Consider the following 55818-nt stretch of genomic DNA (forward strand, 5'->3'; position numbering starts at 1 on the left):
CTGCCGGCGGGCACCCGCTGTGGGTTGATTGGCCCGGATGGCGCGGGCAAGTCGAGTTTGCTGGGGCTGATCGCCGGGGTTAAGAAACTTCAGGCAGGTCAGCTTGAGGTGCTCGGCGGCTCCATCGAAGATCGCCGCCACCGCAATAGCCTGTACCCGCGCATCGCCTTTATGCCCCAAGGCCTGGGCGGCAACTTGTATCCCGAGTTGTCCATCAGCGAGAACATCCGTTTCTTCGCCACGCTGTTCGGTTTGTCCAAAGCCGATTGCGAGCAACGCATGCACAACCTGCTGCTGGCCACCGACCTCGCACGCTTCGCCGAGCGCCCGGCCGGCAAGTTGTCCGGCGGCATGAAGCAGAAGCTCGGCCTGTGCTGCGCGCTGATCCACGACCCTGATTTGTTGATCCTCGACGAACCCACCACGGGCGTCGACCCACTGTCGCGCCGGCGTTTCTGGGAGCTGGTCGACACCGTGCGCAGCGAGCGCCCACAGCTGACGCTGCTGGTAGCCACCGCCTACATGGAAGAGGCCGAGCAGTTCGAACATTGCCTGATGCTCGATCGCGGCAAGCTGATCGCCGATGGCCTGAGCCGCGAGCTGGCAGCCATCACACCCAGCGGCAAACTTGATGAGGCCTTTACCCATTTCCAGGGTGACGGCGCCCACAACAACCAGCCGCTGGTGATCCCACCGCGTGAAAGCGCCAACACCGATATCGCCATCGAGGCCCACGACCTGACCCTGCGCTTTGGGGATTTCACGGCGGTGAACAAGGTCAGCTTCGCAATTGGTCGCGGTGAGATCTTTGGCTTTCTCGGCTCCAACGGCTGCGGCAAAACCACCACCATGAAAGTCCTCACCGGGCTGATGCCGGCCACCGAAGGCAGTGCCACGCTGCTCGGCAACCCGGTAAATGCCAAGGACCTGGCCACTCGCAAGCGCGTGGGGTTCATGTCGCAAAGCTTCTCGCTCTACGGCGAACTCAGCGTGCGCCAGAACCTGGTGCTGCATGCGCAACTGTTCGACTTGCCCAAGGCCGACAGCGGCCCGCGTATCGACGAGTTGATCCAGCGCTTCGACCTCGGTGAAGTGGCCGAGCAACCCTCCGGTGAATTGCCCCTGGGCCTGCGCCAGCGCCTGTCACTCGCGGTGGCGGTGCTGCATCGCCCGGAAGTGCTGATTCTCGATGAGCCCACTTCGGGCGTCGACCCGGCGGCGCGGGATGATTTCTGGCGACTGTTGGTTCAATTGTCCCGCGAGCAAGGCGTGACGATTTTCCTGTCCACCCACTTTATGAACGAGGCCCAGCGCTGCGACCGCATCTCCTTGATGCACGCGGGCAAAGTGCTGGCCTGCGACACACCCGACGCGTTGCAACAGCAATTCCACGGCGACACCTTGGAGGCCGCGTTCGTTACCTGCCTGGAACAGGCCCAAGGCGAAGCCGAACCTGCCGCACCGAGTAACACCGTCAGCGAAAGCAGCGCGCCGCCCGTCAGCAAACGTGGCTTCAGCATCGCCCGCCTGTTGGCCGTGGCAAGCCGCGAAGGCAAAGAGCTGTTGCGCGACAAAGTGCGCATGGCCTTCGCCCTGCTCGGTGCGATGTTCATGATGGTGATCTTCGGTTACGGCATTTCCCTGGACGTAGAAAACCTCGCCTTCGCCGTCTACGACCAGGACCAGACTCCGCAAAGCCGCGCCTACCTGGAAGCCTTCCGCAGCTCGCGTTACTTCGCAGAACAAGCACCCATCCGCGATGCCAACGAACTGCACCGGCGCCTGCAACGTTCGGAAATCAAACTGGCGCTGGAGATCCCGCCCGGTTTTGGTCGCGACCTGTACGCCGGCCGCCAACCCACGGTAGCCGCCTGGATCGATGGCGGCATGCCGTTTCGCGCCGAAACCAGCCGTAATTACGTAGAGGCGGTGCACCAAGGCAACCTTGCGCAACTGGCCGAACTGAGCAGCCTGCCGCAGAGCAACCCGGCCGCCGCCAAGCTGGAAACGCGCTTTCGCTACAACCAGGACGTGGTCAGCGTGAATGCCATCGGCCCTGGCGTGATGGCACTGATCCTGGCATTCATCCCGGCAATGCTCACGGCCCTGGGCATCGTGCGCGAAAAAGAGCTGGGGTCGATCACCAACTTCTACGCCACGCCGCTGACGCGCCTGGAGTTCCTGCTGGGCAAACAGGCGCCGTACCTGGCGGTGAGCCTGGTCAACCTGGCGCTGCTGGTGGCGATGAACCGCTGGCTGTTCGGCGTGCCCTTCAAGGGCAGCGGCCTGGCCTTGGCATTCGGCGGCCTGTTGTACGTGCTGGCCACCACCAGCATGGGCCTGCTGATTTCCGCGTTCACCCGCACCCAGATCGCGGCGATCCTCGGCACCATGATCATCACCAGCCTGTCAACCATCCAGTTCTCCGGGCTGATCGTGCCGCGCTCGTCGCTGGAAGGCGCGGCCGCGCTGATGGGCATGTTGTTCCCCGCCGGGCACTTCCTGGATATCGCCGTGGGCACCTTCACCAAGGCCCTGGACCTGCGCCAGTTGTGGCCGCAATGCCTGGCGCTGTTCGGGTTTTTCGTCGGGTTCACCGGGCTGAGCCTGATCATGCTCAAGAAGCAGGAGGCCTGATGCACAAGCTCGCTCACATCCTGCGCCTGGGCCTCAAGGAACTCACCAGCCTGCGCCACGACAGCGTATTGCTGCTGTTTCTGGCCTACGCCTTTACCGTGGCGATCTACATGCCCGCCGCCGGTTCGGTGATTGGCGTGCACAACGCCAGCGTGGCCTTTATCGATGAAGACCACAGCGCGCTGTCGCGGCAGATGGCCGAGGCGTTGCAACCACCGGAGTTTCAGCCGCCTGCGCCACTGGCCTACGACCAGTTGGACAAGGTCATGGACAGCGGCGAGTACACCTTCGTGATCAATGTGCCGGCCAACTTCCAGGCGGACCTGTTGGCCGGTCGTCAGCCGGGCGTGCAGGTAAACGTCGATGCCACGGCGATGAGCCAGGCATTTATGGGCGCAGGCTATATCGGCCGGATTTTCCAGCGTGAGTTGCAGCGCTACAGCGGGCAAACCGACGCGTTGGGCAAGACGCCTGCGCGCCTGACCACACGGGCATTGTTCAACACTAACCTGGAAGGCGGTTGGTTTTTAGCGGTGATCCAGATCGTCAACAACATCACCATCCTGGCCATCGTGCTCACCGGCACCGCGCTGCTGCGCGAGCGTGAACACGGCACGCTCGACCATTTGCTGGTGCTGCCGCTGACGGCGCTGGAAATCATGCTGGCAAAAATCTGGAGCAACATGCTGGTGGTGGTGCTGTGTACGTGGCTGTCGCTGGAGCTGGTGGTCAAAGGCTTGCTCGGCGTGCCGCTGGCCGGGTCCCTGAGCCTGTTTTTGCTGGTGACGGCGCTGTACCTGTTTGCCAGCACTGCCTTGGGTATTTTTCTCGCCACCCTTGCGCGTTCGACGCCGCAGTTTGGTTTGCTGGCGATTCCGGTGATCATTCCGATGCTGCTGCTGTCTGGCGGCAGTACGCCGTTGGACAGCATGCCCGAGTGGTTGCAGTGGGTGATGCAGGGCTCGCCGTCGACGCATTTTGTGAGCTTGAGTGCGGCGATTTTGTTTCGCGATGCGGGCGTGGGTGTGGTGTGGCCGGATTTACTGGCGTTGGTGGGGATTGGGTTGGTGTTTTTTGCGGTGGCGCTGGCCAGGTTCAGGAAAAGCTTGGCTTCCTGAGGTGCCTGTAAGGGCCTCTTCGCGAGCAAGCCCGCTCCCACATTTTGACCGCGTTTAATCAGAGGAACACGGTCGAATGTGGGAGCGGGCTTGCTCGCGAAAGGCGCGAAGCGCCCGCTTTACTGGATGATCAGGTTGTTGAAGAGCAGGTCTTCCACCACCGGCTTGCCGGTCTCGTCGTTCATGACTTGCTGGGTTTGCTTCAGGGCTTCCTGGCGCAGTTTTTCTTTGCCTTCGACCGTGCTCATGGCTTCGTTGGTCTGCTGGGTAAACAGCGCCACCAGCTGGTTACGAATCAGCGGGTCGTTGGCTTTGACGGCCGCAGCCGCTTCAGGCCCGGTCACGCGCAGGGCGATGTCGGCCTTGTAGACCCGCAATTTCGCCGTGCCATCCAGGCCGTAGTTGCCCACGAACGGTGGGGTCAGGCTGATGTAGCTGACCTTCGGCGCCTCGCCTTCTTTCGCTTCTTCGGCCTGGGCTGCCATCGGCAAGGTCAGGGCGAGCATCAACAGGATCCACGCTTTCACAGTTCATTCCTCGAATTCGGTTGCCGGGTAGCATAACGCTAGCAAGGCTGAGTACAAGCTTATGGCGACTTATCAGGGCCAGGCATGCTCGTTGACCCACGGGCGTACCCTCCTACACTTATCGGCCACGACGCCAAAAGGAATAGTCCGATGAAAGCTGTGCTGTGCAAAGCCTTCGGCCCCGCCGAAACCCTGGTGCTGGAAGAGATCGCCAGCCCCGCGATCAAGAAGAACGAAATCCTGCTGGATGTGCACGCCGCCGGGGTGAATTTCCCGGACACCTTGATCATTGAGGGCAAGTACCAATTCAAGCCGCCCTTCCCGTTCTCACCGGGTGGCGAAGCGGCCGGCGTGGTCAGCGAAGTGGGTGAAAAGGTCAGCCACCTCAAAGTCGGCGACCGGGTCATGGCCCTGACCGGCTGGGGCAGCTTTGCCGAACAGGTCGCGGTGCCGGGCTATAACGTGCTGCCAATCCCGCCGAGTATGGATTTCAACACCGCCGCCGCCTTCAGCATGACCTACGGCACCTCCATGCATGCGCTCAAACAACGCGCCAACCTGCAACCCGGCGAAACTCTGCTGGTGCTCGGCGCCTCCGGCGGTGTGGGCCTGGCCGCCGTAGAAATCGGCAAAGCCATGGGCGCCCGGGTGATTGCCGCCGCCAGCAGCGCCGACAAACTCGCCGTAGCCAAGGCCGCCGGCGCGGATGAGCTGATCAACTACAGCGAGGCCAGCCTTAAGGATGAGATCAAGCGCCTGACCGACGGCAACGGCGTCGATGTGATCTACGACCCGGTCGGCGGCGACCTGTTTGACCAGGCCGTGCGCGGCATCGCCTGGAACGGCCGCCTGCTGGTGGTAGGTTTTGCCAGCGGGCGCATTCCCGAGCTGCCGGTGAACCTGGCGCTGCTCAAGGGCGCGTCCGTGGTCGGGGTGTTCTGGGGCTCGTTCGCCCAGCGCCAGCCGCAGGACAATGCGGCGAACTTCCAGCAGTTGTTTACCTGGTATGGCGAGGGCAAGTTGAAGCCGTTGGTTTCGCAGGTGTATCCGCTGGAACAGGCTGCGCAGGCAATTAACGACTTGGGGCAGCGCAGGGCTGTGGGCAAAGTCGTGGTCCAGACCCGCTAATCGATTTGGAATGCAATCAACTGTGGGAGGGGCGGTGCGACGATTCGACTTGCTCGCGAAAGCGGTGTATCAGTCACAAATGTCTCGACTGACACGGCGCATTCGCGAGCAAGCCCGCTCCCACATTTTTGATCTCCAGCGTCTCAAAGAATCCAATCACGACCCACACTTATCTATTCGCGACATGTTCGTAAGAGAACATGCAATCACTCCAATTTCCTGTGTTTGCAGATAAGAGGCGATGCTATTTTCGGTAACGAAACTGTAACATTCGCATCCGCAGTCAAAACAAGAAATTTGGAGCTCTTGAATGTTTGCTTTCTTTCGTCCTGCCGCACACCAGGCGCCCCTGCCTGAAGAAAAAATAGACAGTACTTATCGACGGCTGCGCTGGCAGATCTTCGCCGGTATTTTCTTTGGTTACGCGGGCTACTACCTGCTGCGCAAAAACTTCTCGCTGGCCATGCCGTACCTGATCGACGAGGGTTACACCCGTGGCGAGCTGGGCCTGGCCATGTCGGCCATCGCGATTGCCTATGGCTTGTCCAAGTTCCTGATGGGGCTGGTGTCCGACCGCTCCAACCCGCGCTACTTCCTGCCTTTTGGCCTGCTGATATCGGCCGGGGTGATGTTCATTTTCGGTTTCGCACCTTGGGCAACGTCCAGCGTCACCATGATGTTCATTTTGCTGTTCATCAACGGCTGGGCCCAGGGCATGGGCTGGCCGCCAAGTGGACGCACCATGGTGCACTGGTGGTCGCAGAAAGAACGCGGCGGCGTGGTGTCGGTGTGGAACGTGGCGCATAACGTCGGTGGCGGCCTGATCGGCCCGCTGTTCCTGCTGGGCATGGCCTGGTTCAACGACTGGCACGCAGCGTTCTATGTGCCGGCGACCGTGGCATTGGCGGTGGCGGCATTTGCCTTCATCACCATGCGCGACACCCCGCAATCGGTTGGCCTGCCGCCCATCGAGCAGTACAAGAACGACTACCCGGAAGGCTATAACGCCAGCCACGAAGACGAGTTCAGCGCCAAGGAAATCTTCGTCAAGTACGTGCTGCGCAACAAAATGTTGTGGTACATCGCCTTCGCCAACGTGTTCGTCTACCTGCTGCGTTATGGCGTGCTGGACTGGGCACCGACTTACCTCAAGGAAGCCAAGCACTTCGACGTGGATAAAACCTCGTGGGCGTACTTCTTCTACGAGTGGGCGGGCATTCCAGGCACGCTGCTGTGCGGCTGGATGTCGGACAAGATCTTCCGTGGTAACCGTGGCCTGACCGGCATCGTGTTCATGGCGTTGGTCACCGTGGCGACCCTGGTTTACTGGCTCAACCCGCCAGGCAACCCAATGGTCGACATGATTGCGCTGTTCTCCATCGGCTTCCTGATCTACGGCCCGGTGATGCTGATCGGCCTGCAGGCGCTGGAACTGGCGCCGAAAAAAGCGGCGGGCACCGCTGCTGGTTTCACGGGCTTGTTTGGTTATTTGGGTGGTTCGGTGGCAGCCAGTGCAGCCATGGGCTACACCGTGGACCATTTCGGCTGGGACGGTGGTTTTGTGTTGCTGGTGGGCGCGTGCCTGCTGGCGATTGCTTTCCTGATCCCAACACTGTGGCACACCAACAGCGTCAGCTCGGCGCGTTAATTCGCGCCGCAGTCTTTGGCACAACGCTTGAGCCGCGCCTCCAGGTTTTTATCTGGCATGGCGTGGCTACGCAGGGCGTTCACGGTCTGCTCGACATAATCGCGAGTGGTGCCGTAACGCCCGCAAGCGCTTTCCAACACGTGGTTCAGCACGATATCGGGCAGGTTGCCAGCATAGCTGGGCAAGTGCCGCTCCAACACAAACCCCAGCGCCTGCACCTGACTGCCATCTTCCAGGCGGCAGCTGAGCCAGTGCGGCCGGTATGACGGGTACGGCATCTCGCGCTGCCACAAGGCATACAGAGAAGCCTCAAGCTGGTCTTCCGGCAAGCGGTAGGCAAACCCACTGCAAGAACCGCCGCGATCCAGGCCGAACACCAACCCCGGCGACTCCGGCGTGCCTCGATGCTCGTGTGACCACAGGTACAAGCCCCGGTGATAACCATGAACCCGAGCGCGCATGCGCTGGGTCGACGAGCATTCGGGACGCCAGATCAGCGAACCATAAGCGAATAGCCAGACCGGCCCGCCCTTATGCCTGGCCATGGTGGCCTGCATCGAACTCATTAATTGCTCGTGAGTCAGTTGCGGCCCCAGATCGAGCCGCGGAGGGTAAGCCAATTGCAACAGATCGGTTTCAATAACGGTCATGGCGGATCGCTTAGGTCTCCTGCGTGTTACCAGTTGTAAGCAACTTTACCGTAATAAAACGCGCCGCTGTAACCGTACGGCGAAAAAGTGCTATAGGCGAGGTTGCCGCCGCTGCTGGCGTAGGCATTGACCTTCTCCGGGTACTTATCGGTAATGTTGTCGCCGCCCAGGGTGAAGGTCCAGTTCTTGAGCTTGTAGTCTGCCGACAGATCGAGCACCCAGGCGGCCTTGAAGGTCTGGTCGTTGACCTTGTCGGCCTGGTAACTGGTGAATTCACCATAGCGCACCAGGTTGCTGTGCAGCGCCCAATTGCCGTAAGTGAAGTCGTTGCCCAGGCTGAGCTTGTGCTGCGGCGTGGTATCGCCAAGCAAACCGATGCGCTCACGACGGTCTACCCGCACCAGGTTGGCGCCCAGGCTGTCCAGAATCGCCGGGTTGGGCTTCACGTCGGTAACGTTGGTGTGATTGTAGTTGTAGCCCACGGTGCTGTTCCAGCGGATGCCGTTATCGAACGGGTAGCGATAGTTGGCCACCAGGTCGACACCGTCGGTGCTGGTGTCGGTGGCGTTGGTAAAGTAACGGGCGCTGGTGTAGTTGATATTGCCGACACCATTGGCTTGCAGATAGGCAATGGTGGCCGGGTTGAGATTGAGGTTGGACGACAGGCTGATGCGGTCGCGGATGTCGATGCGGTACACATCGAGCGTCACGGTCAGGTCATCGGCAGGCTCCAGCACCAGGCCGAGGCTGTAGTTGCGCGACTTCTCGGCTTTGAGGTCTTCGGCGCCCAACAGGCGGGCAACCTGGCTGTTGGCCGGGAAGGTGCCGGCTTCCTGGATGGTGTTGCCGATCAGCTGAGACGAGGTGTAGGCAAAGTTCTGCTGGGCCAGGGACGGCGCGCGGAAACCATTGGAAATGCTGCCACGCAAGGCCACTTGCGGGGTGAAGTCATAACGTGCCGACAGCGAGCCGCTGACATTGGAGCCGAAGTCGCTGTAGTCCTCATGACGCACGGCGGCCGAGGCGCTGAGTTTCTCGGTGAAGTTGGTTTCCAGGTCCAGGTACTGGGCCCAGTTGTGCCGCGAGGTACTGCCGGCGTCGGCATCGCGGAAGCCACCCAGGCCCGAACTGCCGGTCTGGTAGTAGGACGCCGGTTCACCCGCCTCAATTTGATAACCCTGGCGCAGGTATTCGCCGCCAAAGGCCACCGACACCGGGTACGGTAAAAAACCCACGTCGAACTCACGGGACAGGTCCAGGCTGACCTGGCGCTGGTTATTGCTCAAGGTGCCGTTGTTAAATTTGCGTGGCGTGGCCAGGCCGAGTGAGGTGTTGATGGTTTCGGTGCCCAGTTCGTACTGGTTCTTGCCGTAGTTGGCCGACAGGTCGTAGTGCCAATCGTAGGCCAGCAAGCCGCGCAGGCCGACCACCAGAGACGTGTCTTCCAGGTTGCCCTTGATCAGCGGCAGGTAGCCATTGGGGTTGAGCGCCGGGATGTTGTTGGATGCGTTGCTCGCCCGATAGAACGCCGCCGTTTCGCCACGGCGCTTGCTGTAGCCGCCGAAGGTGTAGAACTCAGCTGCATCGTTGAAGGAATATTCGGAGTTGAACTGGAATTTGCCTTCATTGGTGGCCGGCTCGCCCTGACGGAACACGCGCTGGCCATAGGTGGTGGAACCCACGCTGCCCGGACGGAAGTCGTCGCCAGCGCGGTTGGTGTAGTCGTTGTCGGCGCCTTCGCCCGAAACGTTGATAAAGCCATTGTCACCCAAGGCAAACCCGGTGTTGCCGCTGACGTTGCGCTGGATGCCATCACCCTTCTTGTACTCGCCAAACTTGGTCGAGACAGAGCCGCCGTGGTCGTCGTGCTTGAGGATCACGTTGATCACCCCGGCAATCGCATCCGAGCCATAGCGCGCCGACGCGCCATCGCGCAGCACTTCGATGTGGTCGACCGCCGACAGCGGGATCGCATTCAAATCCGCGGGCGCCGAACCGCGCCCCACAGCTCCGCCCAGGTTGACGAAGGCACTGGTGTGGCGGCGTTTGCCGTTGACCAGCACCAGCACTTGATCCGGCGATAAACCGCGCAACTGCGCCGGGCGTACCAGTTCGGCACCGTCCACCAGGCTTGGACGCGGGAAGTTGATAGAGGGAATCAGGCGCGCCAATACCGCGCCCAGCTCATCGGAACCGGTGCTGCGTAATGTGTCACCGGATATGACATCGATGGGCGACAACGAAGCACTGGCGGTGCGCTCTTGGGCGCGAGTACCCGTGACGATAACAGTGTCGAGTTTTGGTGCATCGGCGGCGGCCGTGTCTGCCGCCAGCACTGGATTGAAGCCCACAGCGGTCAGCAAATTGGCCGACAAAATCGCCGTGTACAGCGCGTGTTGCTTGTAGCTCCCCATACCGCACCCCTAAGAATCAACACTCAGAACTTCACTGCTCTGAGTTCGAACGATCGATCCGGCTGGTGGGCGGTGGCGGTCAGTTATTGGTTATTGGCAAATAGTCGGTAGTCCGTTGCTTATAGCTTAATAAGTTTTTTCCTACATCAGTAATACCGTAATTGCATAAGCATAGGCGAGCAAACCTTCAGCGCAGGTTCAGGCCCCGCAGGACATTTGCCGCCAAACTGTCGACGTTTAGCGACCCTTATTAGCCGCCCCTTCAAAACGACTATCGAGGTCGGACCATGAAACACCTTTTTTCCGGCGCGCTGCTTATGGCCCAAGCCGCCACTGCCCTGGCCTCCGAGGCCGCCGCCAAAGACGACAAGGGCTTCTGGTACGCCCAGACGAGCGTCTACACCCGGCATTTTTCGCCGGACCCAAAGCACAATAACAATCAGGATTTGATCAACCTGGAGCGCAATGAAGCGTCGGGATTGGTGTATGGCGGGGCGACATTTCGCAATTCGTTCAGCCAGCGCTCGTACTACATCTACGCCGGCAAGCGCTACGACATTGGCGACTCACCGTTTTATATGAAGGTGACCGCAGGCGCGCTGCAGGGCTATCGCGGTAAGTACCGCGACAAGATCCCGCTCAACCGTTATGGCGTGGCACCGGCGATCATTCCATCCGTGGGCGTTCACTTTGGCCCGGTGGCCAGCGAGTTGGTGTTGCTGGGCTTCAACGCGGCGATGCTGACGGCAGGCGTGCGTTTTTGAACACATACAAAACAATGTGGGAGCGGGCTTGCTCGCGAAGGCGGAGAGTCAGTCACGGATGTATAAACTGACACGAGGCTTTCGCGAGCAAGCCCGCTCCCACAGTTTGGTCGGCGTACAACAGCTGTTTATTGGGTCGGCTTCAAGGCCGTGGCGCATAGGCAAACACATCGGCGCGCATCTGGTGCGCATCCATCCCGGCGTCCACCAAAGCATCCAAAGTGCCGTAGATCATCGCCGGCGAACCACTGGCGTAGACATGCACGGCCTTGAGGTCGCTGATGTCTTCACACACGGCCTCATGCAGCAGCCCGCAGCGCCCTTCCCAACCGCACAGGTCGCTGACCACTTTGTGCAGGAACAGGTTGGGCAGTTGCTGCCATTGGTCCCAGTGTTCGATTTCGTAGAAGTCTTCCGGGCGGCGCACGCCCCAATACAGGTGAACCGGGTGCTTGAAGCCTGAAGCACGGCAATGCTCGATCAGGCTGTGCATCTGCGCCATGCCGGTGCCGGCGGCGATCAGCACCAGCGGCCCGTCCGGCAGTTCAGCCAAGTGCGTATCACCAAACGGCAGTTCAATACGGGCCATCTGGTTACGTTGCAACTGCTCGATCAGAGTGCGCGCACTGTCCTCGCGCACCAGCACATGCAGTTCCAGCTCACGCCCGGCATGGGGCGCCGAGGCCAGGGAAAACGCCGATTTATCGCCGTTGTCGCGCTCGATCATCAGGTATTGCCCGGCGTGGTAACGCACCGCCTTGCCGGCCGGCGCGCGCAGGCGCACGCGCCATACATCGCCACCGACCTCCACGCATTCACTTAATTGGCACGACAACTTGCGCAACGGCAACTCTCCCGGCGCCAGCACGCCATCCCACAACACAATGCAATCTTCCAGCGGTTCGGCGATGCAAGTGTAGAACTCACCATGGTCACGCACCTCACCGGCTTGCTGCACCCGGCCTTCCACCAGCAGCGCGGCGCACACATGGCACACGCCATTGCGACACGCCTGTGGGCACTCGTAGCCCAGGCGGCGCGCGCCTTCGAGGATTCGCTCGCCAGGGACCAGCTCCAATACGGCGCCGGAAGGTTGCAGGGTTACACGCATCAATCTATTCCCAATTCTTTCCAGATCGCATCAACACGTGCGGTGACGGCTTCATCCTTGACGATCACCCGGCCCCACTCGCGAGTGGTCTCACCCGGCCATTTGTGGGTGGCATCCAGGCCCATCTTCGAGCCCAGGCCGGATACTGGCGAAGCAAAGTCGAGGTAGTCGATGGGCGTGTTGTCGATCATCACCGTATCGCGCTTGGGGTCCATGCGCGTGGTGATCGCCCAGATCACGTCGTTCCAGTCCCGGGCATTGATGTCGTCGTCGGTGACGATAACGAACTTGGTGTACATGAACTGTCGCAAAAACGACCACACACCGAGCATTACCCGCTTGGCGTGGCCCGGGTACGACTTCTTCATGGTCACGATGGCCATGCGGTACGAGCAGCCCTCGGGCGGCAGGTAGAAGTCGGTAATTTCCGGGAACTGCTTTTGCAGGATCGGCACGAACACTTCGTTGAGCGCCACACCGAGAATGGCCGGCTCATCCGGCGGACGGCCGGTGTAGGTGCTGTGGTAAATCGGTTTGATCCGGTGGGTGATGCGCTCGACGGTGAACACCGGGAAGCTGTCGACTTCGTTGTAGTAGCCAGTGTGGTCGCCGTAAGGGCCTTCATCGGCCATTTCGCCCGGATGAATCACGCCTTCGAGGATGATTTCAGCGGTGGCCGGCACTTGCAGGTCGTTGCCACGGCACTTCACCAGCTCGGTGCGGTTGCCGCGCAGCAGGCCGGCGAAGGCATATTCGGACAGGCTGTCGGGTACCGGCGTCACGGCGCCGAGGATGGTCGCCGGGTCGGCGCCCAGGGCCACGGACACCGGGAACGGCTTGCCAGGGTGCTTTTCGCACCACTCACGGAAGTCCAGCGCGCCGCCACGGTGGCTCAGCCAACGCATGATCACCTTGTTGCGGCCGATCACTTGCTGACGGTAGATCCCCAGGTTCTGGCGATCCTTGTTCGGGCCTTTGGTGACGGTCAGCCCCCAAGTGATCAGCGGGCCGACGTCGCCCGGCCAGCAGGTCTGCACCGGTAGCATGCCCAGGTCGACGTCGTCGCCTTCGATGATCACTTCCTGGCACACCGCGTCCTTGACCACTTTGGGCGCCATGGCAATGATCTTGCGAAAGATCGGCAGCTTCGACCAGGCGTCCTTCAAGCCCTTGGGCGGCTCGGGTTCCTTGAGGAACGCCAGCAGCTTTCCGATCTCGCGCAGCTCGCTGACCGACTCGGCGCCCATACCGAACGCAACGCGGTCGGGCGTGCCGAACAGGTTGCCGAGCACCGGGATATCAAAGCCGGTCGGGTTTTCGAACAGCAGCGCCGGGCCCTTGTTGCGCAAGGTGCGGTCGCAAATCTCAGTCATTTCCAGCACCGGGGAAATCGGCACCTGGATACGTTTCAACTCTCCGCGCTGCTCAAGTTGCTGCACGAAATCCCGAAGATCCTTGAATTTCATTAACCATGCCACCCGTAAAATAGGCGTACATCCTACCTGCTCTTACGAGCGCTGGCAGCTTATTGCACGTCATTGCGACTCACACTCGACTCAACGGCCGCATTACGCATGGCGTGGAAGAAGGGCTCAAGGAACCCTTCCACATAACGCGTGCCTACGGCCGAGAGATGGTTGTCATCGGTATACAGCGATTGGCCGTCGCGTTCGACCCGGCACCAGCCGTTGGTCTCGCACAGCTTGGGCGCAGGGTCCATGAGCTGCACACCGGGGTCGGCCGCGGCGATGCGCTCAAAAACGCTGCTGATATAGGCCTGGCGCTCGATGTGCTCGGCCAGGGGCAAGCCTTCGCGGTCGGTCGGGCGCCCCAGCATCGCCAAGCGGCTGAGCCGGTAAGGCACGTTGAATGCCTGCAGCGGCACTTCCTTGACCAGCCACACCCTGTGCCCGCTGGCGCGCAGTTGCTGCACCAGCGCAGTCACACCCTCGGCAAACAGTCGTTCAGCGACGGCGCGGTCGTACTTGCCAGTCTGCGGATCATGAAGGGAAGCGCCGGTGTCGCCGGAGCGTTGGCCATAAACGTACAGGCTCCAGCGGGCTACCAGCACCACATCACTGAACGGTTCCTTGCTCAACAATTGGGTGACACGTTCGTTGAACGCCCGGCAGCCTGGGGTGTTTTCTTTGCGGTTGAACGGCAGGCAACCGGCGTAACCGGCCTGGGTGATGCCGAAGTCATACTTGCGTGAGCCGTCATTCAACGCTGGAATGAGTGCCGAGGCATGGCTGTCGCCCCAGACCAATGCGCGGGCAGCACTCGCTTGCGGGCCGAAGTGGCAGAGTTTGCGGTTCGGGTCTTTCTTGTCATCCGACAGGCAGCTCATGAGCGTAGGGCTCCAGGTATGCGCCTGGGCGAACTGCAACGCCTGGGGCGACAGCCGCGATGCAAACCCATCCGACCACACCAGGCCTTTGCCGATCAGGCCCAGGCCAGCCAGGCCGATAACGCCTGCGATCAGGATCGACCGGCGACCGGCCAGCAGGCGCCGCTCGCGAAACGGTCCCTCGACGAACCGCCAGGACGCGTAACCCAGTACCAGGCTCAAGACGAACAGACCCGCCAGCGCCCAGGACGACAGGCCAAAAATACTCGCGTATTTGCCGAACACCAGCACCGGCCAGTGCCACAGGTACCACGAATAGGAAATCAGCCCGATGCCGACCAGCACGCGACTGCCCAGCAAGCGCCCTACCCAGGTGGTGTGTTGGCCGTTAGCCCAAATCAGCCCCACCACACCCAATACCGGCAACAAAGCCGCAGCGCCAGGGAACGCGGTGCTGGCGTCGTAACCAAACACAGCTACCAGAATCAGGCCCAGGCTGAACAGACTGACAGCTTGCGCCAACAGGGGACTTGCCCGCCCAGCCCGCGCCGGCATCACAGCCAGCATGGACCCGGCCAACAATTCCCAGGCACGCATGGGCAGCAGGAAGAAGGCTTTATCCGGCTCATGGGCCACGGCCCACACGCTCGCCGCAAACGACACCAGCAGCAACACCAACAAGGCGCCGCGCCATTGCTTCAGCCGGCTCGACAACAGCGCCAGCAAGAGTGGGAAGGCGATGTAGAACTGCTCTTCAACCGACAGCGACCAGGTGTGCAACATCGGCTTCATATCGGAGGCCGTGTCGAAGTAGCCGTCCTGACGCATGAAGAACAGATTGGAGATGAAAATAACCTGGTTGTGTATCGAGCGCCCAAGCTCTGAGTAATCTTTGGGCGCCATCAGGAACCAACCGGCCACCAATGAGGTGAACATCATCACAAGTAACGCAGGCAGGATACGCCGGGCTCGTCGCGCCCAGAAATCGACAAAGCTGAAACGCCCGGCTTCACGTTCGCGCCAGATGATCGAGGTAATCAGGAAGCCTGAAATCACGAAGAACACATCAACGCCGACAAAACCGCCAGTAATACCAGGAACACCAAAATGGAACAGCACGACAGCGAGGACAGCAATGGCGCGCAGGCCATCAATGTCTCTTCGGTAAGCAAGAGCGGTCATAAATCGTAGATCAGCCTGATTCGAATGGAGATGAGCGTAGCCACGCTCAGCCTTTTTGTTTCTTAACTGACACTATTACCGCACAAATCTCTCTTTTCCGATGCAAAAAAAATGGCGCCCCGAGGGGCGCCATTTTTTGGACCTGAAACGTCGTATTACTTACGCTTCATCGACAGGAAGAACTCGTCGTTGGTCTTGGTGGTTTTCAGCTTGTCGATCAGGAACTCGATGGCGGCTACTTCGTCCATCGGGTGCAGCAGCTTGCGCAGGATCCACATGCGCTGCAGTTCGTCGTCGGCGGTCAGCAACTCTTCACGGCGGGTGCCGGAGCGGTTGATGTTGATCGCTGGGAACACACGCTTTTCAGCGATACGACGGTCCAGGGGCAGTTCCATGTTGCCGGTACCCTTGAACTCTTCGTAGATCACTTCGTCCATCTTCGAGCCGGTTTCAACCAGCGCGGTGGCGATAATGGTCAGCGAGCCGCCTTCTTCGATGTTGCGCGCAGCACCGAAGAAACGCTTTGGTTTCTCCAGGGCGTGGGCATCGACACCACCGGTGAGTACCTTGCCGGAGCTTGGGATCACGGTGTTGTAGGCACGCGCCAGACGGGTGATGGAGTCGAGCAGGATCACCACGTCCTTCTTGTGTTCGACCAGGCGCTTGGCCTTCTCGATCACCATTTCGGCAACCTGCACGTGGCGGGTTGGCGGCTCATCGAACGTCGAGGCAACCACTTCGCCGCGCACGGTGCGCTGCATTTCGGTCACTTCTTCCGGGCGCTCATCGATCAGCAATACGATCAGGTGAACTTCCGGGTTGTTACGCGCGATGTTCGCTGCAATGTTCTGCAGCATGATGGTCTTACCGGCTTTCGGCGGTGCAACGATCAGGCCGCGCTGGCCTTTACCGATCGGGGCGCACAGGTCGATGACACGACCGGTCAAGTCTTCGGTGGAACCGTTACCGGCTTCCATCTTCATGCGCACGGTCGGGAACAGCGGCGTCAGGTTCTCGAAGAGAATCTTGTTCTTCGCGTTCTCGGGACGATCGAAGTTGATCGTGTCGACCTTGAGCAGGGCGAAATAACGCTCGCCTTCCTTCGGAGGACGGATCTTGCCGACGATGGTGTCACCGGTGCGCAAGTTGAAGCGACGGATCTGGCTCGGCGAGACGTAGATATCGTCTGGGCCGGCAAGATAGGAAGCGTCTGCAGAGCGGAGGAAGCCGAAGCCGTCCTGGAGAATCTCCAGCACGCCATCACCGGAGATTTCCTCGCCGCTTTTCGCGTGCTTTTTGAGCAGGGAGAAAATCACGTCCTGCTTGCGCGAACGGGCCATATTTTCTATGCCCATTTCTTCGGCCAATTGGAGCAGGTCGGTAATCGGCTTTTGCTTGAGTTCAGTCAGATTCATATAGGAATGACGTAATCATTTATGGAGGGGGGAAATTAAGCTTTTGGCTTAATGAGGCCGCGCCGCAGAGAAGGCGACAGGATCGCGTACTAATCGAAAAGGAATGCGTCGGCGACGGCTTGCAGGGGGCAGTGGAGAAACCAGTGCGGGGCCGAATGTACCACCTGAATTTCGGAGCGTCTAGCCCTGTTTTACGAAAAAGCCCCGCTATTTTGCGGGGCTTTTTTGACGACGCTTAGATGTTCGCGTCGAGGAAAGCTTGCAGCTGGGACTTCGACAGCGCGCCCACTTTAGTGGCTTCGACGTTGCCGTTCTTGAACAGCATCAGGGTCGGGATACCACGCACGCCGTGCTTGGCCGGGGTTTCCTGGTTGTCGTCGATGTTCAGCTTGGCAATGGTCAGCTTGCCTTCGTAAGTGGTCGCAATGTCGTCCAGAACAGGGGCGATCATTTTGCAAGGGCCACACCATTCAGCCCAGTAGTCAACCAGTACCGGGCCTTGAGCCTTGAGTACTTCGGCCTCAAAGGTCGCGTCGGTGACGTGCTTGATAAGATCGTTGCTCATGGATGTCTCCGGATTGTAAGCAAAAAAAACGTGGCCCATCATAGCCGCCCTTCCCCCGTTCAGGAAGCCGCCTCTGATTGAGTCTTGCTATGGCGCTGCATGAGTTTGGGTATAGCCCACTCACGGCGTCACGGGAGTCACGAAGGCGATGCCGGTGCGCAACGCGGCATTGCGCACGTGTTCCTGCATGGTTTTCTGCGCCGCCGCACTGGCGCGCCGGGCCAGGGCACGCAGGATCCTGCGGTGCTCTTGCCAGGTCTCCATGGCCCGTTCCGGTCGGATGAACGGTAGCTTCTGGCTCTCCAGGAACACCTCGGCACTGGCACTCAGGATGCTCACCATCGCCTGGTTACCGCTGGCCAACAGGATCCGTTGATGGAACTCGAAGTCCAAGCGGGCAGCGGCTTCGAAGTCGCCGGCCTTGAGCATTTTGCGCATCGCCTCGACATTGTCTTGCAGGCTGTCCAGCTCATCGAGGCTCAACGTCACCGCCGCTAACCCCGCGGCGAACCCTTCCAGGGCGTAGCGCAACTGGAAGATGTCCAGAGGCGTGGCCTGCGCAGCGAAGGGCCAGGCAAACCCCGGCGCCTCTTGTACCTCTTGCACAAACACACCTTTACCCGGCTGCACGCTCACTACGCCCAAGGCAGTTAGCGACGACAACGCCTCGCGCAACGATGCCCGGCTCACGCCCAACTGCACCGCCAGGTCGCGCTGGGACGGCAACGCGTCACCCGCTGCAAAGCCCTGTTCCTTGATCAGTTTGCGGATGGCCTGCAGGGCCGCTTCCGGTACGGCTTGGGCGATGGAATTCATAAAAAACTCAAGGTTGCAGTCAACGGAGCGGCTAGTTGTAAAGCTATTCGAAGCCGGCGGCAAGCCACGCCCCAAAGGGGCTCGCGGGGTTTTGGCGGCGCTCGAAAAAGGTGCGAAAACCCTGCGCACTGTTCAGACCAGTAAGACCACCTGGACTCAACAAATCCCGGCGTTCCAGGCCATTGGTGCCGTGCTGGCATGGGCCGTGCAATGGCTCGAAACAGAATATTCCCGCGCCCTTCCCCGGAGAGTTGCCATGACCAAGCGCTACAGCGCCCTGCTTACTGCCCTGTTTGCCAGCCTGATGCTGAGCCAGGCACCCGCCCATGCCAACGGTCTGGACGATATCGTCGCCCGTGGCACCCTCAAGGTTGCCGTGCCCCAGGACTTCCCGCCGTTCGGCTCGGTTGGCCCGGACATGAAACCCCGTGGCCTGGACATCGACACCGCCAAGCTGCTGGCCGACCAGCTCAAGGTCAAGCTGGAACTGACCCCGGTCAACAGCACCAACCGTATCCCGTTCCTTACTACCGGCAAGGTCGACCTGGTGATTTCCAGCCTGGGCAAGAACGCCGAGCGCGAAAAGGTCATCGACTTCTCCAAGGCCTACGCACCGTTCTACCTGGCCGTGTTCGGCCCACCTGATGCGGCCATCCACACCACCGATGACCTCAAGGGCAAGACCATCAGCGTGACCCGCGGCGCCATTGAAGATATCGAGCTGACCGCCGTCGCCCCCAAGGAAGCCACGATCAAACGCTTCGAAGACAACAACTCAACCATCGCCGCCTACCTGGCCGGCCAGGTCGACCTGATCGCCAGCGGCAACGTGGTGATGGTGGCCATCAGCGAACGCAGCAATAAACGCGGGCTGGAGCTGAAGGTAAAACTCAAGGATTCGCCGGTGTACGTGGGCGTGAACAAAAACGAGCCGGCCCTGCTGGAGAAGGTCAACCAGATCCTGGTCGCGGCCAAGGCCGATGGCAGCCTGGAAAAGAATGCGATGCAGTGGCTTAAAGAGCCGCTGCCTGCCGATCTGTGAGGCGGAGCTGATTCATGGCGTATCAATTTGACTTTGTGCCGGTGCTGGCCAATACCGACCTGCTGTTGCGCGGTGCGCTGTTCACCCTTGAGCTGACGGCTATCGGCGCGATCCTCGGGGTGGCCCTGGGCACCGTTGGCGCCGTGGTGCGGGCCTGGAAGATCCAGCCGTTTTCCTGGATCTTCGGGGTGTATGTCGAGTTGATCCGCAACACGCCGTTTCTGGTGCAGTTGTTCTTCATCTTCTTCGGCCTGCCATCCCTGGGGCTGAAAATCACCGAGTGGCAAGCCGCCGTACTGGCGATGGTGATCAACCTGGGGGCGTACTCCACCGAGATCATCCGCGCAGGCATCCAGGCGGTCCCAAGTGGCCAACTGGAGGCCGCAGCAGCATTGGCGATGACGCGCTTCGAGGCGTTCCGCCATGTGGTGCTGCTGCCGGCTCTGGGCAAGGTGTGGCCGGCCCTGAGCAGCCAGATCATCATCGTGATGCTCGGCTCGGCAGTATGCTCGCAGATCGCCACCGAAGAGCTGAGCTTTGCCGCCAACTTTATCCAGTCGCGCAACTTCCGCGCGTTTGAAACCTACGCACTGACCACCCTGGTGTACCTGTGCATGGCCTTGATGATTCGCCAGTTGCTCAACTGGATTGGCCGCAGGTTCGTGATGAGGAACAGCCGATGAGTGATTTCTCTTTCTGGGACGTCGTGCGCAACCTCGCCACCGGCCTGCAATGGACCTTGCTGCTGTCGCTGGTGGCGTTTGTCGGCGGCGGCGTTATCGGTTTGCTGGTGATGACGATGCGCATCAGCCGCAAAGCTTTCCCGCGCAATGTCGCGCGCACCTACATCGAGTTGTTCCAGGGCACGCCGCTGTTGATGCAGTTGTTCCTGGTGTTTTTCGGCATCGCGCTGCTGGGGGTGGATATCTCGCCCTGGCTGGCGGCGGCGATTGCCTTGACCCTGTTTACCAGTGCTTACCTGGCCGAGATCTGGCGCGGCTGCATCGAATCGATTGCCCACGGGCAATGGGAAGCCTCGGCCAGCCTGGCGCTTAACCCGCTTGAACAACTGCGCTACGTGATCCTGCCGCAAGCCCTGCGCATTGCCGTGGCGCCCACCGTGGGCTTCTCGGTGCAGGTGGTCAAAGGCACCGCCGTGACCTCGATTATCGGCTTTACCGAACTGACCAAAACCGGCGGCATGCTCGCCAACGCTACCTTCGAGCCCTTTATGGTCTACGGCCTGGTGGCGCTCGGTTACTTCCTGCTCTGCTACCCCTTGTCCCTCAGTGCGCGCTACCTGGAAAGGAGACTGCATGCCTCTGCTTAGAATTTCCGCCCTGCATAAGTATTACGGCGATCACCATGTACTCAAAGGCATCGACCTGACCGTTGAAGAAGGTCAGGTGGTGGCGATCATCGGCCGCAGCGGCTCGGGCAAGTCCACTTTGCTGCGGACCCTCAATGGTCTGGAATCGATCAACGACGGCGTGATTGAAGTCGATGGTGAATACCTCGACGCCGCCCGCGCCGACCTGCGCAGCCTGCGGCAGAAAGTTGGCATGGTGTTCCAGCAGTTCAACCTGTTCCCACACCTGACCGTGGGCGAGAACGTCATGCTCGCACCACAAGTGGTGCAGAAAGTGCCCAAGGCCAAAGCCGCCCAGCTTGCCCGGCAGATGCTGGAACGGGTCGGGCTGGGGGAAAAGTTCGACGCCTTCCCTGATCGCCTGTCCGGCGGCCAGCAACAACGGGTGGCCATTGCACGTGCGCTGGCCATGTCGCCCAAGGTACTGCTGTGCGATGAAATCACCTCGGCACTGGACCCGGAGCTGGTCAATGAAGTGCTCAGCGTGGTGCGCCAACTGGCCAAGGACGGCATGACCCTGATCATGGTGACCCACGAAATGCGTTTTGCCCGGGAAGTCGGGGACAAGCTGGTGTTCATGCACCAGGGCAAGGTGCATGAAGTGGGCGACCCCAAGACCTTGTTCGCCAACCCAAGGACGCCTGAGTTCGCCAACTTCATTGGCTCGGTGGAGCAACCGGGTTGATCGATTAGCCGCCGGGCAACCACTCAAAGTGCCCCTGACCTTCAAAGACGGTCTCTTGGCGCACTGAAAAGGCGTCGGGTGGCAGGTAAGTGTCGATCTCCACCAGCGCTGAAAAGCGTGTGCCGGTCAGCGGCAGACCACTGGCTTTGGCAATCAATACGTGGCCGGGCAATAAAAGCCCCGACGTAGACATGTCTGTTGATTGCGCCGAGTTGAGTTCGACGGCGCGACCATCGACCTGGGCATGCCTGAGGGCCAGGGTGAAGCTGCCCTGGCGGCCGAATCGATAGCCTTGCGCCCCTGCCGGAACACCCGTAAAGCGCAAGGCAACAGCACCAGGCTGGGCACACACGACGCTCAATTGCAGGGTTCGCTTGCCCAACATGATGGGCTGGCTTCTGATCCCATCGTCCCGCAGTTCGGTGCGTCTAAGCACGCCGTAATCGACCCTTGGCTGGCTGAGGGAAAGGCGGCAGTCATTCGCCGAAGCATCCGGGGCCGCTATCGCAAGCATGAACAACAACAAGCTAACGCCCAGGCACAGTCGACGGATGGGGTCTTGCACGGTTTTATTGGGCACGACAGACCGCCGAAGCCGTTTCATAGAGCTTGTCCTCTGGGGATTGCAACTCAAGGTTCAGATGCAGCAGGCATGGGCGGGTAGAACCCGGCGGCGAAACGCTGAGGATTTGCCCGTCATCCATGTTGTTCAAAAAGATCAGGCCCTCGCCCACCACATTGGTCAGGTAGGTGTTATCCGGGCCGAACACCGCAGAGCCCTGGGGCAGAGGGGTGCCTTGCTCATCGCGCACCTCAAGCAATACCCGGCGAACATTCACCACCTGGAAATCCACGGTATTGAATGAGCCGCGCCCGACGGCGAGAATTTTGGTGCCGTTCTTGAGATCGACCCGCTTGGGCAAGGACTGGGTCTGCACCTCCAGGTGGCTGGTGGTATAGGCCGGCAAGCCGGGAATCACTGCATGCCCACGGTAGTCAGTCCACACCGGGCCTTGTGGGGTCGAAACCTTGGCCGCTGACACTTCGCCCACCGAAAGCACACCAAAGGTGTCCTGCACGGCGTAGGGGGAAAAGGTCAGGCCGCGCTCGTGAGCCACCACGGCCCCCTGCAGTTGCCCGCTGTAGCTGGTGCTCGTGGGCGTGCGGTTCATGCCCAGGCCCACACGGGTGTAGCGCGGCAGCACGTCCACATTCGCGCGAACCGCTTGCTGACGCTCCTGCAGATCCCGCTCAACCCCCACTTCGTAGTTCACATATTCATTGACCCGCTCGGACAACACCGTGCCCATATCGGCGCGGCCATTACGGCGACTGGCATAGGACGTCAGGCGGCGATCATCACCCAAGGGCACCGTGACCTGCAGGCGCAAGGACAGCCCTTCCGGCGATACCTCATCACGCATGCCACGTTCACGGCTTGCGACCTTGCGCCGCCGCGAGACGCCCACCTGCGAGTCGGCAATCAACGCCACATCCACCTGTCTGAAACCCTTGCTCCACGAGGCAAATACATGTTCGGCAAGCTGGCCGTCAAACTGCGTACTGCGCGTGTAGCTGAGCGAAAACGCGCCCAGGGTCGGCTCAGCCCAATTGAGCCCCGCCGTGTATTGACTCTGGAAGCGCGTTTGCAGATCGTCTCTTTTCAAGCGCCGGCCTGCTTCGAGGACATCGCGGTAGCCTTGGCTTTGGGTCGTCGCACTGAGGCTCATCTCAGCACCCGCCACCAACGGGCTGCTCAGGGATACTGCACTGCGGCTGCCGTTCACACCCGCTTCACCATCGCGCGAGATGTTTTGCCGGGCACTGACGGTCACCCGCTGGAAAAACACACTGCTCATTGTGCCGCCGGCCGACTGGTACTCATCGGTACTCAATAAACCGAACCCCAGGGATGACTGCCGGCCAAGCCCCCAGGTGCCGCTGCCCATGACGACAGTCGGCGCCTCGCGGCCCCCGCTCAGTTGTTCACGTACCTTGCCGAGGGCGAAGTCAAAGCCTGGGGTTACGGCAATAGCCGCACCAAAGGAAGCCGCCGGCACCACGAAACTGCGTGTGCCGCCCCGAGTGCCGATAACGCTGACCTCCAGATCGCTGGTGCCATTGAGCAAAGGCAAGCCTGTCAGGTTGAACGGCCCTTCAGGCACCAGCGTGGTATGGATCAGCGCACCGGACTGGCGCACCTCGACACGCGCCTGGCTGTGGGCCAACCCTTCCACCACCACGCCATTACTGGCGCCGGCGCGGGAGACACCATCAGGAAACAGCTGCAACCCCGATAGCTGAATCCCGCCGAATACCGGGCTTCGGGTAGAGATCTGGCCTACCTGGAAAGTCGACTGCAACGCCGCGATATCCCGCTGGGCGTAGGCTTGCACATGCTCGCTGCTACTTTTGCCGTTATCAAAAATGTAGAACTGCCGGCTGCGGACCACCCAATTACCCAGGTTGAATCCCGCCTCGGTATAAGCCGAAACGAAACGACCGGGGCCACTGCGCGACTGGGTCTGAAACCCGAGCACATCGTAGTTGAACAGCGCCGCCGCACCGCCCTCGGAAAAACTCCCCACTTCCCATTCTGGCTCACGTAGGGACTGGGTCGGCACAACCAGCACCACTTCTTCGCTGCCCGGTTGCAACCTGACAATGGTTGCGGGGAACTCACCGATGAAATCGTGACAGGCCTGATCGGCCGAGATGCCCGACTGCAGGATCGCCGAGGGCACTTTAAGGCCCGCCTTCTCCAGCAAACCCGGGGTAAAACACAACTGCCCCTGATAATCGAAACGAGCCTCGGCCAACCCCAGGGAATTCCCGTTGACCCGTAGCCCCACTACTTGCATGCCCTCACGAAACCGCGCCGCACTGCGAAAGTAATCGGAAACCTTGGGGTCGATGCCATAACTGGCCAGGACAGCCAGATCAAAGCCCTCTCCCAACTCGACGGCCAAAGCAAAACCGGGTGCACCCCACAAGGCTGCCAGCCCCATGAAAAGCCCAGGGCGACGGGCCGTCAGGCCAACCATCGAACGCTTAACTCTCATGAACCAGAACATCTGCCTGGTAGTCATCGACAGCAAACCCAAAGGTCGTGGCCGGCTGCAACACCACCGAGGACACCGCTCCCGCCGGCCCTTCGGTCTTGAGCGTCAATACCTCACCGGGCAGGATATAAGTGCGTGGCAGCAAGCCAGTTTGTTTCAGCGGATTAAGCTGCACCTCCAACCCCATGCGCACCACATAAGCACTGTCGTTATGCACGCTCAAGCGATCACCCTGGCGCTTCCACTTGAGCAGCTCCCAAGGCGCGTCGTGCCGAGGCAAACCTGCCGGATGAAGGATCAGCGGCAAGTTTTGACGCAGGGTGATACCAATGGTCGCACCACCAGGCTCACGCGCCTGGGGAATCCCCTCGAAGGACACGCGCTTCAAGCGCTGAGCCTTGAGCGGCGTCTTCAACGTGCTGATAAACCGCACCAGTTGCGTTTCCCCTGGCTCCACGCGAGCAATGGGCGGGGTGACAATCAACAGGGTTTCAAGATCCTCGGGCACGTTTTCTATGACGGAATGCAGTAATGCGGGGGTTGGATCAGTGTTTTTTATATTGATCGTGGCTTCGCCGTTCTCTTCATAAAGAATGACAACCGTTGTTTCAGGCAACATACCGTCTGCATGGGCTACGCCATACAGCAGCAAAGCCATACACCCCGATATTAAAACAATTATTCTTGAAAGACCGCTCACCGAGTTCTCCCTGGAACTTTTACAAACAAATGAACACTTGTCATTGCACAGCCATATGAAAACAGCCGATAACTAATAAGAGACCCCCTACTGCCTCTGCCTCGCTATCGACTGTTGTTCAAACGCTTAGATGTAATTCAAAACCAGCGTCGCGTGACCATCCAGTTCCACATTACCGGTGAGGTTCAGGTCACTCGCGCGATTGATCACAGCTTTGACGGCAATAACACCGGAGAGCTGGGAGATCGCCGCTGGCGCATAGGTTGCGCCGTTACGCCAGGAGTGCTGGCTGGGTGCTTGTGTCACCTTGCCATCGCTGGCTTGCCAGGCGGCCGAGGTGCTCGAACGTACGATCGGCGAAAGCGCCACACCGCTGGACGTCAGGTTCCTGAGCGTTACCGAATAGCCGCCGGTGCGCCTGCCGCCAGGCGCACCCAAGCCATAGTTCTGGGCCTCGGTATAGCCTGCGCCCAATATGCCAGCGACTTTACTGGCGGCCCGCAAGTCAGTCACCGTCAGGCCAAACCTGGCAGGCGTTTGACCGCAATTGACGACCAGCGCAGTGGAGCGTTCCTCACGTGGGTTGAAGTTCGTCTGGGACAATTCAGCCGCGCGGATCGTGCCATAGTCAATAACCCCGCCAGCGCTCACGCTGATATTGCAAGCCGCCGGGGTGATGGTGCCCCTGACGATCAGGTTGCCGGTGGGGTTGGTTGTTGCATTGGCGCCTGCACTGGCAACCAGGCACGCAATCCCCACGGCCAAACCAAATACTTTTTTCATATTTTACCCGTCATTAGAAATTAACAGGCGTTACTTATTAAAGGCTGAAAAGCTCCGTTTCTAAAATACGACATTCCCTGACATAAAAGGCCATAAACAAATAACGCCACGGCATCATTGCCGGCGGGCAGTCTCGCTTGTTAGTGACCTGAAAAAGAATAGGAGGGCACGCCAAGTATTGTCAGAATGTAATAAAAACATCACCACCGTTTACTACTGCATCAGTAGTCATAACTATGAAACCGAACAGAACAAGTACGCCCCCCCTGTAAGAAAAGTCCCGAGAGGTTTTCTATAAGCATAAATCTAATATCTCTTACTTAGCCTAAAGTTTATTCGTCAGGGCAACGGAGAATCGCCCTACATCTCCAATAGGCATTGTCTCCTGCACCGACAGGAAGATTCCCGAAGCACAACGCGTTGGCGGCAGCGGTCGATCGTGGCACGATGGTCGGGTTATCGACCGAGACCCCCAAACCATGCCGCAATCCCAAGCCAAGAATCTGTCCCTGATCGCCGCCATCGACCTGGGCTCCAACAGCTTTCACATGGTCGTGGCCAAGGCCCAGAACGGCGAAATCCGCATCCTTGAGCGGCTCGGCGAGAAAGTTCAACTGGCTGCCGGCATCGACGACCAGCGCCAGCTCAATGAAGAATCCATGCAGCGTGGCCTCGACTGCCTCAAGCGGTTTGCCCAACTGATCAACGGCATGCCATTGGGCGCTGTGCGAATTGTCGGCACCAACGCCCTGCGTGAGGCGCGCAACCGAGTCGAATTCATTCGCCGCGCCGAGGAAATCCTCGGGCACCCGGTAGAAGTGATCTCCGGCCGCGAAGAAGCGCGCCTGATCTACCTCGGCGTGTCCCACACCCTGGCCGACACGCCCGGCAAGCGCCTGGTGGCGGATATCGGCGGCGGCAGTACCGAGTTCATCATCGGGCAACGATTCGAGCCCTTGCTGCGCGAGAGCCTGCAAATGGGCTGCGTGAGCTTTACCCAGCGCTACTTCAAGGACGGCAAGATCACCCCGGCCCGCTACGCCCAGGCCTATACGGCGGCGCGGCTGGAGATCATGAGCATCGAGCACGCGCTGCACCGCCTGACCTGGGATGAAGCCATCGGCTCCTCCGGCACCATCCGCGCCATCGGCCTGGCCCTCAAAGCCGGCGGCCATGGCACCGGCGAGGTCAACGCCGAAGGCCTGGCGTGGCTCAAGCGCAAACTGTTCAAGCTGGGCGATGCCGAGAAAATCGACTTTGACGGCATCAAGCCCGACCGTCGCACCATCTTCCCGGCCGGCCTTGCGATTCTCGAAGCGATCTTCGACGCCCTCGAGCTGCAACGCATGGACCACTGTGATGGCGCCCTGCGCGAAGGCGTGCTGTATGACCTGCTGGGCCGCCATCACCACGAAGACGTGCGTGAGCGCACCCTCACCTCGTTGATGGAGCGTTATCACGTCGACCTGGAACAAGCGGCCCGTGTGGAACGCAAAGCCCTGCACGCCTTTGACCAGGTGGCCGAGGACTGGGACCTGGAAGACGGCGTCTGGCGCGAGCTGCTGGGCTGGGCGGCCAAGGTGCATGAAGTGGGCCTGGACATCGCCCACTACCATTACCACAAGCACGGCGCCTACCTGATCGAGCACTCGGACCTCGCCGGTTTCTCCCGCGAAGACCAACAGATGCTGGCCCTGCTGGTGCGTGGCCATCGCCGCAACATTCCCAAGGACAAGTTTGCCGAATTCGGCGACGAAGGCATCAAGCTGATCCGACTGTGCGTGCTGCTGCGCTTTGCGATCCTGTTCCACCACATCCGTGGCACGCAGGAAATGCCGCAAGTCACCCTGCGCGCCCACGGCGACAGCCTGGATGTGGTGTTCCCCAAAGGCTGGCTGGATGAAAACCAGTTGACCCAGGCGGATTTTGCCCAGGAAGCGGAATGGTTGACGCGGGTGGGGTTCGCGCTGAACCTGCGCTGATACGATCTATGTAACGCCACAAAACAACTGTGGGAGCGGGCTTGCTGTGGCGAGCAAGCTTGCTTGCGCTGGGGTGCGTAGCGCCCCCAAAAAGCCGGAGACTGCTGCGCAGTCAACGGGAGCAAGCTCCCTCGCCACAGCAAGCCCGCTCCCACATGGGCCCGCGTATACCTTGCTTAATTCACCGCAAGAATCGGGCTACCCAGCTTCTCCAGCAGCGTCGCCTGCGCACTGCGCGGGTTCTGGTTGCCGGTCGGCGTATTGCGCACGTAGCGCCCGTCCGATTGCAGGCTCCAACTGTGGGTGTTGTCGGTGAGGTAGCTTTCCAGCTCCTTCTTGACCCGCATGATCAGCTTCTTGCCTTCCACCGGGAAGCAGGTCTCTACACGCTTGTCGAGGTTGCGCTCCATCCAGTCGGCACTGGAGAGGAACATCTGCTCTTCGCCGCCATTGAGGAAGTAGAACACCCGCGTATGCTCCAGGAAGCGGCCGATGATCGAGCGCACATGGATGTTATGCGACACACCCACAATGCCCGGGCGCAGGCAGCACATGCCACGCACCACCAGGTCGATGCGCACACCGGACTGGCTGGCCTTGTACAACGCGCGGATGATCTTCGGATCGGTCAGCGAGTTGAACTTGGCGATGATGTGCGCCGGCTTGCCGTCGAGGGCGAACTGGGTTTCGCGGGCAATCATGTCGAGCATGCCCTTCTTGAGCGTGAACGGCGCGTGCAGCAGCTTCTTCATGCGCAAGGTCTTGCCCATGCCGATCAACTGGCTGAACAACTTGCCGACGTCCTCACACAAAGCGTCGTCAGAGGTAAGCAAGCTGTAGTCGGTGTAGAGCTTGGCGTTGCCGGCGTGATAGTTACCGGTGCCCAAGTGGGCGTAACGCACGATTTCACCGGCTTCGCGGCGCAGGATCAGCATCATTTTGGCGTGGGTCTTGAAGCCCACCACGCCATAGATCACCACTGCACCGGCCGCTTGCAGACGGCTGGCCAGTTGCAGGTTGGACTCTTCGTCGAAGCGCGCACGCAGTTCGATCACCGCCGTGACTTCCTTGCCGTTACGCGCGGCGTCTACCAGCGCATCGACGATTTCCGAGTTGGCGCCGGAACGGTACAGGGTCTGGCGCACAGCCAATACATGCGGGTCTTTGGCGGCCTGGCGCAGCAGGTCGACCACTGGCGTGAACGACTCGAACGGGTGCAGCAGCAGAATGTCCTGCTTGCTCACCACGCTGAAAATGTTCTCGCTGTTTTGCAGCAATTTCGGGATCTGCGGCGTGAACGGCGTGTATTGCAGTTCCGGGTGGCTGTCCAGGCCGGTGATGCTGAACAGACGCGTCAGGTTCACCGGGCCATTGACCTGGTACAGCTCGGACTCGGCCAGGTTGAACTGCTTGAGCAAGTAGTCCGACAGGTGTTTGGGGCAGGTGTCGGCCACTTCCAGGCGCACCGCGTCGCCGTAACGGCGCGAGAACAGCTCGCCGCGCAGGGCACGGGCCAAGTCTTCGACGTCTTCGGAGTCCAGCGCCAGGTCGGCGTTCCGGGTCAGGCGGAACTGGTAGCAGCCCTTGACCTTCATGCCCTGGAACAGGTCATCGGCGTGCGCGTGGATCATCGACGAGAGGAATACATAGTTATCGCCAGCGCCCCCTACTTCTTCCGGTACCTTGATGATCCGTGGCAACAGACGCGGCGCCGGGATGATCGCCAGGCCCGAATCGCGACCGAAAGCATCGATGCCTTCCAGCTCGACGATAAAGTTGAGGCTTTTGTTCACCAGCAAGGGGAACGGGTGCGTCGGGTCGAGGCCGATCGGGGTGATGATCGGCGATATCTCGTCACGGAAGTAACGGCGCACCCAGGTCTTGATCTTGGTGGTCCAGTGGCGGCGACGGATGAAGCGAACCTGATGTTTTTCCAGTTCCGGCAACAGGATGTCGTTGAGGATCGCGTATTGGCGGTCCACATGGCCGTGTACCAGCTCGCTGATGCGTGCCAGGGCCTGATGCGGCTGCAGGCCGTCGGCACCGGCTTGTTCGCGGGCAAAGGTGATTTGCTTTTTGAGGCCGGCAACGCGGATCTCGAAGAACTCGTCCAGGTTGCTGGAGAAGATCAGCAGGAATTTCAGCCGCTCCAGCAGCGGGTAGGACTCATCCAGCGCCTGCTCGAGCACGCGGATGTTGAATTGCAGTTGTGACAGCTCACGGTGGATGTACAGGCTGCTGTCATCCAGGTTGGTCACCGCCGCCACCGGGGCCGGCGCGGGCGCTTCAGCCACCACGGCAGGTGCGGCCGGCTCCAGCTCCGGTGGGGTTTCGGTGACTTGTTCAACCACCGGGTGAGCGTCTTTTACAGCAACTTCGGAGAGTCCTTCGGTATTCATCGAGTGTTCCTGTGAGGGCTATTGTTGCTCTCTAAGCAATTGGGCAGCGCGGGCGGCGAAGTAGGTCAGAATGCCATCAGCACCCGCACGTTTAAAGGCAGTCAGGGATTCGAGGATCACCCCTTCACTCAACCAACCATTCTGGATCGCGGCCATGTGCATGGCGTATTCACCGCTGACCTGATAGACAAAGGTCGGCACCTTGAATTCCTCTTTGACCCGATAAAGGATGTCCAGATACGGCATCCCAGGCTTGACCATCACCATGTCGGCGCCTTCGGCCAGGTCAGCCGCCACTTCGTGCAGGGCTTCATGGCTGTTGGCCGGGTCCATCTGGTACGAGGCCTTGTTGGCCTTGCCCAGGTTCAACGCCGAGCCCACCGCATCGCGGAACGGGCCGTAATAGGCGCTGGCGTATTTGGCCGAGTAGGCCATGATGCGCACGTTGACGTGGCCGGCCAGCTCGAGGGCTTCGCGGATCGCCTGGATGCGGCCGTCCATCATGTCCGACGGTGCCACCACCTGGGCGCCTGCTGCGGCATGGGACAAGGCTTGCTTGACCAGCGCATCGACGGTGATGTCGTTCTGAACGTAGCCGTCTTCGTCGAGAATGCCATCCTGGCCGTGGGTGGTGAACGGGTCCAGCGCCACGTCGGTGATTACGCCCAGTTCCGGGAAACGCGCACGCAAGGCTCGGGTAGCACGCTGGGCGATGCCTTCCGGGTTCCAGGCTTCGGCGGCGTCGAGGGACTTGAGCTCGGCCGGTGTCACCGGGAACAGTGCCAATGCGGGAATCCCCAGTTCAACCCAACCGGCTGCCTCTTCAAGCAGCAAATCAATGGTCAAGCGCTCCACGCCCGGCATCGATGCCACGGCTTCCCGACGATTTTCGCCGTCCAGCACAAACACCGGCAGGATCAGATCATTCGTCGTCAGTACGTTTTCACGTACAAGGCGGCGAGAAAAATCATCACGGCGATTGCGTCGCAGACGGGTGGCGGGGAACAGGCGATTGGCAGGGGTAAAGCTCACGACAGACTCCTGAGCCCGCGTTTACGGGCGAGCGTTGCAGTTATAAGCGGCCATTATGACGAAGGAATGACAGTTGTGCTTATCGATGCGACCTGTAGTCGCATTCGTCGTTTATGTAGGAATTGTTCACTTCGTGACACATCTCGATACTTTCATGAATGTTCACGAAGGCGTAGGCTGCGCGTTCATTTCGCCAGCACCCCAGACCATGCTTCAACAATTTCTGCATGACTTCGGCTACTTTGCGCTTTTCCTGGGCACCTTCTTTGAAGGCGAAACCATTTTGGTTCTCGCAGGCTTCCTGGCGTTCCGTGGCTACATGGATATCAACCTGGTGGTGGTCGTTGCCTTTTTTGGCAGCTATGCCGGCGACCAGCTGTGGTATTTCCTGGGGCGCAAACACGGGCGCAAGCTGCTGGCGCGTAAGCCGCGTTGGCAATTGATGGGCGACAAGGCCCTGGAACATATCCGCAAGCACCCGGATATCTGGGTGCTGAGCTTCCGCTTCGTGTATGGATTGCGCACCGTGATGCCGGTGGCGATTGGCCTGTCGGGCTACCCGCCGGCCCGCTACTTGATCCTCAACGGCATCGGCGCCGCCATCTGGGCCGCGGCCTTGGGCGCGGCGGCCTACCACTTCGGTGCGGTGCTGGAAGGCATGCTCGGCAGCGTCAAAAAGTACGAGCTGTGGGTACTGGGCGCGTTGCTGTTGCTGGGTTTTGGCCTGTGGTTGCGCCGTCGCTTCAAGAATGCGCGTATCGCCCGCGAAGCCTGTGCTGCGGCCAAGGCCCGGCTGGCTGCCGAGCCGGCCCCGGAGCCAACGCCTAAGACGCCAGTCGAGTAAGCCGGCTTCTGCAACAGTAGAGGCCGATCGCACTGAGCAAGCTGTAACTCACCAGGCCAAGCCAGCCCAGGCTGCTGGCCGGCCACAAGCCGACCAACGGCGCCAGCCACACCAGCGGCACATTCATCCCCAGGCGCACCAGCTCGGCTTTCAGCGCCCACGGCCGGTTCTCCAGGGCTACGCCCAAGGTAAACAGCCCCAGCGCCATCGCACTCCAGCCCAGCACCAGCGCGGCGGTGGGCAGCCCTTCGCCGAAATTCATCAGGTAACTGCCAAAGCCTACGTACGCTGCAAATTGCAGGGCGATGTAAACCTGCTGGCGCGCGTCCAGCGGCACCTCGAATTTGCGAAACTGGCTCAAGTCGGGCTTGGCCATCGGGTACTTGGCCTTCACGTCCGCCGGGCGCCAGCCGGTGCGCATGAACCAGATACGCAGCTTGTCCCACCAGCTCTCAGTGCGCCGCGCGTCACTCCACAACTGTGCATAAAACTGCAGGTTGGCCCATAGCGGGTTCCAACTGGCCAGCGGCGTGGTCACGCCAAAGATCACCGGTTCGTTTTCGTCTTCTTCCTGAAAGCTGCCGAACAGGCGGTCCCAAATAATGAACACCCCGCCGTAGTTGCGATCCATGTAGAGAGCGTTTTGCGCATGGTGGGCCCGATGGTTGGACGGCGTAACAAAAAACCACTCGAACCAGCCAAGCTTGGGCACATGGCGGGTATGCACCCAGAATTGATACAGAAGATTGAGCGAGGCCACGCTGATAAACACCACCAACGGCACACCCAGCACCGCCAGGGGCAGGTAGAAAATCCAGCTCAGCAGAAAGCCGGTGCTGGTCTGGCGCAGGGCGGTGGTGAGGTTGTAGTCCTCGCTCTGGTGATGCACCGAATGCGCGGCCCACAAGATGTTGCGCTCATGGCCGCAGCGGTGCAGCCAGTAGTAGCAGAAGTCGTAGAACACAAAGGCGAACACCCAGGTCCATACGCTCTGGGCGGGCAGCTCGATCAGCGCCAGGTGCTTGAGGGCAAACGCGTAGGTCAGCAGACCCACGCCTTTGGTCAACAACCCCGTGGTGGTGGACAGCACGCCGGTGCTGAGGCTGTTGATGGCGTCCGCCACCCGATAATTGCGTTCGCCGCGCCAGCGATCGGCCAGCAGCTCGACCACGATCAGGGCAATGAAAAACGGTACCGCGTAAGGCACGAAGTCCATGGGCTAGTCCGATGTTTTTTTGTTACATCAAGATTAGGTGTAGCGGCAGGAGATCCCATTGGCAACAGGTGACAAATTAGTAGACATTTAACGCCACAAAAACAGGAGAGATGCCCATGAGCAAAAAGATTGCAGTGATCCTTTCCGGCTGCGGCGTGTACGACGGCGCAGAGATCCATGAAAGCGTGATCACGCTGCTGCGCCTGGATCAGCGCGGCGCTCAGGTCCAATGTTTTGCGCCAGATATCGCGCAGCTGCACGTGATCAACCACCTCACCGGTGAAGAGATGCCCGAGTCACGCAATGTGCTGGTGGAGTCGGCGCGCATCGCTCGAGGTGAGGTGAAGGACATTCGTGAAGCCAACGCCGACGAGTTCGACGCACTGATCGTGCCTGGCGGGTTTGGCGCAGCCAAGAACCTCTCGAACTTTGCCGTGCAAGGCGCGGGCTGCAGCGTTAACCCGCAGGTGCTGGAACTGGCTGAAGCCTTTGCCGAAGCCGGCAAGCCCGTGGGGTTGATCTGCATCTCACCGGCCCTGGCGGCAAAAATCTACGGCCCCGGCGTGACCTGCACCATCGGCAACTGCCCCGACACGGCGGCCGCCCTGGACAAAATGGGCGCCACTCATCAGGAGTGCGCTGTCGAGGACATCGTCGAGGACAAGGCCCGCAAACTGGTGACCACACCTGCCTACATGCTCGGCAAGCGCATCAGCGAGGTCGCATCAGGGATCAACAAGCTGGTGGATCGAGTGCTGGAACTGACCCACGAAAATGATTAACCCGCTTTCATCAGACGCGTGAGGATACGATCCAGCGCGTTGGCAAACACCTGCTTGTCCTTTTCCCCATGGGGCGGCGGGCCGCCGCCCATCTGGCCCTGCTCACGCAGGTCGGTGAACAGGTTGCGCACCGCCAGCCGCTCACTCATGTTCGCCGGGCTGAATTCCTTGCCACGCGGGTCGAGGGCCGTGACGCCCTTCTTCACCAAGCGGTCGGCCAACGGCACATCGCTGCAGATCACCAACTCACCGGGCACGGCGTGCTCCACCAAATAGTCATCCGCCGCGTCCGGGCCACTGGGCACCACGATCAGCTTCACACAGGCAAAGCTCGGCTTGATCTGGCTCTGGCCCGCCACCAGCACCACGTCGAACTGGCGCTTGAGGGCGAACTTCACCACTTGATCCTTGGCCGCCCGCGGGCAGGCGTCTGCATCGATCCACACACGCATGCTTATGCCACCACTCGACGCTTCTCGGCCAGACGACTGCGGCCGTAAAGCACCACAATCGCCAGGATCGCCACAGCCTGCGCACTCAACGAGTACGCATCGGCATGAATGCCCAGCCAGTCGAAGTCAAAGAACGCCACCGGCCGTGTGCCGAAGATGCCCGCTTCCTGCAAGGCCTTGACGCCATGCCCGGCGAACACCACCGACAACGCGCACAGCAGCGCCGCGTTGATGCCGAAGAACAACGCCAGCGGCAGTTTCGCCGAACCGCGCAGAATCACCCACGCCAAACCTACCAGCAGCACCAACGCCGTGGCGCCGCCGGCCAGTACCGCGTTGTGCCCGGCAGGGCCCGCTTGCAGCCACAGGGTTTCGTAGAACAGGATCACCTCGAACAGCTCGCGATAGACCGAGAAAAACGCCAGCATCGCAAAACCGAAACGCCCCCCGCCGCCGACCAGGCTGCTCTTGATGTAATCCTGCCAGGCCGCCGCGTGGCGTCGGTCGTGCATCCACACCCCCAACCACAGCACCATCACACTGGCGAACAACGCCGTGCAGCCTTCAAGCAATTCGCGCTGGGCGCCGCTCACGTCAATCACATACGCCGCCAAGGCCCAGGTCGCCAAGCCGGCCAGCAGCGCCAAGCCCCAACCGACGTTGACACTGCGCACCGCCGATTGCTGGCCGGTGTTACGCAGGAACGCCAGGATCGCCGCGAGTACCAGGATCGCCTCAAGACCTTCGCGCAGCAGGATCAGCAAACCGGAGATGTAGCTCAGCGACCAGCTCAAGCCATCACTGCCCAACAATCCGGCGGATTCGGTGAGTTTGCCTTTGGCCACGTCCAGGCGCTGTTGCACCTGCTCGACCGGCAGGCCGTCCTGCAACGACTGCCGGTACGCCATCAAGGCTTTCTCGGTGTCTTTACGCACATTGGCGTCGACGTTATCCAGGGAGCTTTCTACCAGCTCGAAGCCTTCCAGGTACGCTGCGACTGAAAGGTCATAGGCCTGTTCATGGTCGCCGTTGCGGAACGCGGCCAGGCTCTTGTCCAGCGTGGTCGCGGTGTAGTCGAGCAACTGCGCCGGGCCACGCTTGACCTGCGGCGGCTGCGCACGCTGGGCGCGGAACGTCGCGGCAGCGGCTGGGCCACTGGCTGCCAGCACCTCGTTGGGGGTTTGGCGTGCGAGGTCGGCAAGGTTGAAGGGTTGTTCGCTTTTGGCAGCGGCCGGGTCAGCGGTGAAACCTGCAATGTAGGTGGCCAGGTCCCAACGTTGGCGGTCGTCCAATTGGTCAGCGAAGGACGGCATGTCGGTGCCTTCAACACCCAGGCCGAGGGTGTTGTAGATCGCGTAGAGGCTCAGGCGGTCCAGACGTGTCGCGTCGCGCAGGTTGGCAGGTGGCGGCGTCATGCCCGTAGACGCAGGCCCATCGCCGGCACCGGCTGTACCGTGGCACACCGAGCAGTGCTGGGCGTAAAGCGGAGCGCCCCGCGTGGGATCGGGCGTAATGGCCGGAGCCTGGCTGACTTCATAGGCCACCGCCAACTTGGCGCCCAACTGGCGGGCTTGGCGGGCGACGACTGCGCCGTCCTGTTGAGCGGATACAGCCGCTGACAATTCGTCGACGCCCTTGACCAACTCGGCGCGTTCCGGCCTCTGCGGCAGCTCAGCCACCAGGCTCTGCAACACGCCGAGAAACTCTATTTGTTCGCGGTATTCGGATTCATCGATAACCTTCCCCGCCTCCACCGTCGGCGGGTAGTCAGCGCCAATATAGTCCAGCAGATGCAGGGCTTGTGGGGCGCCCTCGGCGGTCGCGGCCAGCAGGTTGAAGCTGCACGACATCAACGCTGGAAGCAGCAGCCAGACGAGAAAACGGAAAGGGGCAATCATGAATGAATCTCAAAGGGAAATACGAAGTAACACATTGTTGAATTTTAACGGGCTTGACTCAAGGCGTTAGTGATTTGGCGCATCGAAGAATCGCGCATTCAAGAGGCAAGTAATGGCACCTCACCACGAATCATCACAGCAAAAAGCCATTGTTTTGCCAGTAATGGCGCCTATAATGCCGCGCCCTGTTATTGCGAAAGGGAATTTATTTCCTCGTTTTTATGAGGAATTTGCACATCAGCTGAATACTCTCAGGGAAGAAGTTTGCATGGCATTTCGCGCCTTAACCCCGCTGACACTCGCGGCGGTTACCTTGCTCTCCGGTTGTTCAATGTTTCGCAGCTACGATACCGAGCTGCAAGCCACCAACCAGCAGTTGGCCACCGGCAACGTAGACGGCGCCCTGACCCTACTGGAAAAGAACAACACCGGCGAAGACAAGGACCTGCTCTACTTTTTTGAAAAGGGCGAGTTGTTGCGCGCCAAAGGCGACCTCACCGGCAGCCAGACCGCCTGGCGCAGCGCTGACCTGCAAGTGTTCAAGTGGGAAGAGTCGGTCAAGTTCGACAGCGAAAAGTACCTTGCCCAGTTTGGCAGTTTCCTGGTCAACGACAAGGTGCGTCGCTACGAAGGTTATGACTACGAAAAAGTCATGCTGACCACCCAGATGGCCCTGAACCTGCTGGCCGTGAATGATTTCGACGGCGCCCGCACCGAGATCAAGAAGACCCACGAGCGCGAAGCCGTAATCGCCGACCTGCGGGACAAGGAATACCTCAAGCGCGAAAACGAAGCCGAGCGCCAGGGCGTCACTACCCAGTTCAAAGACCTGCGCGGCTACCCGGTAGAAGCGCTGGACGCGCCGGAAGTGGTTGGCCTGAAGAACAGCTACCAGAGTGCGTTCAGCCATTACCTGGCAGGCTTTGTCTACGAAGCCCTGGGTGAAAAAGACCTGGCTGCACCGGGCTATCGCAAGGCTGCCGAGTTGCGCCCCAACACACCGCTGCTGGAACAGGCGTTGCTGGACCTGGACAAGTCCAAGGTCGGCGCCGACGAGACCGATGTACTCATCGTGGTGCAGAGTGGCCTGGCACCGGCGCGAGACTCGATCCGCCTGCCGCTGCCGATTCCGATTGACGGCCATTTGGTAATCACCCCGCTGTCGTTCCCGGTGATCAAGGCCGACACCTCCACACAGGCCTTCGGCCAGATCGGCGTCGACGGCAAGCAGCAGAACCTCACCGCGCTCAACAGCACCACCGCCATGTCCCGCCGCGCCCTGCGTGACGACATGCCGGGGATCATCCTGCGCACCACCGTGCGGGCGGTCAGCCGTGGCGTGACACAGAACAACCTGAACAAGACCAACCCCATGGCGGGCCTGGTGCTGGGCATCGCCTCGGCCGTGACCGAAGGCGCCGACACCCGCACCTGGCGCACCCTGCCGGACATGACCCAAGTGACACGCCTGCGCCTCAAGCACGGCGAGCACCAGGTCAGCCTGCCCAATGCCCTGGGCGGCACGCGGGTGACGGTCAAGGCTGACCAGCGCTATCAGGTGATCACCCTGCGGGTGGTCGGCAACCAGGTGTTCGCCGGTGGCCTTGCCGCCCATGTGGTGCCGAGCACCTCTGCCCAGGCTATCGCCCTCAAACAACCTTAAGGAGCACGTTATGCGTCATTTCATCCTCGGCGCCCTGGCGCTGATCCTGCTCGCCGGCTGCGCCACCCCGCCGCCACCGGAGCCCGGCAGCGCCGCCAGCAAAATCGTGGTGATGGGCAAGTTCAAGGGCATCGCCGTCGGCGCCATCCGCGTGGCCCGCGAAAATGGCTTCCTGACCGCCAAGGTGCAGTTGAGCAACATCACCAGCAGCAACCAGATGATGTATTACCGCTTCGCCTGGCTGGGCGCCGACGGCTTCCCGGTGGGCGATGAAGAAACCTGGAAAGTGCTGAACCTGTACGCCAACCAGGCGACTTTCCTGCCGGCCATCGCCAACCTGCCCCAGGCCGCTGACTTCCGCCTCGAAGTGAAAACCCCTTGAGCCGTTGCGCTAACCGTATTCAGAGAGATTTCCCCATGTTTGCACGCTTCTCGATTCTCGCCATCGCTGCCCTTCTGGCCAGCGGTTGCTCCAACACCTCGCCGGTACTCGGCGGCAAAAACATCAGCTACGGCGACTCCAAGGCCGTGGAACTGGTGACCAACGAGTTCGGCTCCACCGACCTGCAGATGATCGCCGAGAGCATGACCCGCTCACTGGCCCAGTCCGGCATCCTGCAAGGCCGCCCGGTGGTGCAGGTGTATGACGTGAAGAACAAGACCAGCGAGTACATCGATACCCGCGAGATCACCACGTCGATCAAGACCCAGCTGATGAAAACCGGCACCGCGCGCTTCGCCAGCGATAACACCGACATGCAAAGCCAGGTCGACCAGCTCAAGCTGCAAAACCAGAGCGGTCTGTACAAGAAATCCACGGTGAGCAAGACCGGCAACATGGTTGCCGCCAAGTACCGCCTGGAAGGCTCCATCAGCTCCATCGTCAAGCGCAGTTCGGACTACAAGGACGTGTTCTACAAGTTCAGCCTGCAACTGATCGACGTTGAAAGCGGCCTGGCCGAATGGATGGACGAGAAAGAAATCCGCAAGACCACGGAGCGCTAAGCAATGCGTGCATGGATCGGCATGATCGGCCTGCTGTGCGCCTTTGGCGCCTCGGCCGCCCCGAAGATCGCGGTCACCGACCTGGCCTACGAGGCGCGCGTGGAGGAGTACATCCACGCGGTGTCGGCCAGCAACAACTTCCAGGCCAGTGCCTACAACGCCAGCGGTGCCTCGACCTACAGCGAGTACGAGAGCCGCACCAGCTACATCGAACAGGCAGAGCTGCGTAAATTCAGTGGTGATATCAAGGGCGAGATCCTCAAGTCGCACCAGTTTCAACTGGTGCAAGGTACGCCCTACACTGCCGACGCCAAGGGTGACGTCTATGATGTGATCAAACGCATCAAGGCCGGTAACTTCAAGGGCGCGGACTATGTGCTGTTCGGCACCCTGTCAGACATCGACTTCACCCAGGACATCAACGCCCTGGACCACACCAACAGCTACTCGGCGGTGCTGGGCCTGACGTTGGTGGCCGATTTCAGCCTGATCAACACCCGCACCTTCGAGATCACTTCGGCGTTTACCGCCATGGGTGAAGGCCAGGACACCAAGCTGGTGAACAACCGTGACGTGCGCGTGAGCCTGAACCGGCCGCGTGTGGTGCGGGAAGTGTCGAAAGCACTGGGTGAGGATGTGGCGCGCCAACTGGCGGAACAGTTAGGTGGTGGCTACGAAGACCCGGGCAAGCCTACACTGCGCAATAACCTGCCAAGAGACGAAGCGCCGAAGATTCTGCGCTGAAATACGATTTCACTGGCAACACAAACCAAATGTGGGAGCGGGCTTGCTCGCGAATGCGGTGGGTCAGTCAATGAATCTGTTGACTGATACTCTGCATTCGCGAGCAAGCCCGCTCCCACAATTTTGGTTTATTCAGTTACGCCGTTGCGCGATGCAAGCTGGCCAGAAACCCCGCAGCCCCCACAAACAAGCCGGCAAACGTACGGTTCATGCGCTTTTGCTGCTTGGGCGTGCGCAACAGCCGCAAGACTTTCGACGCAAGCCCCGTGTAGCCCGCCATCACGATCATATCGACGCTGATCATGGTTGCGCCCAGGATCAGGTACTGAACCAGCAGCGGCGCCTGCGGATTCACGAACTGTGGCAGAACCGCCAGCATGAACACCAGGGCCTTGGGGTTACTGGCGTTGACCAGGAAACCGCGGAACATCATCGCCATTGGCTTGCCGATCGGGCGTATCGTCGCATCCTCGCTCATGTCCATCGGCAGGGCGCGCCACTGTTTGATGGCCAGGTACACCAGGTAGGCCACACCAAACCACTTTATCGCATAAAACGCGGTAGAGGACGCCGCAAGAATGGCACCCAGGCCGCCAGCCACAACGGCGATCTGCATCGCCAGGCCCAATTGCAGGCCAATGGCGTTCCAGTAGCCGCGCAGGAAACCGTATTGCAGGCCGCTGGACATCGAAGCGATGGCACCGGCGCCGGGGGAAAGGGAAATGATCCAACTGGCCAGGAAAAAGGCCAGCCATGTGTCGAGTGCCATTACACACCTCAGGAGGGAGTTTGCGAGTAAGGCTTAAGCTAACTCCGCCGACCGAAGACTGGCTATAGATTTTTACACGACGTGGATGCTAGCGGTCGCCTGGAAACACGTGGGTACCTGGCCAACGCCGCACCGAGCGCTGGAAGAACAGGCTGTTGGGCACCTGCACCATCGCACTGTCAGTGCCAGCCTCCGCCACTTCGATCAGCGTGGTGTAGAGCAAGTTAATCGCCACCACGCGGCCTTTTACACCCGGCTTGTCGACGGTATCCACCAGCTCGACGATATCTCCGAGGCGAAACGGCCCAACGGTGAAGATCAAAATTGCACACAGCAGGTTGGACAGCACCGACCACATGGCAAAAAACGCCACGGCTGCGACTGCGACGAACCCCGACAGCGCCGTCCACAACACGGTGGCGGACACGCCCAGGCGTTCCAGCACAAAAATCAGCGCACTGCCCATGATCAGCCAGCGCAGGCCGCCACGCAGTGGCATCAGCAACTGCGGTGGCAACGGGTAGCGTTCACCCAGTCGATTCAAACCCTTGGCCACGAAGCGCTGGGCGAAATAACCCGCCAGCAGGATCAGCAGGATCTGCACGCCGACCCAGATCGGCGCGACCCATTGTGCCGGCAGCGGCAACTGCAACGCTTCCATCAGGACAGCGCCTCCAGCTCCGCTTGCAAGGTCTCGAGCACTTCGAGGGCTTCCATCCAGCTCTCCTCCAACTGCCCTTCGCGCACCTTGAGCTTGGCTTGTTCGGCCAGCAGATCGCGCAGTTCGTCCTTGCGCGCCGCCTCGTAGACGGCGCTGTCGCCCAGGCTGGTTTCGATTTTGGCCAGGCGCTCATGCACCTTACCCAGTTCGGCCTCCAGCTTGTCGGCTTCACGCTTGTGCGGCGCCAACTGCTGGCGCAGGGCGGCAGCTGCCTGGCGCTGGGCCTTCTTGTCGGTTTTGTCGGGGTTGACCGGCGTATTACTCACCGGCGCGTTGCGCAGGCGGTAATCGGTCAGCCAGCGCGCGTAGTCATCCAGGTCGCCGTCGAACTCTTCAACTTTGCCGTCAGCCACCAGCAGGAAGTTGTCGGTGGTGCTCTTGAGCAAGTGGCGATCGTGAGACACCACCAGCACCGCACCGCTGAACTCCTGCAAGGCCATGGTCAACGCCAGGCGCATCTCCAGGTCCAGGTGGTTGGTCGGTTCGTCGAGCAGTAGCAGGTTCGGCCTGTCCCAGGCAATCAATGCCAGGGCCAGACGGGCTTTTTCACCACCCGAAAAATTCAGCACCGGCTCATCGATGCGTGCGCCACGGAAGTCGAAGCCGCCGAGGAAGTCACGCAACGTTTGCTCGCGCTCGGTCGGCGCCAGACGCTGCAGGTGCAGCAACGGGCTTGCCTTGGAGTCCAGGGAATCCAACTGATGCTGGGCGAAGTAGCCCACCACCGTGTTCTCGCCACGGGTCAGGCGGCCGGCCAAAGGCTCAAGCTCGCCGGAAAGGTTCTTGATCAGCGTCGATTTGCCCGCGCCGTTAGGGCCGAGCAAGCCGATACGGGCACCCGGTGTGAGCTGCAGCTTGACCTTCTCCAGGATAGTTTTGTCGCCATAACCCAGGCGCGCATCCGAGAGGTCCAGCAACGGGCTGGAGATCTTCACCGACTCACGGAATACAAAGTCGAACGGCGAATCGACATGGGCGGCCGACAGCTCTTCCATGCGCTCCAGCGCCTTGATCCGGCTCTGGGCCTGGCGGGCCTTGGTGGCCTGGGCCTTGAACCGGGCGATGTAGCTTTCCATGTGCGCACGTTGCGCCTGCTGCTTCTCAAAGGCTTGTTGCTGCTGGGCCAGGCGTTCGGCGCGGGCGCGTTCGAACGCAGTGTAGCCGCCACGGTACAGGGTGATTTTCTTCTGTTCGACGTGGGCGATGTTGTCGACCACGGCGTCGAGGAAGTCCCGGTCGTGGGAAATCAGCAACAACGTGCCCTGATAGTTCTTGAGGAAGTCTTCCAGCCACAGGATCGCATCGAGGTCCAAGTGGTTGGTCGGTTCGTCGAGCAGCAACAAGTCCGAGGGGCACATCAGTGCCTGGGCCAGGTTCAGGCGCATGCGCCAGCCACCGGAGAAGTCGGCGACCGGGCGATCCATCTGTTCGTTGGTAAACCCAAGGCCGGCCAGCATCTTGCGAGCACGGGCGTCGGCGGTGTAGCCGTCGGCACTGTCCAGCTCCGAGTGCAGGCGGGCCTGGGCGGCGCCGTCCTGGGCTTTCTCGGCCTCGGCCAGGTCGTGTTGCACCTGGCGCAGGCGCAGGTCGCCATCGAGCACGTAGTCGATCGCAATGCGGTCGAGGGTGTCGATCTCCTGGCGCATATGGGCAATGCGCCAGTCGGCCGGCAGCAAGCAGTCCCCGGAATCCGGGGTCAGCTCACCCAGCAACAGGGCGAACAGCGTGGATTTGCCGGCGCCGTTGGCACCGATCAGGCCGGCTTTGTGACCGGCGTGCAGGGTCAGCTCGGCGTCTTCAAGAAGACGTTGCGGGCCACGCTGTAATGTTAGGCTTTGAAGTCGGATCATAATGGCGGCGGAGTCTACCAGCTTCGTTGGCCGCTGGCTTGGGTGTGAATATGTGCGCTGACCTGTGGAGCTTTGCCCTATCGATTTACGCCCGCCCAGGGTGCGAAACCGCTTGCCTGCGCTTGCAGGAACACGGTGCGGATGTGTGTCTGTTGCTGTGTGGTGCGTGGCTGGAGCGGCGCGGTGTGGCGCTTGAACCTGGGCGCATTGAGGCCCTGCAGCAGCTTGCCCGGCCATGGCAGCAGGCGGTGGTCGAACCGTTGCGACAGATGCGCAGGCAATGGCGAACCATGGCGCAACAGGATGCGCCTCTGGCGGCGTTACGCGAGCAAGTCAAAGCTCTGGAGTTGGAGGCCGAACGGGAATTGCTAGCGCGCCTGGGAGCGTTGGCGCAGGCATGGCCGACTGGGGAAGTGAGTCAACCGAAATGGCTGGAAGGCTTGGCGACCGAAGCCGCCAACCTTGACCACGACGCGCTGCAGCAGCTGCGCGTCGCGGCCACCCGCACTTAGGAAGCGCTGGTTGGGGTGGTGCTTGGCGCTACCGGTGCAGGAGTGCTGCTGGCCGATGTGGTTGGAGCGCTGGACGCTGCCGGGGCAGCAGGCGCGGCTGCCGGAGTTGCTGGCTTGGCCGGGGCAGGCTTGGCAACAGCTGGCTTTGCAGCAGCGGGTTTAGCCGCTGGCTTGACCGCTGGTTTCGCAGCAGCAGGTTTAGCAGCTGGTTTGGCAGCAGCAGGTTTAGCAGCCGGCTTGGCAGCTGGCTTCGCAGCAGCAGGTTTAGCCGCTGGCTTGGCAGCTGGTTTGGCAGCAGCAGTTTTAGTAGCTGGCTTGGCGGCTGGTTTTGCAGCAGCAGTTTTAGCAGCTGGCTTGGCGGCTGGTTTCGCAGCAGCGGTTTTAACAGCTGGCTTGGCGGCTGGTTTCGCAGCAGCGGTTTTAGCAGCTGGCTTGGCGGCTGGTTTCGCAGCAGCGGTTTTAGCAGCTGGCTTGGCGGCTGGTTTCGCAGCAGCGGTTTTAACAGCTGGCTTGGCAGCTGGTTTCGCAGCAACGGTTTTAGCAGCTGGCTTGGCGGCTGGTTTCGCAGCAGCGGTTTTAGCAGCTGGCTTGGCGGCTGGTTTCGCAGCAGCAGTTCTAGCAGCTGGCTTGGCGGCTGGTTTTGCAGCAGCGGTTTTAGCAGCTGGCTTGGCGGCTGGTTTCGCAGCAGCGGTTTTAACAGCTGGCTTGGCAGCTGGTTTTGCAGCAGCGGTTTTAGCAGCTGGCTTGGCCGCAGCCTTGGCTGGAGCTTTCGACGCAGCAGCTTTTGCCGGTGTACGTGCACCCAATACTTTAGCCACAGCTTCTTTCACTCGACCAACGCCCTGGGCCAGTTTCAGGCTTTCCTGAGCATCTTTTTTGAGTTGGGAAATGTAGGTGCGGGTTTCAGCCTGGCGATCCTTGAGGGCGTCCAGCAGGTCCTCAAGTTCTTTGACGGCGTCTTTGGCTTTGGCTTGTGCCTTGGCTTTGCCGGCAGTTGCGGCGTCTTGCAGTTTGGTGCGGGATTTGTGCAGCTTTTCTTGCGCTTTACCGCGTTGTTTTTCCAGTTTGGCGAGCAGTTTTTCTGCATCGGCCAACGCTTGGGAACAGGCGCTTTCCAGATGTTCGAGCAAGCTGCCCGAAAGTTGTTGGAGTAAATGCAACGGGGTATTAACAGGCTTCTGTTTGGCCGACATGGTTTACCTCCTGGCTGACGTGGGTGCGGCTCATACTAGCCCTCTGCTCTTACCGCCGCTAGGGCATGTTGACAGTATCGTTTGCCTTGCGTTGCACCGTGAGTAAATTCTTATCGATATAACAAAAAACTGCGGCACTTTTTACCCACTCACACTGGCATAATCCGTCGCACTTTCGGTGGGAGAAGCACCATGTCGCGTTATCTTTTTTTAGTGCTGGGCTTGGCGATTAGCGTCGCCAATGCAGGCGAACAATCGCCGTCCAAAACCACCGCCCCAGACCCACACGACCTTGCCTACAGTTTGGGCGCAAGCCTCGGCGAGCGCTTGCGCCAGCAGGTGCCCGACCTGCAGATCCAAGCCCTGCTCGATGGCCTCAAGCAAGCCTACCAAGGCAAGCCATTGGCGCTGGATGATGCACGCATCGAACAGATCCTCGCCCAACACGAAGCACAAAACGCTGCCGACGCAGAGGTTCCACAAAGCGAAAAAGCGCTGGCTGCCGAGCAGCAATTTTTAGCCAAGGAAAAAGCCGGCAACGGCGTGCGTGAATTGGCAGATGGCATCCTGCTCACCGAGCTGGCACCCGGCAACGGCAGCAAACCGCTGGCGACTGATGAGGTGCAAGTCAATTACGTAGGACGGCTGCCCGATGGGACCGTTTTCGACAAGAGCACACAGCCCCAATGGTTTCGCCTGGACAGTGTGATCAGCGGCTGGAGCAGCGCGCTGCAGCAGATGCCGGCAGGCGCGAAATGGCGCTTGGTCATTCCCTCGGCTCAGGCCTATGGCGCCGACGGTGCGGGCGAGTTGATACCGCCGTATACGCCACTGGTATTCGAGATCGAATTGCTCGGCTCTCGCCACTGACCCAATAAAAAACGGTGCGCCATGCGCACCGTTTTTTTCATCTCACTTCGAGGGTCAAGCCTGGGCGGCTGCCTCTTCCTTGTGAGCGTTATGCAGTACTTCGATCAGACAGTCTTCCAACTCGAAGCGCTCATGCAACAGCGCGCCCAATTCTTTGAATTTTTCAGCAACACAATTACCAGCATCACATAGATCGGTGAAGGCCAGCAGCTTCTCGGTAATTACATCAATGCGCGGGTAGATCGTCTCTGCCAGATCCAGACCACGCTGATCATCAAAAGCTTCCGCCTCTTTGGTCAGTTGCTCGTAGACACCAAAATGGCCGGCTGACACGTAGTCCACCAAGACAGCGCAAAAATCCTGCAACGGTTCGCGATTCTCAGCCAGTGCCTCGGGCTTGGCGCCAAGAGCATCAAAGGCTCGAACCAGTTCGTGACGTGCTTTCAACCAGCTGTCGATCAGCCTGTGCACTCCACCCCAGCGTTCCTGAGCATTCTGACAACTTTCCAGCATGGTTATCTCTCTTCCCTATAGGGGCGCTGCCGCCTGTGCCCGCGCAACACCTCAAACATTAAGGCGGCAGCCGGACAAGGCCGCATGTCACAAACGATTTCTATAACGCGTGCGGGCCAGATTATGCCCGCATGACTATGGCTTCAAGGTACGCAGGAGAGAAAGTTCATACAAGTGTTTAATCCCGTCCTACACATTTCAGCGAATTTTCAGTACCTCGCAGGGTGTAAACGGCGACCCGGCAACAATCGTGAAAACTGCATGATGCCGAGAATCAGCATCGCCAAAAAGAACAACAAGCTCCATTCGGGCAAGCTCAGGTCAAACAGTGTCCAGTTGATTTCCACGCAGTCCACGGTGCCCTTGACCGTCAGTTGCAGTGCTTGCCATAACGTCAGGTTTTCAATCATGTAGTGAAGGCTGGGCCAGCACTCGTTGACCTGCTCGGGCGCGGCATTTTGTAGCAGCACTTGGCGTACCGCGGTGATGGCCCCGAGCAGTGCGCTGCCCATGCTGGCCAATCCGTACAGGTAGGCCCCTGAGCGTTTTGGGTTATGAATCGCCGCAGCCAGGTTGATCAGCGTGAAGACGGCTAAAAAGATGCGCTGTACCTGGCACAGGAAGCAGGGACGCAAGAGCGCGTCGTACTCAAGATAAAAAGACGCACCCAACGTCAGCGCACCAGCCAGGAAGGCCAGGAGAAACAGGGAGCGTGAAGGGGCCAAAGACATTGTTATCCGTACCGCAAGAGATAGACCCTTACGGTAGAGTAAAGGCCTGACTCCTTTCAATACGCGCCAGAGCAGACAATTCCGCAACAGCCTAGGGATATGCCGTCAGAAGCTGGATGACTTCAAGCAGTTGGCGGTAGGAATTTGCTACTCAGAGCTTTAGTGCCCGGGTTTTACGCGATAAAGAAAGGTTGGCCCTCAGAAGTGTCCGAGCCAACCTTGCTTACATTCTTACACTCGCGCAGGCACCGGCAGCGGTGATGCCAGCAAGCGGCTGTCCAGAAGCCCAAGGCCTTCCTGGAACAACTGGTTGCTGCGCTCGGTATCGCCCAACTGGGCCAGCAAGCGTGCCAGCTCTGCACACGCTTCGGGATTACGCTGCACCTGCAGGCTGCTTTCCAGATAGTCTCGCGCCTTGCCCCACAGGCTGTTTTGCAGACACAGGCGACCTAGCGTCAGCAACAGGCTGGCATCCCCCGGATGGTCCTTGAGCCAGCCCTCGGCGAATTTGAGCTGACGGCCCGGGTCACTGCCTCGCAGCAAACCGTACAGCCGGATCAGATGGCTGTCATAGCCACGCTTGATGGCGCCACGCAGGACTTCCTCGGCCTTGGCGTCAGCCCCCAGCCGGCGCAGTTGCTCAGCGTAAGCCAACACCAGCTGCGGCTCTTGGCGCTGGGCGGAGGTAAGTTGTTCCCACGCTCGCTCCAAAGACTGCAACCCGGCTTCGCCCTGCTCTTCGCGCGCGACCGCCAGCCCCAGGTTTTCACCCCAGGCACGGCGCTCAAGCTCAGCCAGCTCGGAGGCGGGAAGCACTTTGTCCTTGCGCAGTTCAGGCAACAAGCGAATCACCGAAGGCCAATCGCCCCGCTGCTGATGCAGACGTTGCAATTGGCGCAACACTTGTGCGTTATGCGGATGACGCTCGTACATGGCCTGCAACGTGACAAGCGCACCTTCAGTGTCGCCACGGTCCATTTGCAGTTGCGCATGACTCAGGGCCACAGCCAGTTCCGCCTGCGGCTGGCGTTCCAAAGCACGCTCCAGCAAACCGTCAGACTCTGCATACCGGCCCTGTTCGTTGGCAGCCCGTGCAGCGCCGAGGTAGTACAACAATGGCTGACGCTCGGCTTCAGCCGCGCGGTGCAGGTGGCGTTCGGCGCTGGCCCAGCGGCCTTCGGCGAGGTCCATCTGGCCTTGCTCAATGGCTATCTGCACACGACGGCTGCGGTTACGCCGCGACCACGGGTTAACCACGCCACCAGAAGTGGTGAGCAAACTGAGCAGCACACGCAGCAGGTAGATCACCAGGACAACGGCAAACACCGCCACCAGCGTGGCCCACAGGCTCGACTCGTAATGCAGCAGATGGGGATAGGTAATCAGCACGTAGCCGGTGTGTTTCGAAATACCCACGCCCAGTGCCAGAGCGATCGCAACCGCCAGCACCAGGATCACATAGAAACGCTTCATCGGCTCTACTCCTGGGTCGCCGGCGTGCCCGCCGACGCCTTGGCTTCATCGGCAGACAGATGGCGGCGCTCAAGGTAGGCCTGGACGGCGGCCAGGCTGGTGGCCAGGTCCGGCGTCACCACCGAGACAGCCTTGGGCTCAAGCTCGGCAATGCGCGCCAGCATCGCCTTGCTCTGCGGGTTGTCCTGGTTGAAGTTGTCCTGCAGCACGCTGCGCGCCTCACCGAGCGAGCGGCTGTACACCGCCGTTTCGCCGTTAAGTGCGGCCCACTGCGCTTGCTCCAGCGCCAGACTCAACGCCAGGCGCACTTGATTCAGGCCTTGGCCGGCGAGCAACGGACGAATGTTGTCATCGGGGTTGAAGTCGATGCGGAAGTAGCGAGAGATCTGCTCCCACCACTGGCTCAGGCGGTTTTCCGTATCGGTGCTTGAGCGCCCTTCGGACGCAGGTTCGGTGAGCTGATACTCCGGTGCGATAGCCGCAAGCGCTACGACCTGATCACGCAGCGCGGCCAGCTGCAAGTACAAGCCGGTGCGGTCGGGCTGCTCGGTGCTGCGCAGCGCGGCAAGGCTCTTGGCCAACTGCTCACGCGCGGCGTAGGCGCCGGGGTCACTCTGTTCGCGCAGAATTTCGTCAGCACCCTGGACCAGCGACTGGGCACTGTTGATGTCCTGCAAGGCAGAGAGACGCAAGCTGGCCAGGCGGATCAGGTGTTCGGCTTCGGCCAGGCGCCAGTCCTGGCGACTGGCGCCCAACACGGTTTCAAGGCGTTGGCTCAGGCGCTGCTGGTCACCCTGCAATTGGGCAACCAGCCGGCGGCGCTCCTCAAGCTCGTCCGCCGCAGGCAACTGCGCCAGACGCGCCGCCAGTTGTTGTTGGCTTTGTTTGAGGGATTGGGATTGATCATCAAGGGTCTGCACCTGGCCCAGCTGTTGCTGGCTGCTGGCTTGCAGGGCACGGACCTGCCAGATCCCCCAACCGCCAGCGGCGACGCCTGCGGCACCGAGCAACAGGGCCACAACCGCCAGGCCATTGCCACGGCGTGGCGCGGCGACCTGTGACTCAACCGGCGCATCAAGTGCGGGTTGGGTTTCATCTTTAGGCAAGGCTGTTTCGCTCACGTATCCGTCCTTTGCGTATCAGAGAGTGGGCGCCGCATGCCTTATGAGGCAGCGCTGCGCAACGCCACTAACAAAGCCGCGGCACTCGCGCCGCGACAATCCACAACTTTTTCTGCACCAGCGGCCCGCGCCATTTCAGACACGCGAGGGCTGGGCACGAACAACGGCAGCTGCGCCACCTTCGGCCAATCGGGGCCGGCCAGGGCTTGCAGGTGTAAAAAACCCTGCCCACTGCTGACCACCAGGCCGTTCAAGCGTTCCAACTGGATGCGTTGCATCAACGCCCCGGCAGCGTAGGCCGGGAGGAAACGACGATACAACTCCAGATAATCGACACTAGCACCTTGCTCACGCAAACGCTCAGCCAGCAACTCCCGGCCGCCCTCGCCACGCAGGATCAACACCCGGGCACCGGGCACTGCGACAGCCTCGCGCAAGGCCGGCAAGGCAAGCAAGGCCTCGCTGTCGTCGCCGGTTTGCGGATAGTGAACGTTGAGGCCGTAATCGGCCAGTACCTGCGCAGTGGCAGCGCCCACGCTGAACCACGGAAACGCTGGCCAGGGCTGCTGCAATTGCTGCACAGCCAGACGTGCAGCCGGTTTGCTCACCACAATTACCGCGCTGTAGCGGCCCAGGTCAGCAAACACAGCCTGCTGCTCGGGCGTGACGGGCAAGGCTTCGGTATCCAGCAACGGCAAGCTGCAGCTGAAAATACCGACGTCGGCCAACATCGCAGCCACGGCCGCCGATTCTTCGGCGGGCCGCGTCAGCAGCACGCGCCAATCGGTCACTGCGGGCCGGCCTCGCCATAGACTTTTTCCAGAATGGCGCCGGCGCCCTTGCCCAGTAGCTCCTCTGCGACCTGGATGCCCAAGGCGGTCGCGTCACGCTGCGGCCCACGCACCTCGGCGGTGAGCAGCGTGCCGCCGTCCGGATCACCGACCAAGCCACGCAGCCAGAGGTTTTCACCCTCAAGCACCGCGTAGCAGGCAATCGGCACCTGGCAGCCACCGTTGAGGTGCTTGTTGAGGGCACGTTCGGCGGTGACACGCACTTCGGTGTCGTGGTGATCGAGAGGTTTGAGCAAGGCATGGATTTCGCTGTCGGCGGTGCGACATTCAATGCCAACTGCGCCCTGCCCGCCAGCTGGCAAGCTGTCTTCGACGCTGATGGCCGACGTAATGCGGTCTTCGAAGCCCAGGCGGATCAAGCCGGCAGCCGCAAGGATGATCGCGTCATATTCGCCGGCATCCAGCCTGGCCAGGCGAGTGTTGACGTTGCCGCGCAAAAAGCGAATCTGCAGGTCCGGGCGACGGGTCAGCAATTGCGCCTGACGACGCAGGCTGGAGGTGCCGACGATGCTGCCCAACGGCAGCTCATCCAGCGATGCGTAGGTGTTGGACACAAAGGCATCACGCGGGTCTTCGCGCTCGCAGATGCAAAAAAGGCCCAGGCCTTCGGGGAAGTCCATGGGCACGTCTTTCATCGAATGCACGGCGATGTCGGCTTGGTTTTTCAGCAGCGCGGTTTCCAGCTCTTTGACGAACAAGCCCTTGCCGCCGATCTTCGACAGCGGCGAGTCGAGCAGCTTGTCGCCGCGACTGACCATGGGCACCAGGGATACTTTGAGGCCTGGATGAGCCTTTTCAAGGCGTGCTTTGACGTATTCGGCCTGCCACAAGGCCAGGGCGCTTTTACGGGTGGCGATGCGGATTTCGCGAGAGGACATGGATCAATCCGTACTGAATAGATACGGCAGATAATAACAGCTCAGGCAAACACGCTTTGATTTGAATCAGCAAGTGCGGGGCCTCCCTGGCCGCGTCGCACCGGGATAAGGGAATGCAGACCTCGCTACAGCCCTTGGGCTAAAGCTGCTGCATCATCTTACGCACGCCGGCGACATGACGTCGGCTGACAATCAAGGCATCGCCGTTCAGCCCTTTTAGGAACAGCTGAAAGTGCCCCAAAGGCGTGCGCTGCAGGCGTTCAATTCGCTCGCGGGCCACCAGTGCATTGCGGTGGATGCGCACGAAGCGGTCGCCAAACTCATCCTCAAGGGCTTTGAGCGGCTCATCGAGCAACACTTCGCCGCTCTCGTGACGCAGGGTCACGTACTTGTGGTCGGCAATAAAGTAGACCACCTGGCCCAACGGGATCAGTTCGATGCCCTTACGGGTCCGTGCGCTGATGTGGCTGCGCGGCCCGTTGCCACTTTGGGCAGCCGGCTGGGTCAGCGCAGCGAGTTGCACGCGGTTGGGGCGCTCGGCCTTCTTAAGCGCCTTGAGCAATGCTTCGCCCGTCACCGGCTTGACGATAAAGCTGACACCGCTGGCTTCCAGGGTCTCGGTGGAAAACTCTTCTTGTGCGGCGCACAGCACCACGGCAGGTGGCGACTCTCGCTCACTCAAACGGGCGGCGACTTGCAGGCCATCAAGGCCCGGCAAGCGGATATCGAGCAACACCACATCCGGCTTGAGGCTGTCGATCAGCGTCAATGCCTCTTCACCGTTGGTGGCACTCGGTTCAAGGACTGTATAACCCTCGAGTTCACTGACCAAACGGCTCAGTCGCTCGCGGGCTTGGGGTTCGTCATCAACGATCAGGACATTCATATTGCGCTGGATTCCTGCGTGAGTCTCGCACAAGGATAGCGTAGACAGGTGCGGTGACTTGCGTCACAGCGATCCACGCTAAGACTAGCGCGAGCGGCAAAAAGTGCCCCGGCAGCGGCACCCAAATTTACCCGGACCTGTTCAATTGCGCCCAAGACCTGCTGCCTTTGGGCATCGTCGTAGGGTTTGCTGATACACAATCCGAATACCCCCCTTTTTTAATGGATAGTCTGGGCTATGACCGCATCACCCGACTTTGGTGCATTCACGCTCTATCAGTGCAACTGTAGACGCTCGCTGAGACGATATTGCTCAATCGTCAAATATCGTTTCAATTAACGCCTGCCTCCAGTCTCGTCCCGGATGCGTTCGACGGCAAGGCACTTAGCCATCCTTGGCGCAAATAAAAATGCCGATCACCCGCAGCATCGCCTCCACGGGCAACCCTGTTATTATCGGCGGCACACCTCCACGCCTCTTTTAAGCAGATCACGAGCGAATCCATGAGCACCGACAAGACCAACCAGTCCTGGGGCGGCCGCTTCAGTGAACCCGTCGACGCCTTCGTCGCGCGCTTCACCGCCTCCGTCACCTTCGACCAGCGCCTGTACCGCCACGACATCATGGGCTCGATCGCCCACGCCACGATGCTGGCCAAGGTCGGCGTGCTGACCGACGCCGAGCGCGACAGCATCATCGACGGCCTGACCACCATTCGCGGTGAGATCGAAGCCGGCACGTTCGACTGGCGCGTCGACCTGGAAGACGTGCACATGAACATCGAGGCCCGCCTCACCGATCGCATCGGTGTGACCGGCAAAAAACTGCACACCGGTCGCAGTCGCAACGACCAGGTTGCCACCGATATCCGCCTGTGGCTGCGTGACGAGATCGACCTGATCCTGGCCGAAATCACCCGCCTGCAAAAAGGTCTGCTGGAGCAGGCCGAGCGTGAGTCCGGCACCATCATGCCCGGCTTCACCCACCTGCAAACCGCGCAGCCCGTGACCTTCGGCCACCACTTGCTGGCCTGGTTCGAAATGCTCAGCCGCGACTACGAGCGCCTGGTGGACTGCCGCAAGCGCGCCAACCGCATGCCGTTGGGCAGCGCTGCCCTGGCCGGCACCACTTACCCGATCGACCGCGAATACACCGCGCAGCTGTTGGGTTTCGACGCCGTGGGCGGCAACTCCCTGGACGGCGTGTCGGACCGCGACTTCGCCATCGAATTCTGCGCCGCCGCCAGCATTGCGATGATGCACCTGTCGCGCTTCTCCGAAGAGCTGGTGCTGTGGACCAGCGCGCAATTCCAGTTCATCGACCTGCCGGACCGTTTCTGCACCGGCAGCTCGATCATGCCGCAAAAGAAAAACCCCGATGTACCGGAGTTGGTGCGTGGCAAGAGCGGCCGTGTGTTCGGCGCGCTGATGGGCCTGCTGACCTTGATGAAGGGCCAACCGCTGGCCTACAACAAGGACAACCAGGAAGACAAAGAGCCGCTGTTCGACGCCGCCGACACCCTGCGCGACTCGTTGCGTGCGTTTGCCGACATGATCCCGGCGATCAAGCCCAAGCACGCGATCATGCGTGAAGCGGCGTTGCGCGGTTTCTCCACTGCCACCGACCTGGCGGATTACCTGGTACGCCGTGGGCTGCCGTTCCGTGACTGCCACGAAATCGTCGGCCATGCCGTTAAATACGGCGTGGATACCGGCAAGGACCTGGCGGAAATGAGCCTGGAAGAACTGCGCCAGTTCAGCGACCAGATCGAGCAGGACGTGTTCGCCGTGCTGACCCTGGAAGGCTCGGTGAATGCCCGTAACCACGTGGGCGGCACTGCGCCTGCGCAGGTCAAGGCAGCCGTTGTGCGCGGTCAGGCACTGCTCGCCAGCCGGTAATCCCTAAGACCAACTCGGTCAAAATGTGGGAGCGGGCTTGCTCGCGAATGCAGAGTGTCAGTCGCCAGAGATGTCGACTGATCTACCGCTTTCGCGAGCAAGCCCGCTCCCACATTTGATTGGGCCGTGGGCGACTACTTCTTGGCCGCAATCATCGCCATAAACGCCGGCATCGCCGCCTCCCTGTCCGCCGCCACCCTCTTGGCGTTGGGCATCTCATGCAGGCGCTCCAGCAACGCCTTGGCCTTCGGTAAATCCGCCAGCAAATCCAGACCAAACAGCTTCTCGCCCACCGCACAGGCGAGGTTCAGGCTGTACATGAAATACAGATCAGCAACCGTGAAGCTCTCTCCCGCCACATAGGGCGCGAACTTGCCGTGCCGACCCAAAGAAGCAACCCCCAGTAACAACTCCGCCCTGGTTTTGTCCTTGATCGCGTCCGGCACCGGCATACCAAAGAACGCCTCGGCAAAACACGCGCGGGCGGGCAACTCGATGTACAGCTCAATCTCCCGGCACAACGCCAGCACCTGGGCGCGCTGATACGGGTCGGCGGGCAGCAACGACGGGCCTTCCTGGGTTTGCTCGATGTATTCGAGGATCACGCTGGTTTCATTGATAAACCCTTGTTTGACGCCCAGCACCGGCACCTTGCCACGCGGGCTGACGGCCAGGGCTTCAGGGGTTTGGCCTGCGTAAAAGGGTACTTCTTCGAACGGCAGGCCTTTCTCCAGCAGCGCCAGTTTGACCATGTTGTAGTAGTTGCTGACCGAAAATCCGTAAAGCTTGAGCATTGCGAATGCCTCCAGGCCGGGTGTGGGGTTGGCTGCAAGAGTTATAGATCCAAGGAGCCCGACTGGCCAGCAGCATCAACTGCCTGAATGGCGGTAGACTGGCGCCCTTTCCTTGAGGAGCCTGCCATGAGCGAGCCGACCGATATCGACAACGACGAAGAAGAGTTCACCGAAAATACACTGATCGAAGCGATCGAAAACCAGATCGAAAGCGACAACCCGCCAGCGGCCAAGGCCACGTTCAACAAGCTGACCCTGGTGGGCTACGAGCGCGAAGACATTCTGCAAATGATGGCCCACGTCCTGGCCATCGAAATCGACGCGCTGCTCGAAGAAGACCGCGCCTTCAATACCGAATGGTATGAAACTGCCTTGCGCGCCCTGCCAGAGCTACCGCCCGAGAAGCAATAAGCCCGACACCGCGCTGGCCAGCAAGCGCTTGCTGGCCACAATCCCGCCCCACATCAACACTGCATGAGTTCCGACTGGACAGCTCGCCAAAGTGCGTTCACCTTATGGCTGCTAACGTCTAAAAATTCCTAGAAAGTCTGGAGTCCTTATGTCGTATACCCCTGAGTTGGTTGCCGAACTGGAAATCCTTGCACTCTTCAACCTGGGCAGCTCCCAGGAAGGTCTGAAAGTTCATCAGACTGCCGCTCCTACTGCCATTGCCGCTGCCCGGCGCCTGTTTGATAAAGACCTGATCGACCAGCCAGATGGTGGCTACCTCACCAGCCTTGGCCGGGATGCTGCCGAACACGCACAAAGCCTGCTGACT

The 55818-nt window shown here is 60.5% G+C and carries 51 protein-coding genes (2 of these 51 cut by a window edge); 21 read left to right on the top strand and 30 right to left on the bottom strand.

The window, feature by feature from the left end; genetic code table 11:
- A protein-coding gene (gene rbbA / locus ACTD9P_RS02010; RefSeq protein ID WP_438866473.1) for a ribosome-associated ATPase/putative transporter RbbA crosses the window boundary here: on the top strand, positions 1-2637 show its 3' portion. 81 nt of this gene lie to the left of the window's left edge; only the last 2637 of its 2718 coding nucleotides appear in the window; its start codon lies beyond the left edge, outside the window; the stop codon is at positions 2635-2637.
- A complete protein-coding gene (locus tag ACTD9P_RS02015) occupies positions 2637-3755 on the top strand; it encodes an ABC transporter permease (RefSeq protein ID WP_438866474.1) in 1119 nt (372 codons plus the stop codon). Before rbbA ends, ACTD9P_RS02015 begins: the two co-directional genes overlap by 1 nt.
- 119 nt (positions 3756-3874) lie before the next feature.
- Here the strand turns inward: ACTD9P_RS02015 and ACTD9P_RS02020 are convergent, their stop codons facing one another.
- On the bottom strand, positions 3875-4282 hold the full coding sequence (locus ACTD9P_RS02020) for a flagellar basal body-associated protein FliL (protein ID WP_056860760.1): 408 nt from the start codon (positions 4280-4282) through the stop codon (positions 3875-3877).
- Between the two features lie 150 nt (positions 4283-4432).
- On the opposite strand from ACTD9P_RS02020, the gene ACTD9P_RS02025 reads away from it, so the two are divergent.
- Positions 4433-5410, top strand: coding sequence for an NADPH:quinone oxidoreductase family protein (locus ACTD9P_RS02025; RefSeq protein WP_099488362.1), 978 nt, complete (start codon positions 4433-4435; stop codon positions 5408-5410).
- 310 nt (positions 5411-5720) lie between these two features.
- Positions 5721-7058, top strand: coding sequence for a glycerol-3-phosphate transporter (gene glpT / locus ACTD9P_RS02030; RefSeq protein WP_053258586.1), 1338 nt, complete (start codon positions 5721-5723; stop codon positions 7056-7058).
- On the opposite strand, the gene ACTD9P_RS02035 is transcribed toward glpT, so the two are convergent.
- Entirely contained in the window at positions 7055-7708 is a 654-nt protein-coding gene (locus ACTD9P_RS02035) for a gamma-glutamylcyclotransferase (protein ID WP_056860762.1), read from the bottom strand. The two genes, glpT and ACTD9P_RS02035, sit on opposite strands and share 4 nt — an antisense overlap.
- Positions 7709-7734: 26 nt before the next feature.
- The gene (locus ACTD9P_RS02040; protein WP_438866475.1) at positions 7735-10122 is read right to left on the bottom strand and encodes a TonB-dependent receptor plug domain-containing protein; all 2388 of its coding nucleotides are present in this window, start codon (positions 10120-10122) and stop codon (positions 7735-7737) included.
- Between the two features lie 287 nt (positions 10123-10409).
- Between ACTD9P_RS02040 and ACTD9P_RS02045 the strand changes: the two genes are divergently transcribed.
- The gene (locus ACTD9P_RS02045) at positions 10410-10886 is read left to right on the top strand and encodes a sn-glycerol-3-phosphate transporter (protein ID WP_438866476.1); all 477 of its coding nucleotides are present in this window, start codon (positions 10410-10412) and stop codon (positions 10884-10886) included.
- 142 nt (positions 10887-11028) lie between these two features.
- Here ACTD9P_RS02045 and ACTD9P_RS02050 read toward each other — a convergent pair whose 3' ends face one another.
- The 6 genes from ACTD9P_RS02050 to ACTD9P_RS02075 form a co-directional block, all read right to left on the bottom strand.
- Positions 11029-11997, bottom strand: coding sequence for a CDP-6-deoxy-delta-3,4-glucoseen reductase (locus ACTD9P_RS02050; RefSeq protein WP_438866477.1), 969 nt, complete (start codon positions 11995-11997; stop codon positions 11029-11031).
- On the bottom strand, positions 11997-13463 hold the full coding sequence (ubiD, locus tag ACTD9P_RS02055; protein WP_438866478.1) for a 4-hydroxy-3-polyprenylbenzoate decarboxylase: 1467 nt from the start codon (positions 13461-13463) through the stop codon (positions 11997-11999). The genes ACTD9P_RS02050 and ubiD overlap by 1 nt, the downstream gene beginning before the upstream one ends.
- A gap of 59 nt (positions 13464-13522) precedes the next feature.
- Positions 13523-15526 (bottom strand): acyltransferase family protein, encoded by a 2004-nt coding sequence (locus tag ACTD9P_RS02060; protein WP_438866479.1) that lies wholly within the window; start codon positions 15524-15526, stop codon positions 13523-13525.
- A 155-nt stretch (positions 15527-15681) separates the two neighbouring features.
- Positions 15682-16941 (bottom strand): transcription termination factor Rho, encoded by a 1260-nt coding sequence (gene rho, locus ACTD9P_RS02065; protein ID WP_003176825.1) that lies wholly within the window; start codon positions 16939-16941, stop codon positions 15682-15684.
- A gap of 235 nt (positions 16942-17176) precedes the next feature.
- Positions 17177-17506: a thioredoxin TrxA gene (gene trxA / locus ACTD9P_RS02070; protein ID WP_003213989.1), complete on the bottom strand. Its 330-nt coding sequence runs from the start codon at positions 17504-17506 to the stop codon at positions 17177-17179.
- A 120-nt stretch (positions 17507-17626) separates the two neighbouring features.
- Positions 17627-18322: a FadR/GntR family transcriptional regulator gene (locus ACTD9P_RS02075; protein WP_438866480.1), complete on the bottom strand. Its 696-nt coding sequence runs from the start codon at positions 18320-18322 to the stop codon at positions 17627-17629.
- A 256-nt stretch (positions 18323-18578) separates the two neighbouring features.
- On the opposite strand from ACTD9P_RS02075, the gene ACTD9P_RS02080 reads away from it, so the two are divergent.
- From ACTD9P_RS02080 to ACTD9P_RS02095, 4 genes are read left to right on the top strand one after another with little or no spacing between them, the layout of a single operon-like run.
- Positions 18579-19364 carry a transporter substrate-binding domain-containing protein gene (locus tag ACTD9P_RS02080; protein ID WP_138813368.1) on the top strand — a complete coding sequence of 262 codons (786 nt, stop codon included), beginning with the start codon at positions 18579-18581 and terminating at the stop codon, positions 19362-19364.
- Positions 19365-19378: 14 nt separating this feature from the next.
- Positions 19379-20047, top strand: coding sequence for an amino acid ABC transporter permease (locus ACTD9P_RS02085; protein WP_200433083.1), 669 nt, complete (start codon positions 19379-19381; stop codon positions 20045-20047).
- A complete protein-coding gene (locus tag ACTD9P_RS02090) occupies positions 20044-20694 on the top strand; it encodes an amino acid ABC transporter permease (protein ID WP_438866481.1) in 651 nt (216 codons plus the stop codon). Before ACTD9P_RS02085 ends, ACTD9P_RS02090 begins: the two co-directional genes overlap by 4 nt.
- Positions 20681-21418, top strand: coding sequence for an amino acid ABC transporter ATP-binding protein (locus ACTD9P_RS02095; protein WP_438866482.1), 738 nt, complete (start codon positions 20681-20683; stop codon positions 21416-21418). Before ACTD9P_RS02090 ends, ACTD9P_RS02095 begins: the two co-directional genes overlap by 14 nt.
- A 4-nt stretch (positions 21419-21422) precedes the next feature.
- Here the strand turns inward: ACTD9P_RS02095 and ACTD9P_RS02100 are convergent, their stop codons facing one another.
- From ACTD9P_RS02100 to ACTD9P_RS02115, 4 genes are all read right to left on the bottom strand, one after another.
- Positions 21423-21998, bottom strand: a complete 576-nt coding sequence (locus ACTD9P_RS02100; RefSeq protein ID WP_438866483.1) for a DUF1120 domain-containing protein — start codon at positions 21996-21998, stop codon at positions 21423-21425.
- The gene (locus tag ACTD9P_RS02105) at positions 21988-24480 is read right to left on the bottom strand and encodes a fimbria/pilus outer membrane usher protein (protein ID WP_438866484.1); all 2493 of its coding nucleotides are present in this window, start codon (positions 24478-24480) and stop codon (positions 21988-21990) included. The genes ACTD9P_RS02100 and ACTD9P_RS02105 overlap by 11 nt, the downstream gene beginning before the upstream one ends.
- Positions 24470-25159, bottom strand: a complete 690-nt coding sequence (locus tag ACTD9P_RS02110) for a fimbria/pilus chaperone family protein (protein ID WP_438866537.1) — start codon at positions 25157-25159, stop codon at positions 24470-24472. The genes ACTD9P_RS02105 and ACTD9P_RS02110 overlap by 11 nt, the downstream gene beginning before the upstream one ends.
- A gap of 147 nt (positions 25160-25306) precedes the next feature.
- A complete protein-coding gene (locus tag ACTD9P_RS02115) occupies positions 25307-25963 on the bottom strand; it encodes a DUF1120 domain-containing protein (RefSeq protein WP_438866485.1) in 657 nt (218 codons plus the stop codon).
- A gap of 479 nt (positions 25964-26442) precedes the next feature.
- Between ACTD9P_RS02115 and ppx the strand changes: the two genes are divergently transcribed.
- Complete coding sequence (gene ppx / locus ACTD9P_RS02120) at positions 26443-27945, top strand: exopolyphosphatase (protein WP_017135243.1); 1503 nt, start codon at positions 26443-26445, stop codon at positions 27943-27945.
- A gap of 176 nt (positions 27946-28121) precedes the next feature.
- Here ppx and ppk1 read toward each other — a convergent pair whose 3' ends face one another.
- Both ppk1 and hemB read right to left on the bottom strand, forming a co-directional pair.
- Positions 28122-30344, bottom strand: a complete 2223-nt coding sequence (ppk1, locus tag ACTD9P_RS02125) for a polyphosphate kinase 1 (RefSeq protein ID WP_138813362.1) — start codon at positions 30342-30344, stop codon at positions 28122-28124.
- A gap of 18 nt (positions 30345-30362) precedes the next feature.
- Positions 30363-31376, bottom strand: coding sequence for a porphobilinogen synthase (hemB, locus tag ACTD9P_RS02130; RefSeq protein ID WP_200433087.1), 1014 nt, complete (start codon positions 31374-31376; stop codon positions 30363-30365).
- A gap of 208 nt (positions 31377-31584) precedes the next feature.
- Between hemB and ACTD9P_RS02135 the strand changes: the two genes are divergently transcribed.
- Entirely contained in the window at positions 31585-32220 is a 636-nt protein-coding gene (locus tag ACTD9P_RS02135; protein ID WP_138813360.1) for a DedA family protein, read from the top strand.
- Here the strand turns inward: ACTD9P_RS02135 and ACTD9P_RS02140 are convergent.
- Positions 32201-33436 carry a sterol desaturase family protein gene (locus tag ACTD9P_RS02140; protein WP_438866486.1) on the bottom strand — a complete coding sequence of 412 codons (1236 nt, stop codon included), beginning with the start codon at positions 33434-33436 and terminating at the stop codon, positions 32201-32203. The two genes, ACTD9P_RS02135 and ACTD9P_RS02140, sit on opposite strands and share 20 nt — an antisense overlap.
- A 116-nt stretch (positions 33437-33552) precedes the next feature.
- Between ACTD9P_RS02140 and elbB the strand changes: the two genes are divergently transcribed.
- Positions 33553-34218, top strand: a complete 666-nt coding sequence (gene elbB, locus ACTD9P_RS02145; protein WP_438866487.1) for an isoprenoid biosynthesis glyoxalase ElbB — start codon at positions 33553-33555, stop codon at positions 34216-34218.
- On the opposite strand, the gene ACTD9P_RS02150 is transcribed toward elbB, so the two are convergent.
- Both ACTD9P_RS02150 and ACTD9P_RS02155 read right to left on the bottom strand, forming a co-directional pair.
- Positions 34215-34670 carry a YaiI/YqxD family protein gene (locus ACTD9P_RS02150; RefSeq protein WP_438866488.1) on the bottom strand — a complete coding sequence of 152 codons (456 nt, stop codon included), beginning with the start codon at positions 34668-34670 and terminating at the stop codon, positions 34215-34217. The two genes, elbB and ACTD9P_RS02150, sit on opposite strands and share 4 nt — an antisense overlap.
- 2 nt (positions 34671-34672) lie before the next feature.
- Positions 34673-36568 (bottom strand): FTR1 family protein, encoded by a 1896-nt coding sequence (locus ACTD9P_RS02155; RefSeq protein ID WP_438866489.1) that lies wholly within the window; start codon positions 36566-36568, stop codon positions 34673-34675.
- 268 nt (positions 36569-36836) lie between these two features.
- On the opposite strand from ACTD9P_RS02155, the gene ACTD9P_RS02160 reads away from it, so the two are divergent.
- Genes ACTD9P_RS02160 through ACTD9P_RS02175 form a run of 4 tightly spaced genes read left to right on the top strand, consistent with a single transcriptional unit; the run spans position 36837 to position 39980 of the window.
- On the top strand, positions 36837-38231 hold the full coding sequence (locus ACTD9P_RS02160; RefSeq protein ID WP_438866490.1) for a COG3014 family protein: 1395 nt from the start codon (positions 36837-36839) through the stop codon (positions 38229-38231).
- A gap of 10 nt (positions 38232-38241) precedes the next feature.
- Positions 38242-38613, top strand: coding sequence for a YcfL family putative periplasmic lipoprotein (locus ACTD9P_RS02165; protein ID WP_003214024.1), 372 nt, complete (start codon positions 38242-38244; stop codon positions 38611-38613).
- 35 nt (positions 38614-38648) lie between these two features.
- On the top strand, positions 38649-39236 hold the full coding sequence (gene lpoB, locus ACTD9P_RS02170) for a penicillin-binding protein activator LpoB (protein WP_438866491.1): 588 nt from the start codon (positions 38649-38651) through the stop codon (positions 39234-39236).
- A 3-nt stretch (positions 39237-39239) separates the two neighbouring features.
- Positions 39240-39980 carry a penicillin-binding protein activator LpoB gene (locus tag ACTD9P_RS02175; protein WP_438866492.1) on the top strand — a complete coding sequence of 247 codons (741 nt, stop codon included), beginning with the start codon at positions 39240-39242 and terminating at the stop codon, positions 39978-39980.
- A 136-nt stretch (positions 39981-40116) separates the two neighbouring features.
- Here ACTD9P_RS02175 and ACTD9P_RS02180 read toward each other — a convergent pair whose 3' ends face one another.
- The 3 genes from ACTD9P_RS02180 to ACTD9P_RS02190 form a co-directional block, all read right to left on the bottom strand.
- Positions 40117-40749, bottom strand: coding sequence for a LysE family transporter (locus ACTD9P_RS02180; protein ID WP_017135232.1), 633 nt, complete (start codon positions 40747-40749; stop codon positions 40117-40119).
- Between the two features lie 88 nt (positions 40750-40837).
- A complete protein-coding gene (locus ACTD9P_RS02185) occupies positions 40838-41410 on the bottom strand; it encodes a mechanosensitive ion channel family protein (protein WP_138813352.1) in 573 nt (190 codons plus the stop codon).
- Entirely contained in the window at positions 41410-43320 is a 1911-nt protein-coding gene (locus tag ACTD9P_RS02190; protein WP_438866493.1) for an ATP-binding cassette domain-containing protein, read from the bottom strand. Before ACTD9P_RS02190 ends, ACTD9P_RS02185 begins: the two co-directional genes overlap by 1 nt.
- A 50-nt stretch (positions 43321-43370) precedes the next feature.
- Between ACTD9P_RS02190 and ACTD9P_RS02195 the strand changes: the two genes are divergently transcribed.
- Positions 43371-43832, top strand: coding sequence for a TIGR02444 family protein (locus ACTD9P_RS02195; protein WP_438866494.1), 462 nt, complete (start codon positions 43371-43373; stop codon positions 43830-43832).
- On the opposite strand, the gene ACTD9P_RS02200 is transcribed toward ACTD9P_RS02195, so the two are convergent.
- The gene (locus tag ACTD9P_RS02200) at positions 43829-45025 is read right to left on the bottom strand and encodes an AlgP family protein (RefSeq protein ID WP_438866495.1); all 1197 of its coding nucleotides are present in this window, start codon (positions 45023-45025) and stop codon (positions 43829-43831) included. The two genes, ACTD9P_RS02195 and ACTD9P_RS02200, sit on opposite strands and share 4 nt — an antisense overlap.
- Before the next feature lie 192 nt (positions 45026-45217).
- Here ACTD9P_RS02200 and ACTD9P_RS02205 point away from each other — a divergent pair, with 192 nt between their 5' ends.
- On the top strand, positions 45218-45895 hold the full coding sequence (locus ACTD9P_RS02205) for an FKBP-type peptidyl-prolyl cis-trans isomerase (protein WP_438866496.1): 678 nt from the start codon (positions 45218-45220) through the stop codon (positions 45893-45895).
- Between the two features lie 54 nt (positions 45896-45949).
- On the opposite strand, the gene rsd is transcribed toward ACTD9P_RS02205, so the two are convergent.
- From rsd to ACTD9P_RS02240, 7 genes are all read right to left on the bottom strand, one after another.
- Positions 45950-46408, bottom strand: a complete 459-nt coding sequence (gene rsd / locus ACTD9P_RS02210) for a sigma D regulator (RefSeq protein WP_438866497.1) — start codon at positions 46406-46408, stop codon at positions 45950-45952.
- Between the two features lie 209 nt (positions 46409-46617).
- Positions 46618-47139, bottom strand: a complete 522-nt coding sequence (locus tag ACTD9P_RS02215) for a disulfide bond formation protein B (protein ID WP_438866498.1) — start codon at positions 47137-47139, stop codon at positions 46618-46620.
- A gap of 231 nt (positions 47140-47370) precedes the next feature.
- A complete protein-coding gene (locus ACTD9P_RS02220) occupies positions 47371-48612 on the bottom strand; it encodes a heme biosynthesis protein HemY (RefSeq protein ID WP_438866499.1) in 1242 nt (413 codons plus the stop codon).
- A gap of 5 nt (positions 48613-48617) precedes the next feature.
- Positions 48618-49733 carry a uroporphyrinogen-III C-methyltransferase gene (locus ACTD9P_RS02225; RefSeq protein WP_438866500.1) on the bottom strand — a complete coding sequence of 372 codons (1116 nt, stop codon included), beginning with the start codon at positions 49731-49733 and terminating at the stop codon, positions 48618-48620.
- Positions 49734-49774: 41 nt separating this feature from the next.
- Complete coding sequence (locus tag ACTD9P_RS02230; RefSeq protein WP_438866501.1) at positions 49775-50524, bottom strand: uroporphyrinogen-III synthase; 750 nt, start codon at positions 50522-50524, stop codon at positions 49775-49777.
- A complete protein-coding gene (gene hemC, locus ACTD9P_RS02235; protein WP_438866502.1) occupies positions 50521-51462 on the bottom strand; it encodes a hydroxymethylbilane synthase in 942 nt (313 codons plus the stop codon). The genes ACTD9P_RS02230 and hemC overlap by 4 nt, the downstream gene beginning before the upstream one ends.
- Positions 51463-51601: 139 nt before the next feature.
- Positions 51602-52348: a LytR/AlgR family response regulator transcription factor gene (locus ACTD9P_RS02240; protein ID WP_200433104.1), complete on the bottom strand. Its 747-nt coding sequence runs from the start codon at positions 52346-52348 to the stop codon at positions 51602-51604.
- Between the two features lie 503 nt (positions 52349-52851).
- Between ACTD9P_RS02240 and argH the strand changes: the two genes are divergently transcribed.
- Positions 52852-54246: an argininosuccinate lyase gene (gene argH / locus ACTD9P_RS02245; protein WP_008439335.1), complete on the top strand. Its 1395-nt coding sequence runs from the start codon at positions 52852-52854 to the stop codon at positions 54244-54246.
- Between the two features lie 134 nt (positions 54247-54380).
- On the opposite strand, the gene ACTD9P_RS02250 is transcribed toward argH, so the two are convergent.
- On the bottom strand, positions 54381-55040 hold the full coding sequence (locus ACTD9P_RS02250; RefSeq protein ID WP_438866503.1) for a glutathione S-transferase family protein: 660 nt from the start codon (positions 55038-55040) through the stop codon (positions 54381-54383).
- A gap of 126 nt (positions 55041-55166) precedes the next feature.
- Between ACTD9P_RS02250 and ACTD9P_RS02255 the strand changes: the two genes are divergently transcribed.
- The gene (locus tag ACTD9P_RS02255) at positions 55167-55451 is read left to right on the top strand and encodes a hypothetical protein (protein ID WP_438866504.1); all 285 of its coding nucleotides are present in this window, start codon (positions 55167-55169) and stop codon (positions 55449-55451) included.
- 148 nt (positions 55452-55599) lie between these two features.
- On the top strand, positions 55600-55818 hold the 5' portion of the coding sequence (locus ACTD9P_RS02260; RefSeq protein WP_438866505.1) for a TIGR02647 family protein. The gene runs 30 nt beyond the window's last position; the window shows 219 of its 249 coding nt (coding positions 1-219); its start codon is at positions 55600-55602; its stop codon lies beyond the right edge, outside the window.

The organism is Pseudomonas onubensis (genome assembly GCF_965653655.1).
In the GTDB taxonomy this organism is placed as follows: Bacteria; Pseudomonadota; Gammaproteobacteria; order Pseudomonadales; family Pseudomonadaceae; genus Aquipseudomonas.

What these genes read in the sequence shown, in the direction of transcription:
- ACTD9P_RS02015 (WP_438866474.1), top strand. Translation starts at nt 2,637, where the DNA reads ATGCACAAGCTCGCTCACATCCTGCGCCTGGGCCTCAAGGAACTCACC.
- ACTD9P_RS02025 (WP_099488362.1), top strand. Translation starts at nt 4,433, where the DNA reads ATGAAAGCTGTGCTGTGCAAAGCCTTCGGCCCCGCCGAAACCCTGGTG.
- glpT (WP_053258586.1), top strand. Translation starts at nt 5,721, where the DNA reads ATGTTTGCTTTCTTTCGTCCTGCCGCACACCAGGCGCCCCTGCCTGAA.
- ACTD9P_RS02035 (WP_056860762.1), bottom strand. Translation starts at nt 7,708, where the DNA reads ATGACCGTTATTGAAACCGATCTGTTGCAATTGGCTTACCCTCCGCGG.
- ACTD9P_RS02040 (WP_438866475.1), bottom strand. Translation starts at nt 10,122, where the DNA reads ATGGGGAGCTACAAGCAACACGCGCTGTACACGGCGATTTTGTCGGCC.
- ACTD9P_RS02045 (WP_438866476.1), top strand. Translation starts at nt 10,410, where the DNA reads ATGAAACACCTTTTTTCCGGCGCGCTGCTTATGGCCCAAGCCGCCACT.
- ACTD9P_RS02050 (WP_438866477.1), bottom strand. Translation starts at nt 11,997, where the DNA reads ATGCGTGTAACCCTGCAACCTTCCGGCGCCGTATTGGAGCTGGTCCCT.
- ubiD (WP_438866478.1), bottom strand. Translation starts at nt 13,463, where the DNA reads ATGAAATTCAAGGATCTTCGGGATTTCGTGCAGCAACTTGAGCAGCGC.
- ACTD9P_RS02060 (WP_438866479.1), bottom strand. Translation starts at nt 15,526, where the DNA reads ATGACCGCTCTTGCTTACCGAAGAGACATTGATGGCCTGCGCGCCATT.
- rho (WP_003176825.1), bottom strand. Translation starts at nt 16,941, where the DNA reads ATGAATCTGACTGAACTCAAGCAAAAGCCGATTACCGACCTGCTCCAA.
- trxA (WP_003213989.1), bottom strand. Translation starts at nt 17,506, where the DNA reads ATGAGCAACGATCTTATCAAGCACGTCACCGACGCGACCTTTGAGGCC.
- ACTD9P_RS02075 (WP_438866480.1), bottom strand. Translation starts at nt 18,322, where the DNA reads ATGAATTCCATCGCCCAAGCCGTACCGGAAGCGGCCCTGCAGGCCATC.
- ACTD9P_RS02080 (WP_138813368.1), top strand. Translation starts at nt 18,579, where the DNA reads ATGACCAAGCGCTACAGCGCCCTGCTTACTGCCCTGTTTGCCAGCCTG.
- ACTD9P_RS02085 (WP_200433083.1), top strand. Translation starts at nt 19,379, where the DNA reads ATGGCGTATCAATTTGACTTTGTGCCGGTGCTGGCCAATACCGACCTG.
- ACTD9P_RS02090 (WP_438866481.1), top strand. Translation starts at nt 20,044, where the DNA reads ATGAGTGATTTCTCTTTCTGGGACGTCGTGCGCAACCTCGCCACCGGC.
- ACTD9P_RS02095 (WP_438866482.1), top strand. Translation starts at nt 20,681, where the DNA reads ATGCCTCTGCTTAGAATTTCCGCCCTGCATAAGTATTACGGCGATCAC.
- ACTD9P_RS02105 (WP_438866484.1), bottom strand. Translation starts at nt 24,480, where the DNA reads ATGAGAGTTAAGCGTTCGATGGTTGGCCTGACGGCCCGTCGCCCTGGG.
- ACTD9P_RS02115 (WP_438866485.1), bottom strand. Translation starts at nt 25,963, where the DNA reads ATGAAAAAAGTATTTGGTTTGGCCGTGGGGATTGCGTGCCTGGTTGCC.
- ppx (WP_017135243.1), top strand. Translation starts at nt 26,443, where the DNA reads ATGCCGCAATCCCAAGCCAAGAATCTGTCCCTGATCGCCGCCATCGAC.
- ppk1 (WP_138813362.1), bottom strand. Translation starts at nt 30,344, where the DNA reads ATGAATACCGAAGGACTCTCCGAAGTTGCTGTAAAAGACGCTCACCCG.
- ACTD9P_RS02135 (WP_138813360.1), top strand. Translation starts at nt 31,585, where the DNA reads ATGCTTCAACAATTTCTGCATGACTTCGGCTACTTTGCGCTTTTCCTG.
- ACTD9P_RS02140 (WP_438866486.1), bottom strand. Translation starts at nt 33,436, where the DNA reads ATGGACTTCGTGCCTTACGCGGTACCGTTTTTCATTGCCCTGATCGTG.
- elbB (WP_438866487.1), top strand. Translation starts at nt 33,553, where the DNA reads ATGAGCAAAAAGATTGCAGTGATCCTTTCCGGCTGCGGCGTGTACGAC.
- ACTD9P_RS02150 (WP_438866488.1), bottom strand. Translation starts at nt 34,670, where the DNA reads ATGCGTGTGTGGATCGATGCAGACGCCTGCCCGCGGGCGGCCAAGGAT.
- ACTD9P_RS02155 (WP_438866489.1), bottom strand. Translation starts at nt 36,568, where the DNA reads ATGATTGCCCCTTTCCGTTTTCTCGTCTGGCTGCTGCTTCCAGCGTTG.
- ACTD9P_RS02160 (WP_438866490.1), top strand. Translation starts at nt 36,837, where the DNA reads ATGGCATTTCGCGCCTTAACCCCGCTGACACTCGCGGCGGTTACCTTG.
- ACTD9P_RS02165 (WP_003214024.1), top strand. Translation starts at nt 38,242, where the DNA reads ATGCGTCATTTCATCCTCGGCGCCCTGGCGCTGATCCTGCTCGCCGGC.
- lpoB (WP_438866491.1), top strand. Translation starts at nt 38,649, where the DNA reads ATGTTTGCACGCTTCTCGATTCTCGCCATCGCTGCCCTTCTGGCCAGC.
- ACTD9P_RS02175 (WP_438866492.1), top strand. Translation starts at nt 39,240, where the DNA reads ATGCGTGCATGGATCGGCATGATCGGCCTGCTGTGCGCCTTTGGCGCC.
- ACTD9P_RS02180 (WP_017135232.1), bottom strand. Translation starts at nt 40,749, where the DNA reads ATGGCACTCGACACATGGCTGGCCTTTTTCCTGGCCAGTTGGATCATT.
- ACTD9P_RS02185 (WP_138813352.1), bottom strand. Translation starts at nt 41,410, where the DNA reads ATGGAAGCGTTGCAGTTGCCGCTGCCGGCACAATGGGTCGCGCCGATC.
- ACTD9P_RS02190 (WP_438866493.1), bottom strand. Translation starts at nt 43,320, where the DNA reads ATGATCCGACTTCAAAGCCTAACATTACAGCGTGGCCCGCAACGTCTT.
- ACTD9P_RS02195 (WP_438866494.1), top strand. Translation starts at nt 43,371, where the DNA reads ATGTGCGCTGACCTGTGGAGCTTTGCCCTATCGATTTACGCCCGCCCA.
- ACTD9P_RS02200 (WP_438866495.1), bottom strand. Translation starts at nt 45,025, where the DNA reads ATGTCGGCCAAACAGAAGCCTGTTAATACCCCGTTGCATTTACTCCAA.
- ACTD9P_RS02205 (WP_438866496.1), top strand. Translation starts at nt 45,218, where the DNA reads ATGTCGCGTTATCTTTTTTTAGTGCTGGGCTTGGCGATTAGCGTCGCC.
- rsd (WP_438866497.1), bottom strand. Translation starts at nt 46,408, where the DNA reads ATGCTGGAAAGTTGTCAGAATGCTCAGGAACGCTGGGGTGGAGTGCAC.
- ACTD9P_RS02215 (WP_438866498.1), bottom strand. Translation starts at nt 47,139, where the DNA reads ATGTCTTTGGCCCCTTCACGCTCCCTGTTTCTCCTGGCCTTCCTGGCT.
- ACTD9P_RS02220 (WP_438866499.1), bottom strand. Translation starts at nt 48,612, where the DNA reads ATGAAGCGTTTCTATGTGATCCTGGTGCTGGCGGTTGCGATCGCTCTG.
- hemC (WP_438866502.1), bottom strand. Translation starts at nt 51,462, where the DNA reads ATGTCCTCTCGCGAAATCCGCATCGCCACCCGTAAAAGCGCCCTGGCC.
- ACTD9P_RS02240 (WP_200433104.1), bottom strand. Translation starts at nt 52,348, where the DNA reads ATGAATGTCCTGATCGTTGATGACGAACCCCAAGCCCGCGAGCGACTG.
- argH (WP_008439335.1), top strand. Translation starts at nt 52,852, where the DNA reads ATGAGCACCGACAAGACCAACCAGTCCTGGGGCGGCCGCTTCAGTGAA.
- ACTD9P_RS02250 (WP_438866503.1), bottom strand. Translation starts at nt 55,040, where the DNA reads ATGCTCAAGCTTTACGGATTTTCGGTCAGCAACTACTACAACATGGTC.
- ACTD9P_RS02255 (WP_438866504.1), top strand. Translation starts at nt 55,167, where the DNA reads ATGAGCGAGCCGACCGATATCGACAACGACGAAGAAGAGTTCACCGAA.